Annotated in this window: 53 protein-coding genes (1 of these 53 running past the window's edge); 21 read left to right on the top strand and 32 right to left on the bottom strand. The window is 69.9% G+C overall.

The features are described 5' to 3' along the window. The 11 genes in view from AB0H62_RS44165 to AB0H62_RS44115 are tightly spaced (at most 55 nt apart) and all read left to right on the top strand, a layout consistent with a single transcriptional unit that may run on beyond the window. A protein-coding gene (locus AB0H62_RS44165; protein ID WP_360592255.1) for a 2-hydroxymuconic semialdehyde dehydrogenase crosses the window boundary here: on the top strand, positions 1-523 show its 3' end. The gene continues 932 nt to the left of window position 1, outside the view; 523 of the gene's 1,455 nt are visible here — the last part of the coding sequence; the start codon falls outside the window, past its left edge; its stop codon occupies positions 521-523. Continuing rightward, positions 520-1,335, top strand: coding sequence for a fumarylacetoacetate hydrolase family protein (locus AB0H62_RS44160; RefSeq protein ID WP_360592254.1), 816 nt, complete (start codon positions 520-522; stop codon positions 1,333-1,335). Before AB0H62_RS44165 ends, AB0H62_RS44160 begins: the two co-directional genes overlap by 4 nt. Further along, positions 1,332-2,267, top strand: a complete 936-nt coding sequence (locus tag AB0H62_RS44155) for an acetaldehyde dehydrogenase (acetylating) (protein WP_360592253.1) — start codon at positions 1,332-1,334, stop codon at positions 2,265-2,267. Before AB0H62_RS44160 ends, AB0H62_RS44155 begins: the two co-directional genes overlap by 4 nt. After that, complete coding sequence (gene dmpG / locus AB0H62_RS44150; protein ID WP_360592252.1) at positions 2,264-3,289, top strand: 4-hydroxy-2-oxovalerate aldolase; 1,026 nt, start codon at positions 2,264-2,266, stop codon at positions 3,287-3,289. Before AB0H62_RS44155 ends, dmpG begins: the two co-directional genes overlap by 4 nt. Next, positions 3,286-4,056 carry a fumarylacetoacetate hydrolase family protein gene (locus AB0H62_RS44145; protein ID WP_360592251.1) on the top strand — a complete coding sequence of 257 codons (771 nt, stop codon included), beginning with the start codon at positions 3,286-3,288 and terminating at the stop codon, positions 4,054-4,056. Before dmpG ends, AB0H62_RS44145 begins: the two co-directional genes overlap by 4 nt. Then, positions 4,053-4,484 (top strand): RidA family protein, encoded by a 432-nt coding sequence (locus tag AB0H62_RS44140; protein ID WP_220244220.1) that lies wholly within the window; start codon positions 4,053-4,055, stop codon positions 4,482-4,484. The genes AB0H62_RS44145 and AB0H62_RS44140 overlap by 4 nt, the downstream gene beginning before the upstream one ends. Positions 4,485-4,489: 5 nt before the next feature. After that, entirely contained in the window at positions 4,490-5,020 is a 531-nt protein-coding gene (locus tag AB0H62_RS44135; RefSeq protein WP_360592250.1) for a 3-hydroxyanthranilate 3,4-dioxygenase, read from the top strand. Beyond that, the gene (locus AB0H62_RS44130) at positions 5,020-6,039 is read left to right on the top strand and encodes an amidohydrolase family protein (protein WP_220244218.1); all 1,020 of its coding nucleotides are present in this window, start codon (positions 5,020-5,022) and stop codon (positions 6,037-6,039) included. Before AB0H62_RS44135 ends, AB0H62_RS44130 begins: the two co-directional genes overlap by 1 nt. Continuing rightward, a complete protein-coding gene (locus AB0H62_RS44125; protein ID WP_360592249.1) occupies positions 6,036-6,836 on the top strand; it encodes a tryptophan 2,3-dioxygenase family protein in 801 nt (266 codons plus the stop codon). Before AB0H62_RS44130 ends, AB0H62_RS44125 begins: the two co-directional genes overlap by 4 nt. Positions 6,837-6,849: 13 nt before the next feature. Beyond that, entirely contained in the window at positions 6,850-7,428 is a 579-nt protein-coding gene (locus tag AB0H62_RS44120; protein ID WP_360592248.1) for an NAD(P)H-dependent oxidoreductase, read from the top strand. A gap of 55 nt (positions 7,429-7,483) precedes the next feature. After that, positions 7,484-8,794, top strand: coding sequence for an MFS transporter (locus AB0H62_RS44115; RefSeq protein ID WP_220244215.1), 1,311 nt, complete (start codon positions 7,484-7,486; stop codon positions 8,792-8,794). 45 nt (positions 8,795-8,839) lie between these two features. Here AB0H62_RS44115 and AB0H62_RS44110 read toward each other — a convergent pair whose 3' ends face one another. The 10 genes from AB0H62_RS44110 to AB0H62_RS44065 are packed head-to-tail and all read right to left on the bottom strand — an operon-like array spanning position 8,840 to position 19,328. After that, positions 8,840-9,964, bottom strand: coding sequence for a MaoC family dehydratase N-terminal domain-containing protein (locus AB0H62_RS44110; protein ID WP_220244214.1), 1,125 nt, complete (start codon positions 9,962-9,964; stop codon positions 8,840-8,842). After that, the gene (locus AB0H62_RS44105; RefSeq protein WP_360592247.1) at positions 9,945-10,346 is read right to left on the bottom strand and encodes a hypothetical protein; all 402 of its coding nucleotides are present in this window, start codon (positions 10,344-10,346) and stop codon (positions 9,945-9,947) included. Before AB0H62_RS44105 ends, AB0H62_RS44110 begins: the two co-directional genes overlap by 20 nt. 17 nt (positions 10,347-10,363) lie before the next feature. Beyond that, a complete protein-coding gene (locus AB0H62_RS44100; RefSeq protein ID WP_360592246.1) occupies positions 10,364-12,442 on the bottom strand; it encodes an acetate--CoA ligase family protein in 2,079 nt (692 codons plus the stop codon). Next, entirely contained in the window at positions 12,412-13,593 is a 1,182-nt protein-coding gene (locus AB0H62_RS44095) for an iron-containing alcohol dehydrogenase (RefSeq protein ID WP_360592245.1), read from the bottom strand. The genes AB0H62_RS44100 and AB0H62_RS44095 overlap by 31 nt, the downstream gene beginning before the upstream one ends. A 5-nt stretch (positions 13,594-13,598) precedes the next feature. Next, on the bottom strand, positions 13,599-14,720 hold the full coding sequence (locus AB0H62_RS44090; protein WP_220244210.1) for an enolase C-terminal domain-like protein: 1,122 nt from the start codon (positions 14,718-14,720) through the stop codon (positions 13,599-13,601). A gap of 25 nt (positions 14,721-14,745) precedes the next feature. Then, a complete protein-coding gene (locus AB0H62_RS44085) occupies positions 14,746-15,450 on the bottom strand; it encodes an ABC transporter ATP-binding protein (RefSeq protein WP_220244209.1) in 705 nt (234 codons plus the stop codon). Beyond that, the gene (locus tag AB0H62_RS44080) at positions 15,447-16,241 is read right to left on the bottom strand and encodes an ATP-binding cassette domain-containing protein (RefSeq protein ID WP_360592244.1); all 795 of its coding nucleotides are present in this window, start codon (positions 16,239-16,241) and stop codon (positions 15,447-15,449) included. Before AB0H62_RS44080 ends, AB0H62_RS44085 begins: the two co-directional genes overlap by 4 nt. Then, positions 16,234-17,271 carry a branched-chain amino acid ABC transporter permease gene (locus tag AB0H62_RS44075; RefSeq protein ID WP_360592243.1) on the bottom strand — a complete coding sequence of 346 codons (1,038 nt, stop codon included), beginning with the start codon at positions 17,269-17,271 and terminating at the stop codon, positions 16,234-16,236. The genes AB0H62_RS44080 and AB0H62_RS44075 overlap by 8 nt, the downstream gene beginning before the upstream one ends. Beyond that, positions 17,268-18,122 carry a branched-chain amino acid ABC transporter permease gene (locus AB0H62_RS44070; RefSeq protein WP_360592242.1) on the bottom strand — a complete coding sequence of 285 codons (855 nt, stop codon included), beginning with the start codon at positions 18,120-18,122 and terminating at the stop codon, positions 17,268-17,270. The genes AB0H62_RS44075 and AB0H62_RS44070 overlap by 4 nt, the downstream gene beginning before the upstream one ends. 24 nt (positions 18,123-18,146) lie before the next feature. Further along, on the bottom strand, positions 18,147-19,328 hold the full coding sequence (locus AB0H62_RS44065; RefSeq protein ID WP_360592241.1) for an ABC transporter substrate-binding protein: 1,182 nt from the start codon (positions 19,326-19,328) through the stop codon (positions 18,147-18,149). A 339-nt stretch (positions 19,329-19,667) separates the two neighbouring features. Between AB0H62_RS44065 and AB0H62_RS44060 the strand changes: the two genes are divergently transcribed. After that, positions 19,668-20,273 (top strand): XRE family transcriptional regulator, encoded by a 606-nt coding sequence (locus tag AB0H62_RS44060; RefSeq protein ID WP_220244204.1) that lies wholly within the window; start codon positions 19,668-19,670, stop codon positions 20,271-20,273. 18 nt (positions 20,274-20,291) lie between these two features. On the opposite strand, the gene AB0H62_RS44055 is transcribed toward AB0H62_RS44060, so the two are convergent. Continuing rightward, positions 20,292-21,689, bottom strand: coding sequence for an aldehyde dehydrogenase family protein (locus AB0H62_RS44055; protein ID WP_360592240.1), 1,398 nt, complete (start codon positions 21,687-21,689; stop codon positions 20,292-20,294). Between the two features lie 87 nt (positions 21,690-21,776). Here AB0H62_RS44055 and AB0H62_RS44050 point away from each other — a divergent pair, with 87 nt between their 5' ends. Beyond that, on the top strand, positions 21,777-22,610 hold the full coding sequence (locus AB0H62_RS44050; RefSeq protein WP_360592239.1) for a helix-turn-helix transcriptional regulator: 834 nt from the start codon (positions 21,777-21,779) through the stop codon (positions 22,608-22,610). Positions 22,611-22,749: 139 nt separating this feature from the next. Here the strand turns inward: AB0H62_RS44050 and argG are convergent, their stop codons facing one another. The 5 genes from argG to AB0H62_RS44025 all read right to left on the bottom strand — a co-directional run bounded on the left by argG (position 22,750) and on the right by AB0H62_RS44025 (position 28,727). After that, entirely contained in the window at positions 22,750-24,198 is a 1,449-nt protein-coding gene (argG, locus tag AB0H62_RS44045; protein ID WP_220244201.1) for an argininosuccinate synthase, read from the bottom strand. A 160-nt stretch (positions 24,199-24,358) separates the two neighbouring features. Next, positions 24,359-25,126, bottom strand: coding sequence for an NPP1 family protein (locus tag AB0H62_RS44040; protein WP_360592238.1), 768 nt, complete (start codon positions 25,124-25,126; stop codon positions 24,359-24,361). A gap of 129 nt (positions 25,127-25,255) precedes the next feature. Next, positions 25,256-27,529 carry an FtsX-like permease family protein gene (locus AB0H62_RS44035; protein ID WP_360592237.1) on the bottom strand — a complete coding sequence of 758 codons (2,274 nt, stop codon included), beginning with the start codon at positions 27,527-27,529 and terminating at the stop codon, positions 25,256-25,258. Next, positions 27,526-28,206, bottom strand: a complete 681-nt coding sequence (locus tag AB0H62_RS44030) for an ABC transporter ATP-binding protein (protein ID WP_220244198.1) — start codon at positions 28,204-28,206, stop codon at positions 27,526-27,528. Before AB0H62_RS44030 ends, AB0H62_RS44035 begins: the two co-directional genes overlap by 4 nt. Continuing rightward, positions 28,203-28,727, bottom strand: coding sequence for a PadR family transcriptional regulator (locus tag AB0H62_RS44025; RefSeq protein WP_220244197.1), 525 nt, complete (start codon positions 28,725-28,727; stop codon positions 28,203-28,205). The genes AB0H62_RS44030 and AB0H62_RS44025 overlap by 4 nt, the downstream gene beginning before the upstream one ends. 290 nt (positions 28,728-29,017) lie before the next feature. On the opposite strand from AB0H62_RS44025, the gene AB0H62_RS44020 reads away from it, so the two are divergent. Beyond that, positions 29,018-30,199, top strand: coding sequence for a thioester domain-containing protein (locus tag AB0H62_RS44020; RefSeq protein WP_220244196.1), 1,182 nt, complete (start codon positions 29,018-29,020; stop codon positions 30,197-30,199). A gap of 73 nt (positions 30,200-30,272) precedes the next feature. Here AB0H62_RS44020 and AB0H62_RS44015 read toward each other — a convergent pair whose 3' ends face one another. From AB0H62_RS44015 to AB0H62_RS43965, 11 genes are all read right to left on the bottom strand, one after another. Continuing rightward, positions 30,273-30,494: a hypothetical protein gene (locus tag AB0H62_RS44015; protein WP_220244195.1), complete on the bottom strand. Its 222-nt coding sequence runs from the start codon at positions 30,492-30,494 to the stop codon at positions 30,273-30,275. A 13-nt stretch (positions 30,495-30,507) separates the two neighbouring features. Then, on the bottom strand, positions 30,508-31,512 hold the full coding sequence (locus AB0H62_RS44010; protein ID WP_360592236.1) for an alpha/beta hydrolase: 1,005 nt from the start codon (positions 31,510-31,512) through the stop codon (positions 30,508-30,510). 97 nt (positions 31,513-31,609) lie between these two features. Continuing rightward, complete coding sequence (locus AB0H62_RS44005; RefSeq protein ID WP_360592235.1) at positions 31,610-34,258, bottom strand: AAA family ATPase; 2,649 nt, start codon at positions 34,256-34,258, stop codon at positions 31,610-31,612. 1 nt (position 34,259) lies between these two features. Then, complete coding sequence (locus AB0H62_RS44000) at positions 34,260-35,201, bottom strand: aldo/keto reductase (RefSeq protein WP_360592234.1); 942 nt, start codon at positions 35,199-35,201, stop codon at positions 34,260-34,262. A gap of 14 nt (positions 35,202-35,215) precedes the next feature. Next, complete coding sequence (locus AB0H62_RS43995; RefSeq protein ID WP_220244192.1) at positions 35,216-36,520, bottom strand: epoxide hydrolase family protein; 1,305 nt, start codon at positions 36,518-36,520, stop codon at positions 35,216-35,218. Between the two features lie 333 nt (positions 36,521-36,853). Continuing rightward, positions 36,854-40,354 (bottom strand): carboxylic acid reductase, encoded by a 3,501-nt coding sequence (gene car / locus AB0H62_RS43990; protein ID WP_360592233.1) that lies wholly within the window; start codon positions 40,352-40,354, stop codon positions 36,854-36,856. A gap of 236 nt (positions 40,355-40,590) precedes the next feature. Then, positions 40,591-41,445, bottom strand: a complete 855-nt coding sequence (locus AB0H62_RS43985; RefSeq protein ID WP_360592232.1) for a class I SAM-dependent methyltransferase — start codon at positions 41,443-41,445, stop codon at positions 40,591-40,593. 134 nt (positions 41,446-41,579) lie between these two features. Next, a complete protein-coding gene (locus AB0H62_RS43980) occupies positions 41,580-43,058 on the bottom strand; it encodes an LCP family protein (RefSeq protein ID WP_360592231.1) in 1,479 nt (492 codons plus the stop codon). 273 nt (positions 43,059-43,331) lie between these two features. Beyond that, positions 43,332-44,894, bottom strand: a complete 1,563-nt coding sequence (locus tag AB0H62_RS43975) for an AMP-binding protein (RefSeq protein WP_360592230.1) — start codon at positions 44,892-44,894, stop codon at positions 43,332-43,334. Positions 44,895-44,910: 16 nt separating this feature from the next. Beyond that, complete coding sequence (locus AB0H62_RS43970; RefSeq protein WP_220244188.1) at positions 44,911-46,032, bottom strand: DUF5938 domain-containing protein; 1,122 nt, start codon at positions 46,030-46,032, stop codon at positions 44,911-44,913. Positions 46,033-46,089: 57 nt separating this feature from the next. Beyond that, positions 46,090-46,893 carry an SDR family NAD(P)-dependent oxidoreductase gene (locus AB0H62_RS43965; RefSeq protein ID WP_220244187.1) on the bottom strand — a complete coding sequence of 268 codons (804 nt, stop codon included), beginning with the start codon at positions 46,891-46,893 and terminating at the stop codon, positions 46,090-46,092. Between the two features lie 128 nt (positions 46,894-47,021). On the opposite strand from AB0H62_RS43965, the gene AB0H62_RS43960 reads away from it, so the two are divergent. The 3 genes from AB0H62_RS43960 (at position 47,022) to AB0H62_RS43950 (ending at position 49,616) form a co-directional block, all read left to right on the top strand. Beyond that, the gene (locus AB0H62_RS43960) at positions 47,022-47,645 is read left to right on the top strand and encodes a TetR/AcrR family transcriptional regulator (RefSeq protein WP_220244186.1); all 624 of its coding nucleotides are present in this window, start codon (positions 47,022-47,024) and stop codon (positions 47,643-47,645) included. A gap of 127 nt (positions 47,646-47,772) precedes the next feature. Further along, positions 47,773-48,822, top strand: coding sequence for a Dyp-type peroxidase (locus tag AB0H62_RS43955; RefSeq protein ID WP_255638446.1), 1,050 nt, complete (start codon positions 47,773-47,775; stop codon positions 48,820-48,822). Beyond that, complete coding sequence (locus AB0H62_RS43950; RefSeq protein WP_360592229.1) at positions 48,819-49,616, top strand: family 1 encapsulin nanocompartment shell protein; 798 nt, start codon at positions 48,819-48,821, stop codon at positions 49,614-49,616. Before AB0H62_RS43955 ends, AB0H62_RS43950 begins: the two co-directional genes overlap by 4 nt. A 45-nt stretch (positions 49,617-49,661) precedes the next feature. Here the strand turns inward: AB0H62_RS43950 and AB0H62_RS43945 are convergent, their stop codons facing one another. The 3 genes from AB0H62_RS43945 to AB0H62_RS43935 form a co-directional block, all read right to left on the bottom strand. Next, the gene (locus tag AB0H62_RS43945; protein WP_360592228.1) at positions 49,662-50,591 is read right to left on the bottom strand and encodes a hypothetical protein; all 930 of its coding nucleotides are present in this window, start codon (positions 50,589-50,591) and stop codon (positions 49,662-49,664) included. A 62-nt stretch (positions 50,592-50,653) separates the two neighbouring features. Then, positions 50,654-51,115, bottom strand: a complete 462-nt coding sequence (locus tag AB0H62_RS43940) for a MarR family winged helix-turn-helix transcriptional regulator (protein WP_220244182.1) — start codon at positions 51,113-51,115, stop codon at positions 50,654-50,656. Continuing rightward, positions 51,112-52,302, bottom strand: coding sequence for an MFS transporter (locus AB0H62_RS43935; RefSeq protein ID WP_360592227.1), 1,191 nt, complete (start codon positions 52,300-52,302; stop codon positions 51,112-51,114). Before AB0H62_RS43935 ends, AB0H62_RS43940 begins: the two co-directional genes overlap by 4 nt. Positions 52,303-52,369: 67 nt before the next feature. On the opposite strand from AB0H62_RS43935, the gene AB0H62_RS43930 reads away from it, so the two are divergent. Then, positions 52,370-53,359, top strand: a complete 990-nt coding sequence (locus tag AB0H62_RS43930; RefSeq protein ID WP_255638445.1) for an ArsR family transcriptional regulator — start codon at positions 52,370-52,372, stop codon at positions 53,357-53,359. Between the two features lie 104 nt (positions 53,360-53,463). Continuing rightward, positions 53,464-54,024: a M15 family metallopeptidase gene (locus AB0H62_RS43925; RefSeq protein ID WP_220244179.1), complete on the top strand. Its 561-nt coding sequence runs from the start codon at positions 53,464-53,466 to the stop codon at positions 54,022-54,024. Here AB0H62_RS43925 and AB0H62_RS43920 read toward each other — a convergent pair. After that, a complete protein-coding gene (locus AB0H62_RS43920) occupies positions 54,021-54,245 on the bottom strand; it encodes a hypothetical protein (protein ID WP_220244178.1) in 225 nt (74 codons plus the stop codon). The genes AB0H62_RS43925 and AB0H62_RS43920 overlap by 4 nt on opposite strands. A gap of 304 nt (positions 54,246-54,549) precedes the next feature. On the opposite strand from AB0H62_RS43920, the gene AB0H62_RS43915 reads away from it, so the two are divergent. Both AB0H62_RS43915 and AB0H62_RS43910 read left to right on the top strand, forming a co-directional pair. Continuing rightward, positions 54,550-55,080 (top strand): DUF4232 domain-containing protein, encoded by a 531-nt coding sequence (locus AB0H62_RS43915; protein ID WP_360592226.1) that lies wholly within the window; start codon positions 54,550-54,552, stop codon positions 55,078-55,080. A 78-nt stretch (positions 55,081-55,158) separates the two neighbouring features. Further along, positions 55,159-56,040, top strand: coding sequence for an ion transporter (locus AB0H62_RS43910; RefSeq protein WP_360592225.1), 882 nt, complete (start codon positions 55,159-55,161; stop codon positions 56,038-56,040). 214 nt (positions 56,041-56,254) lie between these two features. On the opposite strand, the gene AB0H62_RS43905 is transcribed toward AB0H62_RS43910, so the two are convergent. Then, the gene (locus AB0H62_RS43905; protein ID WP_220244175.1) at positions 56,255-56,962 is read right to left on the bottom strand and encodes an NUDIX domain-containing protein; all 708 of its coding nucleotides are present in this window, start codon (positions 56,960-56,962) and stop codon (positions 56,255-56,257) included. Positions 56,963-57,021 lie beyond the last annotated feature (59 nt).

Here is a 57,021-nt window from a genome sequence, read left to right as displayed (position 1 = left end):
GGCCTTGCGCTTCGGCCGCCCGGACGATCCGAACACCACCACGGGACCGTTGATCTCGCGCCAGCACCGCGAGAAAGTCCTCTCCTACTACGAGCTCGCCGAGCAAGAGGGCGCGAAGCTCCTCGCCGGCGGCGGGATCCCGGACCTCGGCCCCGATCTCGAAGGCGGTGCCTGGGTGCGCCCCGCGCTGTGGACCGGGCTGGACAACACCCACCGCGTGCTGCGCGAGGAGATCTTCGGCCCGGTCGCGGCGCTCGTGCCGTTCGACACCGAGGACGAGGCGATCCGCCTGGCCAACGACAGCGACTATGGCCTCGCCGCCGCCGTGTGGACCACGAACCTCGAACGCGCCCACCGCGTCGCGGGCGCCATGCGGGTCGGCATGTCGTGGGTCAACACGTGGTACCTGCGCGACCTGCGATCGCCCTTCGGCGGCAACGGGCTTTCGGGCATCGGCCGCGAAGGCGGCGTGCATTCGCTGCACTTCTACACCCAGCCGACCAACGTGTGCGTGGCGCTGTGAACGCCCGAGTCGACGCGGCGATCGACACTGCGGTCTCCCGCCTGCAGCGGGCCGAGCGTGACCGCACGCCCGTGCAGCCGGTGCGCGACTTCCTCGGCGAAGACGACGTCGACGCCGCCTACGAGGTGCAGCGCCGGATCATCGCGGACAAGGTCGCGAGCGGTCGTCGCGTGGTCGGCCGCAAGATCGGGCTGACGTCGGAGGCGGTGCAGCGCCAGCTCGGCGTCGACCGGCCCGACTTCGGCGTGCTGCTCGACGACATGGTGTTCGGCGACCGCGCGGAGATCCCGCTTGAGCGCTTCTGCCAGCCGCGCGTCGAAGGCGAGGTCGCGTTCGTCCTCGGTGCCGACCTGCCGGATTGCGCCACCGTGGTCGACGTCCTGCGTGCCACGGACTTCGTGCTGCCGGCGATCGAGATCGTCGACTCGCGCGTGGCCGACTGGAACATCCGGATCACGGACACCGTCGCCGACAACGCGTCCAGCGGCGCTCTGGTGCTGGGCACGCGTCCGGTGAAACTGTCCGAAGTGGACCTCGCTGGGCTCGGCATGGTGCTGGAACACGGCGGCGAGCCGATCTCGACCGGCGTCGGTGCGGCCTGCCTGGGCTCGCCCGCCGTCGCCGTCGCGTGGCTGGCGCAGGAAGTCGCCCGCCGCGGCGAGCCACTGCGGGCGGGGGAAGTGGTGCTGGCCGGCGCGTGGGGACCGATGGTGCCCGTGACGGCGCCCGGGAGCTACGTGGCCCGGTTCGAAGACATCGGAGAGGTCCGCGTCGGGTTCACCGCCGGGCCGGACGGAGGGAAACGCGCATGAGCACCCCGGTGGCGATCATCGGGTCGGGCAACATCGGCACCGACCTGATGTTCAAGGTGAAACGGCTTTCGAGCGAGCTCGAAGTCGCGGCGATGGTGGGGATCGACGCCGCCTCCGACGGGCTCGCGCGGGCGCGCCGGCTCGGGGTCGCGACGTCGCACGAAGGTGTGGCCGGGCTCGTCGCCCTGCCCGAGTTCGCCGACATCCGGCTGGTCTTTGACGCGACCTCGGCCGGAGCGCACCGGCACAACAACGCGGTCCTGAGCGCCCACGGCAAGCAGTTGGTGGACCTCACGCCCGCGGCCATCGGGCCGTACGTGGTGCCGACCGTGAACCTCGACGAGCACCTCGGCGCGCCCAACGTCAACATGGTCACCTGCGGCGGCCAGGCGACGACACCGGTCGTGGCCGCCGTTTCGGCGGTGGCACCGGTGGCGTACGCGGAGATCGTGGCGACGATCGCCGCCAAGTCCGCCGGTCCGGGCACGCGGGCGAACATCGACGAATTCACCGAGACGACCGCGCGGGCGCTGGAAACCGTCGGTGGCGCCGGACGCGGCAAGGCGATCATCGTGCTTAACCCGGCCGACCCGCCCATCACCATGCGGGACACGGTGTTCTGTCTCGTCGAGGAATCCGAAGTAGACGAGGCCGCCGTCAGCGCGTCCGTCGAGGCGATGGTCGCGCGCGTGCAGGACTACGTGCCGGGTTACCGCCTCAAGCAGCGGGTGCAGTTCGACCGGGTCGACGAGCCGTTCCTGCCCGCGCTCGGGCGCCCGTTCCGCGGGGTGAAGGTGGCGGTGTTCCTGGAGGTCTCCGGCGCCGGGCACTACCTGCCGGAATACGCGGGGAACCTCGACATCATGACCTCGGCCGCGCTGCGGACCGCGGAACGGCTCGTGCAGGTCGCCGCGGAAGGAGCCCTTCGATGACCGGCAAGCTCTACGTGCAGGACGTGACGCTGCGCGACGGCATGCACGCCATCGCCCACCGCTACAGCGTCGAGCAGGTGCGCACGATCGCCGCCGCGCTGGACGCGTCGGGCGTGGCGGCCATCGAAGTCGCGCACGGCGACGGGCTGGCCGGGTCGAGCGTGAACTACGGCCACGGCGCGGCCACCGACGCGGGCTGGATCACCGCGGCCGCCGAGGTGGTGAAGAACGCGAAGCTCACCACGCTGCTGCTCCCGGGCGTCGGCACGATCGAAGACCTTCGGGCCGCGCGTGACCTCGGCGTCGGCAGCGTCCGCATCGCCACGCACTGCACCGAGGCCGACATCGCGATCCAGCACATCGGCTGGGCCCGCGACAACGGCATGGACGTCGCCGGGTTCCTGATGCTGAGCCACATGAACTCGCCCGAGGACCTCGCCAAGCAGGCGAAGATCATGGAAGACGCGGGCGCGCACTGCGTCTACGTCACCGACTCCGGCGGCCGCCTGACCATGCGGGACGTCGCCGCGCGGATCGACGCGTACCGCGAAGTCCTCGACGCGGACACGCAGATCGGCATCCACGCGCACGAGAACCTGTCGCTGTCGGTGGCCAACAGCGTCACCGCCGTCGAGCACGGTGCCTACCGCGTAGACGCTTCGCTGGCCGGCCAGGGTGCGGGCGCGGGGAACACGCCGATCGAAGCGTTCATCGCCGTCGCCGACCTGCTCGGCTGGGACCACGGCTGCGACCTGTTCGGCCTGCAGGACGCCGCCGAGGACCTCGTCCGTCCACTTCAGACTCGCCCGGTGCGCGTGGACCGCGAGACGCTGACGCTGGGCTACGCCGGCGTCTACTCCAGCTTCCTCCTCCACGCCGAACGCGTCGCCGGCCGCTACGACCTCGACGTCCGCGCGATCCTCCTCGAAGCCGGCAAGCGCGGCCTCGTCGGCGGCCAGGAAGACATGCTGGTCGACGTCGCGCTCGACCTCGTGGCCACTCGAGAGGCGGCCCCGGCATGATCGAGGACTTCGCGGCGCGGCTCGACGAAGCCGCCACCACCCGCAAGCCGTGCGCACAGCTGTCCACGGACCACGAACTGTCGCTGGACGACGCCTACGCCGTCCAGCGGGAGCTGGTCGAACGCCGCATCTCCCGGGGCGAGCGCCACTTCGGCGTCAAGCTCGGCTTCACCAGCAAGGCGAAGGCCGCGCAGATGGGCGTCGACGACGTGATCATCGGCCGCCTCACCTCGGGCATGGTCCTGGCCGACGGCGACGAGCTCGATCTGAACACCCTCATCCATCCTCGCGCCGAGCCCGAGGTCGCGTTCCGGCTGAGCCGCGACGTCGAGCCGGGCGAAGTGCCGGGCCCCGACCTCGTGGACGCCGTCGCCCCCGCGATCGAGGTGATCGACTCCCGCTACCGCGACTTCAAGTTCTCCCTCGCCGACGTGGTCGCCGACAACACCTCGGCCGCCGCGTTCGTGCTCGGCCACTGGCAGCCGCTGAAAGCCGGCCTCGACAACCGCGGCGTGGTGTTCGAAGTGGACGGACGCATCGCCGGCGCCGGCTCGACCGCTGCCATCCTCGGCGACCCGCTGCGTGCCATTCCCGCCGCCGTCCGCATGGCTCAGCGCTATGGCCTCCCGCTCACCGCGGGCACGGTCCTGCTGGCCGGCGCGGCAACTCCCGCGGTCGCGCTCACGGCAGGCACCCACGTCAGCGCCACCGTCTCCGGCCTCGGCCGGGCCCGCTTCTCCGTCGCAGAACAGGGAGAACCCCGATGACCGAAGCCAAAACGCTCGCGGACAAGGCCAAACCCCGCGGCCGCTTCCCCCACGTGAAACGCGCCGGCGACTTCGTGTTCGTCTCCGGCACGAGCAGCCGCCTGCCGGACAACACGTTCGCCGGCGCCGAGGCCGACGAGTTCGGCACCACGACGCTCGACATCCGCGTGCAGACCGCCGCCGTGCTCGACAACATCGCCGACATCCTCGGCTCTGTCGGCGCGAGCCTCGCCGACGTCGTGCAGGTCACCAGCTACCTGGTCAGCATGAACGACTTCGGCGGCTACAACGAGGTCTACGGCCGCTACTTCGACGAGAACGGCCCGACGCGCACCACCGTCGCCGTGCACCAGCTGCCGCACCCGCACCTGCTCATCGAGATCCAGGCCGTCGCCCACGTGCCGAGCGAACGCACCGAAAGGAACTGATCACCGTGACCGACATCAATCCCGTCTTCAACTTCGCCGCGTGGGTCTCCGAACACCAGCACCTGCTCAAGCCGCCGGTCAACAACAAGCAGATGTGGGAACGCACGGGCGACTTCATCGTGCAGGTCGTCGGCGGGCCCAACCAGCGGACCGACTTCCACGTCGACCCGTACGAGGAGTGGTTCTACCAGGTCAAGGGCAACATGCACGTCAACGTCATGTCCGACAAGGGCCAGCAGACGGTCCACGTGCGCGAGGGCGACATGTGGCTGCTGCCCGGCAATGTGCCGCATTCGCCGCAGCGTCCCGAGGCTGGCTCGATCGGTGTCGTGATCGAGCGCGTCCGCGAAGAGGGCACGCTGGAGAGGTTCCAGTGGTACTGCCTCAACTGCGAACACCTCGTGCACGAGGTCGAACTGCAGGTGCGTGACATCGTGGAGGACCTGCCGCCGGTGTTCGAGCAGTTCTACAACGACGAGTCCCTGCGCAAGTGCGCCAACTGCGGCACGGTGCACCCCGGAAGGTCCGCGCTCTGATGCCACAGGTGATCGACGTCCACACGCACTACGTCCCGCGCGGCTGGCCGCAGCTGGGCGCAGACGGCACGGGCCAGGAGAGCACTCTGCCGTGGCTGCGCGTCGAGAACGAGCGCGAGGCGACCATCATGGTCGGCTCGCGCGAGTTCCGGCGCATCCTCGCCAACTGCTGGGACGCCGGCGAGCGGCTGCGTGAGATGGGCGAGGACCAGGTCGACGTGCAGGTCGTCTCGCCGACACCGGTGTTCTTCTCCTACGACCGCACGCCCGCCGAGGCCGTGCGGATCGCGAAGGTCTTCAACGACCTCGCGCTGGAGATCTGCGAGCCGGCCTCCGGACGGCTGCTGCCGTTCTGCCAGGTTCCGCTGCAGGACCCGGATCTCGCGTGCGAAGAGCTCGACCGCTGCCTTGCCGCCGGCCACCGTGGCGTCGAGATCGGCAACCACGTGGGCGATCGCGACCTCGATGACGCCGGCATCGTCATGTTCCTGCAGCACTGCGCGGCCAAGGGCGTGCCGGTGTTCGTGCACCCGTGGGACATGCCGAGCTCGCCGCGGCTGGGCCGCTGGATGTCGCAGTGGCTCACGGGCATGCCCGCGGAGACGCACCTTTCGCTGCTGGCGATGATTCTCGGCGGCGTGTTCGACCAGGTGCCCGAGACGCTCAAGATCTGCTTCGCGCACGGCGGCGGCTCGTTCGCGTTCTGGCTCGGCCGGCTGGAAAACGCCTGGCATGAGCGCCACGACGTGATCGGCGGCTCGGCGAACCCGCCGTCGAGCTACCTCGGCCGGTTCTCCGTGGACAGCGTGGTGTTCGACCCGTCGGCGCTGCGCCTGCTGGTCGACGTCGTCGGCGTGGAGAACATTCTGCTCGGCAGCGACTACCCGTACCCGCTGGGCGAACGGCCGGTGGGCCAGGTGGTGCGAAAAGCACAGTTCCTGTCCGAAGCCGAACGCGACCTGTTGCTCGGCGGCAACGCCGCGCGGTTCCTGTCCCTGCCAGAGGAGGTCACGAGATGACCGCGTACAACTCCTACCTCAAGGCCGACGTGCTGCACACGCTGCAGGAGCCGGTGACCGACCTGGAGGGCGAGCGCTCGTTCCTCGTGGTGTGCCAGGTGCAGGAACTGTACTTCGGCCTGATCACCACCGAGCTGCGCTTCGCCGCGCGGCACTTCCGGGACGGTGAGACCCCTTCGGCCGCGGCGGCCCTGCGGCGAGCGGCGGACCACTTCGTGGGCCTCAACGCGTCGTGGAAATCGCTGGAGTGGATGACCGTCGGCGACTTCCTGCCGATCAAGAACGGCCTCGGTTCCGTCCACGGCAAGTCTTCGTCGCTGCAGTCGTGGAAGTATCGCGAGCTGGTGTTCCTGCTCGGCATCCGCCCGCACGCGCTGGCCGACCCGGTGTCGTCGATGCCGGACGAGCACTCGTCACTGCTGACGACCCTGCGCGAGCCGAGCGTCTACGACGAGGCGCTCGCGCTGCTGAACCGGCGTGGACTGTCCATTCCGGACTCGGTCGTGAAGCGTGACCCGCAGGAGGAACACGAGTTGCACCCCGACGCGGTGCGCGCGTGGACCAAGGTCTTCTACGGCGGCGACCCCGCGCTGGTGGACCTGCGGTTCTGCGGTGAGGCCCTGATGAAGATCGCGGAGGGCTACGCCGAGTACAAGCACCTGCACCTCGTGGCCACGCGCCGCTCGTTCGGCCACCGGCCCGGCTACTACGGCTCCAGCGGCCTCGACTGGCTGGCGCAGACGGCGATCGAGGTGCCGTTCCCCGAACTGTGGTCCATGGACCCGGAAGATTCCTGACTGGAGAAAACCCTTGTCGGACTTGACGATCCTCGCGCTGTCGGGAAGCCTGCGCAAGGATTCCCTCAACACGCGCCTGCTCACGGCGGTCACGCAGCTCGCGCCGCCCGAGCTCACCTTCGACGTCTTCGGTGACCTGGCGGCGATCCCGCCGTTCAACGAGGACGACGAACACCCGGCCCCGCCCGCCGTCGCGCAGCTGCGACGCCGGATCCGCGCGGCCGACGGGGTGCTCATCGCCACCCCGGAGTACAACGCGGCCATGCCCGGTGTGCTCAAGAACGGGCTGGACTGGCTTTCCCGTCCCGTGGACGAAGGTCCGGTGCTGGAACGCAAGCCCGTCGCGATCATCGGCGCTTCGCAAGGGCCGCTGGGCACCATTCGCGCACAGCTGAACCTGCGCTCGGTGCTGCACAAGATGAACGCCGACGTGGTGGGCCAGCCCGAGTTCGTGCTGCCCCACGCCCACCAGGCCCTCGCCGACGGCGAGCTGCCGGCGGGTTCGCCGTCGCCGGCGATCCTCACCGCCGTGGTCGACGGCCTGGTCGACCTGATCGAACACCGGCGTGCCCTGGCCTCGCTCGGTCGGTGAAGCGCTTTCCTCGTCGCCCGAAAAACCCCCGTCCCCTGAACAACGGAGTTCCCCCATGACCCAGTTGTCCCCGCCGCCCCGGCAGATGAGAAAGAACATCCTCGTCAGCGTCGCCGGTTCGGCCATCGAGTGGTACGACTTCTTCATCTACGCGTCGGCTTCGGCGCTGGTGCTGAACAAACTTTTCTTCCCGTCGGTCGATTCCGTCGCGGGCACTCTGCTCGCGTTCAGCACGTTCGCCGTCGGTTTCCTGATCCGGCCCGTGGGGGCGGCCGTGTTCGGGCACTTCGGTGACAAGTTCGGCCGCAAGCCGGCGCTGGTCACGGCCATGATGATCATGGGCGCGGCCACGACGGCGATCGGCTTGCTGCCGTCGTACGCCACCCTCGGTGTGGCCGCGCCGATCCTGCTCGTGGTGCTGCGCCTGGTCCAGGGCCTGGCGTTGGGCGGGCAGTGGGGTGGTGCCGTGCTGCTGGTGACGGAGTGCGCGCCCGAAGGCAAACGCGGGTTCTACGGCAGCTTCGCGCAGCTCGGGGTGCCGATCGCGTTGATCTTCTCCAACGTGATGTTCCTGATTCTCTCCGCCGCGCTGTCGCAGGACGCGTTCCTGGCGTGGGGCTGGCGGATCCCGTTCCTGCTGAGCATCCTGCTCATCGCGGTCGGGCTCTACGCCCAGTCGCGGGCGTCGGAAACCCACGCGGCGCCTTCGGAGGAGCCGGCGCAGCGGCGCGCGCCGCTACTGGAACTGCTGCGCTCGCACCCGAAGCAGATCCTGCTCGCCGCCGGCGCGACCGTGATCAACGGCGGCGCGTACTACCTGCTCACGGTCTACATCCTGTCGTACGCCACGCAGGCCCTGGGCCTTCCGCGTGGCACGATCCTGGTGGCGGTGCTGATCTCCGCCGTTGCCTCGGGGTTGACGATCCCGGCAGCCGCGGCGTTGTCCGACCGCATCGGCCGCCGCAAGGTGTTCCTGAGCGGTGCCGCGGGACTGGCGGTGTGGGGCTTCCCGATGTTCTGGCTCGTGAACACCGGCTCACCCGTGCTGATCACCGTGGCGCTCGTCATCGCGCAGGTCATCTTCAGCCTCACCTACGGCCCGTGCCCGGCGTTGTTCTCCGAGATGTTCGGCGCCCGCGTCCGCTACTCGGGTGTCTCGGTGGGCTACCAGATCGGCGCGGTCGCCGGCGGTGCGCTGGCGCCCATCATCGCGACGTCGTTGTTCGCCGAGTTCCAGACGGCCAACGCGATCGCGTTGTACCTGGCGTTGATGGCCGCGGTGTCGTTCGTGGCGGTGTTCCTGGTCAGGGAATCCGTCCGTCGCAAGAAGACAGTCGCCACCCCGCTCGCCGCCCCGGTGGACTGACGAGCTGCCGGCGGGCGGCGCGCACACCGCGCCGCCCGCCGCGTCTCAGCTCAAGCGCACCAGGGCGCTGCCCTCGGCGGTCTGCTCGCCGAGCTGGTTGCGCGCGGACAACGCGATGAGCACGTCACCGTTGTCCCGCACCTCGGTCACCTTGCCACCACACCAGACGGTGTCGCCGAAGATGTCGGGGCGGCGCAGGCGCACGGAGAACTCCCGCAGCGAACCGGCGTCACCCATCCAGTTCAGCACGGGGTGCGCCATCCAGCCGCACTTCTGCGGGCCGTTGTTGTACGCGCCGGGCATGCCGATCTCCTTGGCCACCTCGGGGTCCTGGTGTCCGAGGCTGGGCAGCACGCGCTCGCTGAAGTACGTGGGGTCGTAGTTGTTCGGCAGCCGCTCCGGCTCCTCGACGGCCCACGTGCGGTACAGCCACGAGATCTCGCCCGCCTTGTAGCCGGGCGAGCCGATGCAGCCGGCGTAGTACGCCGTCATGGTGATCTGGTCGATCGGGCCCTTCACGACCTCGGGCACCACGTCACCGACCTGGACCTCGGCCGGGTTGCGTGGCGCCGTGCCCCGACGTGCCTCCGTGATCGCCCAGCGGCGGATCTCCTCCAGCTCCTCGTCGCGGTAGACGTGCCGGTCGCGGGCCTTGTACGACAACCCGCCCGACGCCGCGGCGCGCGGCACGCGGAACGTGCTGGCCAGCGCCTCGGCCAGCAGCACCCCGTCGCTCTCGCGGCGGTACTCGGTGTGCACGCGCTGGATCGCGAACCGGTCGGCGTGGCGGCCACTGTGGACGGTCACCTTCCCCAGCCGCGCCTTCGGCAGGATCCGGTCGCCGCGGTGGATCGTCTCGTGGAACACCCACTCGGTGCCCGCGTAGATCGGCTGCACGCCGGGGAAACCGAGGCCGACGGCGCCGTCGTAGCTGGAGTACAGGAAGGTCGGCGGGGCGATCACACCGCCGTGCGGGCTCGTCGCCGCGTACTGCTCGTCGTGGAACAGCGGGTTGTGGTCGCCGAGCCCCCAGGCGTAGTGGCGGATGGTGTCCAGCGTCGCCTCGTTGTTCCACGGCTCGACGCGGATCTCCTGGCCTTCGAGCGCTGCCGCCTCCGACAGCATCTCGTCAGTGATCTCGGTGCTGAACTCAAGACGCGTGGTGGCCATTGGTGCTCGCCCTCTCTTCCTCGAAGTCGTTCTCCCAGGCCGCCCACAGCTTGTAGCCGACCTTGCCCCAGCCCGACACGCCCAGCACGAGGAACGCGATCTGCAGCGACTCGCGCAGCTGCTCACCGGTGAGCCCGGCCCGCTTGGCCGCGCGCAGGTGGTTGATCGCGCCGCCGGCGTTGCTCACGGCCAGGTCGAACATGACCAGCAGCAGCTCCTTCATCGCGAGCGAGAGCCCGTCGGCGTGCTGGGTGTAGATCCGCTCGCGGATGTCGGTGTAGTCGCCGGCGAACCCCTCGTCCATCGCGAACATCGTCGAGATGGCGGGCGGGATGTTGCCCAGCGACTCCTGGTAGTGCTGCAACCTGTCTTGTGCGGTCATGCTCTTCCCTTCAGCCTTCATTTCCGCCCGATCGCGTCGATCGCGCGGACCCCGTCCGCCAGCACGAGCACGGGGTTGAGTTCCACAAAGGACACCGGCTGGTCGGCCAGCGCCGTGAACAAGGTGGTGATCGCGGTGTTGAGTGCCTCGACGTCACTCGCCGTCTGGCCGCGGTAGCCGGACAGGAGCACGCCGAGCCGGGACTCACGCAGCGTCGCCAGCCGTTGCCCGGCGGGCCAGCCGTGCCAGAGCACGACCTGATCGTCGAGCAGCTCGGCGTTGACGCCACCCGGCCGGAGCACGGCGGACAGGCCGTACTCCGGGTCGCGCACCACGGCCACCAGCACTTCCTGCCCCGCGCCGACGCCTTGCTGCACCACGACGTCGTCGCCGTGTTCGGCGCACACCTTCGCGACCCGCTCGTACGCTGCCGTCAGGTCGTCCTCGGCGCGCACCACCGCGACGGCGCCGAGCTCGGACCGGTGCGCGATCGTCTGCCCGGCCGCCTTGACCGCGACGGGGTAGCCCCAGCGTCTCGCCGCCTCCGCCGCGGCCTCCCGGTCGGGTGCGGAAACCCAAGGCGCCCAGGGGAAATCCGCGGGGAGCAAGGCGGCGATGTCCGGCAGGCCGAGGTACCCGGTCAGGTCTTCGGCAGGTTCGGCCGCGGCTTGCGCACCCGCGTCACCCGCGAGCAGGCCCAGCGCTTGCACCGCCCGTTCCGGCGTCGGGACCACGGCCACCCGGGCCGCGGCGAGCCGCGCGAGGAGGGCTTCCGGGATCGGGTCGTCCTCGCTGAGGTGACTCAGCACGACGGGGCTCGCGGTGGGGGACCGGGCGGTGAGGACCTCGGTCAGGACCTCACGATCGTGCGCGAGGCTCGATTCGACCGCCACGACGACGTCCGATTCCGGCGCTTCGGACAACGTGGCCACGGTCCGTGCGAACGTCTCGGTCTCGCCGAGGAACGGCACGTCCATGGGGTTGTGCAGCTCGACCCGATCGGCCAGCACTTCCTGCAGCTGCCGCCGCGTCGCCGTACCCAACGCCGGCAGCGACAACGCCGGAGCCTGCTGCACGCGGTCGGCCAGCACCACCGCCCCCGCTCCCGACACCGACGCGGCGGCGATCCGCGGCCGCGCGGGCAGCTCACCGACGACCTGCGCGGTCACCAGGCAGTCGGCCAGCTCGGCGATCCCCGGCACCCGCACGAACCCGGCCTGCTTCAGCACCGCGTGCGAGATGTCGCTGGACCCGACCACCCGCCCGGTGTGCCCGCCGGCGGCGAGCTGTCCGAGGTCGCTGTCGGCGATCTTGACCAGGAACACCCGTTTCCCGGTACGCGCGATGGCTTCCGTGGCCGCGGGCAGCCAGTCGAGGTCGGTGATGGCTTCGAGGAACAGCCCGACCGTGCGCACGTCGTCGCGGGCCAGGACGCCGACGAGCAATTCGAGGGCGCCGACGTCGAACTCGTCCCCGGTGCTGAACCAGTGCGCGATGCCGCCGCCACGGCGCAGGATCGACATGAGCAGCCCGTTGCCGCTCGCGCCGCTCTGCGTGATCATCGCGACCGAACCCGCGCGCGCCGGGCCGCGGCCGAGCACGCTCGAGAAGTTCAGGTGCGCGCCGGAAACCACGCTCATCGTGCCCACGCAGTTGGGGCCGATCACACGCAGCCGCCGGTCGGGCGAGGCCAGGAACCGGTTGAGCTCCTGGCGCGGCGCGCTGTCCGGGCGCTCGAAGCCGCTGCCGATCACGACCGCGACCCGCACACCGCGGCTGTCGAGGTCGTGCAACGCGCTCGGCACTTGGTCGGCGGGCAGGTTGACGATGGCGGCCTCGGCCGCGTCGACGGGGAGGTCGAGCACGGCCGGCACCGCCGGGTAACCGCCGACGACGGAGTGTCGTGGGTTGACGACGAACACGTCGCCCGTGAACCCGTAGCGGCTGAGGTAGGCCAGCGGCCGGCCCGCGGGCTTGGCCGGGTCGGCCGACGCGCCGACGACGACCACACTGCGGGGCGCGGTGACGAGGTCGACGAGCGCGCTCCCGGTGGCGAGCTCCGCCATCACGCGGCCCCGGTCACGGTGCCGGTCCACGCGCGCCGCAGCACGCCCAGCACCGCACCGGCGTCGGGGACTCGCTTGGGGTTGAAGAACAAACCACGGTCCTGCAAGACTTCCCCGGCCACCCGCTCCAGGTCGGACTCGGCGAGGCCGGTGTCCGCCAGCGTCCGCGGCACGCCGGCGCGCCGCTGCACGGTCGCGGCCAGCACCGCCGCGCTGCCCGTCTCTCCGAGCCCTTCGCCGAGTGCGCGGGCCAGGATCGCCTGCTTGGCCTCGGTGTGATCGTGGTTGTACTCGAGGACGTACGGCAGCATCACGGAGTTCGCGACCCCGTGCGGCACGCCGTACGCGGCGCCGAGCACGTGGCAGACGGCGTGGTGCAGGCCGACCCGCGCGTTGCTGATGACCAGGCCGCCGATGGCCGCGGCGGTGAGCGCGTCCTCCAGCAGGTCGACGGGCAGCCGTCCGGTCGCGCCGCCGATCAGGGGCAACGTCTCGGCGAACCGCCGCGCGCCTTCGGCCGCCAGCGCGTCCGTGAACGGCGACGCGGACTTGGAGTACAGGGCTTCGGCGCAGTGGGCGAGCCCGTTCATGCCGGTGGTCAGGAGCAGCTCGGCCGGGACGTCGGTGAACAGTTCGGGGTCGTACACCACCACCCGCGAGGCGACCTTCTGGTCCCAGAACACGCGCTTGATGCCGCGAGCGTCCGTCGCGCCGCCGCCAGGCGTGACTTCCGCGCCCGACAACGTCGTCGGGATGGTGAGCACGGGGATCTTCGGCTGGTTGAGCTGCACGTGCTTCAACACGTCGGGTGGTGTGAACGTGCTGCACTTGGCCTCGAGCGGAAAGCCTTCGGCCAGCAGGATGGAAAGCGCTTTCGCGGTGTCGCTCACGCTGCCGCCGCCGACGGCCACCAGCGCGTCGGGCGGGTCGTCGCGCAGCTGCCGCGCCATCGCCTCGGTGTCGGTGATCGGCGCGTGCGGCGCGATCTTGCCGAACTCGTGCCGGACGTCGAAGCTGCGCAACGCTTCGCGCGTCGCCTGCCCGGCGGCCGACGCGAGTGAACGCGGGCTGCCGACGAGGCACACCGAACGGGCGGACAGAGCGGTGAGCTCGTCCGGCACCGTGGCGATCGTGCCGGCCCCCACGGTGAGCACCTGCCTTGCCTGGTCGTAACGGAACACGCGGTTCAGCTCCTTTCCCCGGGCCGGTCGGTCCGGAAACGCGCCAGTGCGGCTTCGTCGATCTCGAACCCGAAGCCGGGTTCGGCGGGCACCCGCAGCACGCCGTCCCGGATTTCGGGCGGGGTGACCACGAGGTCGCCGTCTAAGTTGAGCAGGTAGGCCAGCTCGGCCGGATGCTGCGCGGTCACGGGGCTGGCGGCGGCGAACGCGGCGCTGGTGTACGTGCCGATCGCCGAGTCGCCCTGGCTGCCCACGATCGCCTGCGCGCCGACGGCCGCGCAGAACTCGCGGATCCGCGTGGACGCGCGAATTCCCGTACGGGCCAGCTTGATGCTGATCATCGTGCAGCGCCGGGCCAGGATCTCGGTGGCGACCTCACGCGGCGTCGTGCAGCTCTCGTCGCCGAGCACGGGCACGGTCGTCTTGGCGACCACGTCGGCGCGCCCGAGCACGTCCTCGGCCGGGCACGGCTCTTCGATCCACGCGAGCCGATGGTCCTTTGTGGACCCCAGAAAGGTCATCGCGTCGGCCGCGGAGTAACCGTGGTTGGCATCGACGTAGATCAACGCGTCGGGGTGCTCCTGGCGCAGCTGAGCGACCAGTCGCACGTCACGGTCGAGGTCCAGGCCGACCTTGACCTTGTAGCTGGTGATGCCGTGTTCCGCGCGCAGTGCCGCGGTCTCGGCCACGACCTCGTCGATCGTGCCCGCGCCGAGGATCGCGGTGCAACGGACCTCCGGTGCGTAGCCGCCGAGCAGGTCGTGGCAGGACACGCCGAGCGTCTTGCCCAGCGCGTCGAACATCGCCAGCTCCACCGCGCCGCGGGCGGTCGGGTTGCCGGCGAGGTGGCGCAGCCGGTGGCCGAGCTCTTCGGTGCCGAGCAGGTCGAGCGACTGCGCGGCCGGCGCGATCATCGTGTCGATCACGTGCGCGATCGACACGGTGGTCTCGCCGTAGATCATCGGCCGGGGGATGGCCTCGGCCAGGCCGACGACACCGTCGGCCGTGCGCACGCGCACCAGCAGGTGCTCGGCGTGGGTCAGCCGGCCCGTCGCGAACTTCACCTCGTGTTTCAGGGGAATCCGGAACGGGATGACGTCGATCGAGGAGATCTTGCTGGTTGTCACCTGTCGCACACCTCCGGGGGAGTTTTCACAGGAACGCGTTCTCGATGACCGAGCGGGTGAGCACCGCGGCGGCCGGGCCCCGCTCGACCTCGCGGCCGAGGTTGAGCACCAGCACGTCGTCGCACAGCTCCCGCACGACCGTGAGGCTCTGCTCGGCGATGACCACGGCCATGTCCGTGGTACGCGCGAGCCGGGTCAGTGACTCGACGAGCCCGCTGACCGCGATCGGGGACAGGCCGAGGGAGGGTTCGTCGAGCAGCAGCACCCTCGGCTGGGACACCACGGCCCGCGCAACGGCCAGCGACTGCTGCTGGCCACCGGAAAGCCGGCCGGCCGTGCGGCGGCGCAGGTCGCGCAGCACGGGAAAGAGCTCGTACGCGAAGTCGGTCCGTTCCGTGCGCTTCGCCCGGCCCCGCACCTGCAGGCAACCCGCATGCAAGTGCTCTTCCACGGTCAGCTCGCCGAAGAGCTCGCGCGACTCGGGGACGAACGCGAGCCCGCGGCGGGCCCGGTCCCACGCCGGCACACCGGTGAGGTCTTCGTCGCCGAGCCGGATGGTCCCGGCGTGCGGCGTGACCACGCCGGACAAGGCCTTGAGCAGCGTGCTCTTGCCCGCGCCGTTGGCGCCGACGATGCCGAGGTACCCACCCGCGGCGACCTCGAAGCCGAGGTCGTGCACCACCGGGATCCGCCCGTAACCGGCGTGGATTCCCTGCGCGGAGAACGTCATCGCAGTGCTCCTTCGGCTCCGGGGCCGATGTAGGCGGCGAGCACGTCCGGGCGCCGCAGCACCTCTTCCGGGCCGCCGTCGGCGAGGATCTCGCCCTCGGCCAGCACCACCGTGCGGTCGGCGACCCGCCGGACGAAGCCCATGTCGTGCTCGACGAAGATCACCGTCGCGCCCGAGGACCGGACGTAGTCGAGCACGCGGTCGGCCACCATTTCCTTGTCCTCCACGGGCATTCCGGCACTGATCTCGTCGAGCAGCAGGAGCTCCGGCCGGCTCATCAGCGCGCGGCCGAGGTCCACCAGCCGCCGTTCGGGCGCCGAGAGCAGGTCGACGTTCACCGCGGCCTGGTGCTCGATCTTCAGCTGCGCGAACACTTCGTGGGCCCGGTCGACAAGTTGCCTCTCGTCGGCCAGGAAGCTGCGGCCGCGGAGCACGGCGCCGAGGAACCGGCTGCGCCCCGCGAACGCACCGGTGGCCAGCTGGTCGAGCACCGGCAGGCCGGCCACGAGCCGCGAGTCCTGGAAGGTGCGCCCGATGCCCAGCCCGGCCCGCCGCCACGCACCCACGCGTGTCAAGTCGGCGGAGCCCCGCGTGGTCCGCAAGTTGATCGCGCCCCCGGTCACGGGGACCAGGCCGCTGATCGCGTTGAACAGCGTGGTCTTGCCCGCGCCGTTGGGTCCGACCAGCCCGGTGACCGAGCCGCGCTCCACGGAGAAGCTCACACCGCCCACCGCGACCAGCCCGCCGAAGCGGACGAATACGGAGTCGAGATCGAGGATCGCGTCAGCCACGGCTGCCGCCCGACGAGCGCAGGTTCACCAGCGAGCGCAGCCCACCGGGCCGCAGCACGAGGATCACGAACAGCAGGCCCGCGTTGAGGTAGCTGCCGAAACTCCCGCTGCTGGGCAGGAACTGCTGCACCACCACCATGATCAGCACACCCGTGACCGTGCCCCACACGCTCCCGACGCCGCCGATCACGATCATCGTGAGCAACAGCAACGTCAGCTCGAGCGTGAAGTTCGTCGGCGTGATGAACGTGAGGACCGCGCCCAGCAGCACGCCGCCGAGCCCGCCGAGCAGGCTGCTGAACGCGAACGCCAGCATCCGCGTGAGCGGCACGTTCACGCCCATCGTCGCGGCGGCCTTCTCGTCGGTGCGCACGAGGGCGAACGCGCGGCCGATCTTCGAGCGTGTCATGCGCTGCACCACGATCAGCGCGACCGCCGCGAACACCACGGCGACGAGGTAGGCCTGATCGCCACCGAGGTCGACGAGGATCCCGTTGTCGCCCTGCGTGGGTGGCCACAGCTGGATCGCGAGCAGCGCGGCCTGGGAGAACGCGAGCGTGAGCAGCGCCAGGTACAGATCGCGGGTGCGGATGATGGCGACTCCGATGATGGTGCCCGCCACGGTCGCGGCTACGGCGCCGACGATCAGTCCGCCGACCGGACCGAAGCGAGGCTCGGAAACCGCGTACCCGTAGGCGCCCAACGCCACGAACGCGTTCTGGCAGAAGGCGAACTGCCCCGCCTGCCCGAGCACGACCGTGTACCCGAGCGCGGACACCAGGTACGCGGCGAACAGGCCCACCACGGTCTGGATGTAGCCGCCGCCGACGTCGGCCCACACGGCGACGACCGCCGCGACGAGCACGACCCCGGCCGTGGTCCACAGCGAACCGACGTAGCGCTTCTCGCCGGCCGGCGACGTCACCGTGCTGGGCGTCGGCACGCGCAACCGGCCGAGCCACTTCTCCACCGGCAGCGCGGAATCGCGGACGGCGGCCCGCACTCGGCGGGGGACATTGACAGTGGTCATGCGCGTGCTCCGAACAGTCCGGTGGGCCGCGTCAGCAGGATCACGAGCATCACGCCGAGCGACACGAAGGCGCTGTAGCTCGCCCCGATCGACCCCGACACGACCGACTGCACGACCCCGATCAGCACCCCGCCGACGGCGGCGCCCGGCAGGCTGCCGAACCCACCGAGGACCACGGCGGCGAAGCTGTCGAACGTGTACTGCTGCCCGAGGTCCGGGGACAGCAGGTAGGTCGGGAAGATCAGCGCGCCGCTCATCGCCGCGAGGCCGCCGCCGACGCACCACGCCAGCGTGGAGACCCGCGCCGGGTTCACGCCGACGACCGTGGCGCCGAGGCGGTTGCTCGCGACCAGCCGCATCCGCAGGCCGGCCGATGTGCCGCGCAGCACCAGCGTGAGCCCGGCGACGAGCACGAGGCTCACCACCATGAGCACCACGTCGCTCGCCGACCAGCCGAGCCCCGGCACGATCGGCGAGCGGCCCGCGTAAGGCGTCATCGTCTTGGCCTCGGCCCCGAACGACGACAGGAACAACCCGCCGGCGACCTCGGTGACCGCGATCAGCACGATGATCTGGGCGAGCAGGCTCGCGCCGCGCAGGGGGCGCAACGCGATCTGGTCGACGACCACACCCGAAGCGACGCCCGCGGCGACGGCGCCGAGCATGACCACCCACGCGGGGAACCCGTGCGAGCCGAGCTCCCACGCGACGTAGCCGCCGAGCACCATCTGGCTGCCGTTGGCGAAGTTGACCACGCCGGTGGCGCGGTAGACGAGCGTGAAACCGAGTGAGACGAGGGCTAGGGCGAATCCGTTGACGATTCCGGTGCCGAAAGTGGCGGTGGTGACCATCGATCAGTCCTCACTGGGGCAAGGTCAGTTCGCGGTGAGCTGGTTCTGGGTCGTGTCGCTGCCGAAGAACGAGACCTTGCCGCCGGAGATGCCGTAGAAGTTGGTGCAGGAGTTGCCCTTGTGCGAGGTCGTGGAGAACGCGATGGGGCACGGCAGCTCGGGCGTCGAGAACGGCTTCATCGTCTCCAGGCCGGTGACCAGCCCTTCGGGAGTGGTGTCCTTGGCGTTGCGCAGCCCGGCGATGAACGCCTTGGCCGCCGCGTAGGCCTGCACCGTCCACACGATCGGCTCGGTGGTCGGGTGCTCGGCCTTCCACGCCTTCATGAAGTCGGCCGTGCACGGGTCCCCGACGGGACACGCCAGCGGGGTCAGCGCGTAGTAACGCACCTTCGGGTCCGACTTCGCGAGCTGGTCGAGCGAGGTGTTGGACCCGGCGAACGTGACCAGCGGCAGGTAGGTGGCCTGGTGGATCTCGGCGTTGATCACCGCGGCCATCGGCGGCGCGGTGATACCGAGCAGCACGGCGTCGACGCCGGCGTCCTTCAGGCCCTGCACCTGGCTGGTGGCGTCGGTGGCGTTGGCGGCGATCTTCTGCGTCGAGTCGACGGTGAGGCCGTACTTGGCGAGCGCGTCCTTGGCGCCGGACAGCGCGGCGTCGCCGTACGCGTCGGACTCCACCATCATGCCGATCTTCTTGGCGCCCATGGAGTTCACGAGCTTCGCGATGCCGGTGGCGACGTCGTTGGAGGAGAACGCCGGGGCGAACGTGTACTTGTTGAGCGGCGAGGTGAGCTGCGGGTTGATGCTGCCCGGTGTGTAGAACGGGGTTTTCGTACTGCTCGCGACCTGCATGGTCGACAGCGCGGTGGGCGTGAAGGCGGGCCCGTAGAGCACCGAGACCTTGTCCTGCGTGATGTACTTGCGCGCCACCGTGACGGCGGTCGCCGGGTCGCTCGCGTCGTCGGCGTAGAGCAGTTCGACGGAGTGGCCGTTGACGCCGTTCTTGGTCAGGTCGGCGAAGGCGAGCTTGGCGGAGTCCTGGTAGACCGCGTCGAACGCGGCGTCGGCCCCGGTGAGGCCGAACTGCACGCCGATCTTGATGCTGTCGCTGCTCGACCCGCTCGAGCCGCAGGCCGTGAGCACCGAGGCGGCGGCAGCGACGGCGGCCACCAGCGCGAGTTTTCGGTGCCGCCTGGGAAAAGTCATCATCATTCCTCCGCGTCATTGGTTCGGATGATTCGAGACGACGACGCCGGCGGCGGCGGGGACCAGATCCGCAGGAGGCGCACTGTGAGTGCAGATTTTTACTGTCAACTCAGTCCAGTGTCAAGGCTCTCGCCGTTGCTCTTTGCGCCGGTCAGTGGCATACCTCCTGCTCATGTGGGATGCAACGGTCGTTGCGGAATCGACATCGGGGCCGATTTCGATCTTGGTTTGGAGTGGTCGATGTTTTACTGGTTGAACTGAGGGTAAAACTTGTAGAGTGGCGTTTCACCGTCCGATCGAGTTCCGCCAACCCGACCCCCGCCGGCGCAGGAGCGACACATGGCCTCACCCCCCGAGCAGTCCGACGAGCCGCGCAGCACTTCGGAGGGCGTGCACATCGGCTCGAAGCTGCGCGAATGGCGCCACGAGAGCCGGACGACGCTCACGGAGGTGTCCGAGGCGGTCGGGCTTTCCGTCGGCTACATCAGCCAGGTCGAGCGCGGGCGCGCGAACCCGTCGCTGGAAGCGCTGAAGCGGCTGGCCGACGTGCTCGGCCACACCGTCGGCGAGCTGTTCAGCAACGAGGCGCCGCCCGCGAATCCGTTGCGGTACTCGGTTTCCAAGAGCGGGCAGCGCAAACGCATCCAGTACCCGGGCTCCGGGATCATGAACGAGCTGCTCAGCCCCGATCTGCAGCACCAGATGGAAGTGGTGTGGGTCGAGGCGCCCGTGGGCGCGACCAGCGGCGGGCACCCGCATTCGCACGTCGGCGAGGAGTGCGGCATCGTGCTGTCCGGCGTGATGATCTTCTGGATCGGCGACGACGAGGTGAAACTCGAAGCGGGCGACGCGATCTACCTCGACTCGACGGTGCCACACCGTTGGCACGTCGGGGAAGGCGAACCGCTCAAGGCGGTCTGGCTGATCACGCCGCCCACGTTCTGAGCGTTGTCTACTGTGGACTCACCGCTGGATTGACTTGACCTCCGTGAACTCCTCGACGCCGAGGTAGCCGAACTCGCGGCCGTTGCCGGACTGCTTGTAGCCGCCGAAGGGGGCGAGGACGTTGAACTGGCCCTCGTTGACGTCGACCTGACCGGTGCGCAGCCGGCGCGCGATCGCGAGCGCGCGGGCGGGTTCGCCGAAGACGGCGCCGGTGAGGCCGTAGACGCTGTTGTTGGCGATCGCGACGGCTTCGTCTTCGTCGGTGTAGGTCAGGACGCTGAGGACGGGGCCGAAGATTTCTTCTTGCGCCAGTGCGGAATCCGGGTGGACGTCGGCGAGGATGGTCGGGCGGAAGTAGGCGCCGTGTTCGAGGCCGGGGACGCGGCCGGGGCCGCCGAGGACGAGAGTGGCGCCTTGTTCGAGGCCGCGTTCGACATGGTTGTTGACGCGGGTCCACTGGGTTTCCGACGCGAGCGGGCCGAGCCGGGTGGTCTCCTCGCTGGGGTCGCCGAGGCGGTAGTCCTCGGCCGCTTTCGTGAGCAGGTCGAGGATTTCGTCGCGGCGGGTCGCTGGGACGATCATCCGGGACCACGCGCCGCAGACCTGGCCGGAGTTGGTCCACGCGGTGGTGAGGGTGCGCTCGACGGCGAGCTGCAGGCCGGCGTCGTCGAGGACCACGCTCGCGGATTTGCCGCCGAGTTCGAGGGCCACGCGTTTGACGGTTTCGGCTGCCAGCACCGAAATCCGCTTCCCGACGGCGGTGGAGCCGGTGAAGCTGACCATGTCGATGCCGGGGTGTTTCGCGATGGCCTCGCCGACGACCGGGCCGGTGCCGTAGACGATGTTGACGACGCCGTCGGGAATTTCGGCCGCTTTGACGGCCGCGGCGAGGATCGGCATCGACGTCGGCGCGAGCTCGGCGGGTTTGGCGACGACGGTGTTGCCCGCCAGCAGTGCGGGGGCGAGTTTGGTCATGATCTGCTGGAGCGGGAAGTTCCACGGGGTGATGACGCCGACGACGCCGACGGGTTCGCGTACGACGAGCGAGGTACCCACGGTTTCGGTCCACGCGAAGCCGGCCGCCAGGTCCGCTGTCGAGTCCGCGACGAGCGGCGGCAGACCGGCCTGGGCGGCGCGGGCGAGGCTGATCGGGGCGCCGATCTCGGTGGAGATGGCTTGGGCGAGCTCTTCGTTGCGTTCGCGGAGCTCGTGGGCGAGCGCTTTGAGCCTTTTGGCGCGTTCTTGCGGTGACGTGGCGGCCCACGCGGGCAGGGCCTTCGTTGCCGCGGCGACCGCGCGATCGACGTCTTCCGGGGTGCCGAGCGGCATGTGGGCGACGACCGTGCCGTTGGCGGGGTTGACGACGTCGAGGGTGGTTTCGGCGGGGACGTCCTCGCCGTTGATCCAGTGCTTCATGACTTCGACGGTGCCTGTGGTCGCGGGGCGTAGCCATGTTCGGAATGTCCGTGGCTGAGCGTGGCGTTCGGGCGGAGGATGGAGGGCATGGACCGGCCCGAACTGGCGAAATTCCTGCGCGCGCGACGAGAGGCGCTGCAGCCCGAGGACGTCGGACTGCGCCGCGGCCCGCGCCGCCGTACCAGCGGCCTGCGGCGGGAGGAGGTGGCCGCGTTGAGCGGTGTTTCCAGCGACTACTACAGCCGCATCGAGCAGCAGCGCGGCCCGGTGCCGTCGGAGCAGATCCTGGCCGCGATCGCGCACGGCCTGCACCTCACGCTGGAGGAACGTGACCACCTGTTCCGCCTCGCGGGCCACGGCACGCCCCAGCGCGCCGTCCGCGGCGACCACATCAACGCCGGCCTGATGCGCGTGTTCGACCGCGTGGAGGACACGCCGGCGCAGATCGAGAACGTGCTCGGGGAGACCCTGCGCCAGACCCCGCTCGCGGTGGCGTTGCTGGGTGACGAGACCGCGTACACCGGGCTTTCGCGCGCGCGGGTGTTCCGCTGGTTCACCTCGCCGTCGGCGCGGGAGCGGCTGCCGCCCGAAGATCATGCGCACCACAGCCGCACCCTGGTCGCACGCCTGGCGGAGGTCTTCGCCAAGACGGGCCGCTCTTCCCCGGCGGGCTCGCTGGTCGCCGAGCTGTCCGCGCGCAGCCCCGAGTTCGCCGCCCTGTGGGCCGAACACCCCGTGCTGGGTCCCTACTGCGAGCCGAAACGCCTGCTCCACCCCGAGGTCGGCGCCATCGAGGTCCACGGCCAGACGCTCCTGGACCCCGACCAGTACCAGGCGCTGCTTATCTTCACGGCCGTGCCGGGGACGGAAAGCCACGAGAAGCTTCAGCTGTTGTCGGTGATCGGGGCTCAGCAGCTCTGAACTTCGCCGAGCACCACCGCGAGATCGCGCCGGTTTCTGGGCTGAGCGGTGTGCTCGGCCCCTCGGGCCGAGCACACCGGGAGGGAAGAAACCGGCTCAAAGCGATCTCGCGCGTCTCGGCGGAGCCGAGACAGACAACTCAGTCGGTGCCCGACTCCATCGCGGCGCTGTCCAGGAGCTCGACGTCGTCGGTCTTGCCGCGGGAGGCGATGGCCTGGGCGCCGCCCTCGGGCATGGCGCCGATGAGGCCCGTGGAGGCGGCCTGGGCGGCGCCGATGAGGGCCGGATGGGAGCCGCTGCCGACCATGCCGAGGCCGGCGTACTGCTCGAGCTTCGCGCGGGAGTCGGCGATGTCGAGGTTGCGCATGGTCAGCTGGCCGATGCGGTCGACCGGGCCGAACGCGCTGTCCTCGGTGCGTTCCATCGACAGCTTGTCCGGGTGGTAGCTGAAGGCCGGCCCGGACGTGTCGAGGATCGAGTAGTCCTCGCCGCGCCGCAGGCGGAGCGTGACCTCGCCGGTGATGGCCGTGCCGACCCAGCGCTGCAGCGACTCGCGCAGCATCATGGCCTGCGGGTCGAGCCAGCGGCCCTCGTACATGAGCCGGCCGAGGCGGCGGCCTTCGTTGTGGTAGCTGGCGACGGTGTCCTCGTTGTGGACCGCGTTGACGAGCCGCTCGTACGCCGCGTGCAGCAGCGCCATGCCCGGCGCCTCGTAGATGCCGCGGCTCTTGGCCTCGATGATGCGGTTCTCGATCTGGTCGGACATGCCGAGCCCGTGGCGGCCGCCGATCGCGTTGGCTTCCAGCACGAGGTCGACGGACGTCGCGAACTGCTTGCCGTTGATCGACACCGGCCGGCCGAGCTCGAAGCCGATGGTGACGTCCTCGGGCTCGATCTCGACGCTCGCGTCCCAGAACCGCACGCCCATGATCGGCTCGACGATCTCGATGCCGGTGTCGAGGTGCTCCAGCGACTTGGCCTCGTGGGTGGCGCCCCAGATGTTGGCGTCGGTGGAGTAGGCCTTCTCGGTGCTGTCGCGGTAGGGCAGCCCGTGGGCCACCAGCCACTCCGACATCTCCTTGCGGCCGCCGAGCTCCGTCACGAAGTCCGCGTCGAGCCACGGCTTGTAGATGCGCAGGGCGGGGTTGGCCAGGAGACCGTAGCGGTAGAACCGCTCGATGTCGTTGCCCTTGTAGGTGGAGCCGTCGCCCCAGATCTGGACGTCGTCTTCGAGCATCGCGCGCACCAGCAGCGTGCCGGTGACCGCCCGGCCGAGCGGCGTGGTGTTGAAGTAGCTGCGGCCGCCGGAGCGGATGTGGAACGCGCCGCACGTCAGCGCCGCGAGCCCCTCCTCGACCAGCGCCTCCTTGCAGTCGACCAGCCGCCCGAGCTCCGCGCCGTAGGACGTCGCACGCCCCGGCACCGACTCGATGTCGGGCTCGTCGTACTGCCCGATGTCGGCCGTGTAGGTGCACGGCACGGCGCCTTTGTCACGCATCCACGCCACCGCAACGGACGTGTCGAGGCCACCGGAGAACGCGATGCCGACCCGCTCGCCGACGGGAAGGGAAGTGAGCACCTTGGACATGGGTATGATTATGCATCAGGATGTATGACTGTGCATAGTCGGGGCGGGAAGTCGTGACGCAGATCGCTCCGGAGAGCCTCGCGGACCTGGCCCGACGTGGAAGACGGGTGCCACCCCATGAAGAGGATGACACCCGTCCTTCAGCACAAACCCTCAGACCTCACCCACGCGGATCGAACGGAATCCCCGCAGGCAGCGAGGCCGCCAGGAGGTCGTTGTACCGCGCGTCGTTGATCTTGATCGTCGCCGAGCCGAAGTCGGCGGACATGAGCTTGTCGCGCAGGGCCGTGGAGGGGTAGCCGTCGTAGCCGACGAGCGGGGGGTAGCGCCAGTTGTGGTAGTGGTTCTCCGGCGGTTCGTCGTTGTCGTTGGCCAGGCGGAAGAAGTGCGTGCCCAGGCCGTCCTTGTGGTAGACGACCTTCGGGTGTGAGCCGTCGAAGCGGACCTGCGAGCGCGGGTATGTGACCTGGCTGCTGTGCTGCGTCGTGGTCACGAACTCGACCTGGTTGCTCGCCTGGTTGATCCAGGAGATCACGTGCTCCCAGTCGTGGCGGTGGCCGCCGAGGCCGCTGCCGGCGACGGCCTGGTCCTTCTCGAAGTAGCTGGCGTAGACCACTGCGCACCAGCCGTTGTTGCACTTCGAGCGGGAGTAGGTCTGGGAGTTGTCGAGGTCGGACTGGTCGCGGCAGCTGCCGTTGACCGCGCCGGTGGTGTTGAGGCCCGGGGCGAGCGTGTCGTCCGGGCCGATGGCCGGGGTGGCGTAGCAGCCGTCGGTGTCGTAGTCGTACGCGGGCGAGAACGACTGGTCGTAGCCGCCGGCGTTCTGGGGGAGGTTGTGCGGGGGATCGGCGTACGCAGCGGCCGCCGGGATCACCAGCGCCAGCACGGTGGCGCCGAGGACCGCACCGAGCCGTTTGAAGGTTCGCATAGAGGTCGACCTTCCGAAATGGGGACAGGGCGTTGATCATGCTGGCGCACCCGGCCCCCGCGGAGAAGGAGCTGGACCCGAAAAGCCCGCGACGAAGGTGGGTCGCGGGCCTTTCGGACCGGTGAACTCTCACTCCGCGCGCAGAGATTCCACCTTTGTGATCTGGCGCAGCAGCGGAATCGTGCACGCTGTCACGACGAACACCGCCGCCGCGGCCGCGCCCGCCATGCTCGCGATCAGCCCGCCGTCGAGCTTCAACGGGATGTCCGCCGCGCGCAGGATCGGCAACGTCAGCCCGGTCCCCGTGAGAACCGCCAGCACCACCCCGATCACCACGGGCAGCGCCGTCTGCGCGAACGAACTGCGGGCCAGCACGCCCAGCGGAACACCCGAAGCGGCCAACGCGGCCAACGCCCGGCGCCGCTCGGTGATCTGCTCGACGGCCAGCATCAGCAGGCTCAACGCCGCCACCGCGAGCACGAACAGCGACGCCGTGAGCAGCACCGCCCGGATCGTGCCCAGCACACCGGTCGGCGCGCTCGCGCGCTCGTCCGTGTCCACCTCGACGTGCCAGGTCAGGCTCGCGACGGCGGTCGCCACGCGGTCGCCCAGCTCCGCGGTGGTCCCCGGACCCTTGACGAACACCGTGGTCAGCTCCACCGGCACCGGAAGGCCCGCGATGGCGCTGTCGGTCACCAGCAGCGTGTCGTCGAGGTTGCGCGCTGCCGAGCTCGCCGGCACCCGCACCACGCCCGAAGGGACGGTCCACTGAGGACCACCGGTATCCGAGCTGGACTCCGTGAAGCGCACCGAACCCGTCGGCATGGGGGCGTCGCCCACGGAGAACACCGAACCGTCCACACAGGACGGAAGTTCGGCCCGTAACGCCAGTGCGGCGCAGGACCCGATCTCCACACTGGTCCACTGGTCACCGGAGACCGCCGATGAGCGCCGGATCGTGCCCACCTGCGTCAGCCCGGCGACGCCCGAAACGCGTTGCTGCGCCTCGGCAGCCGTCGCCTTGTCCGCGAGCACGCTCACGTGCGCCGCGCCCGCCCACGACGGATCCGTCTTGGCCTCGGCCGCGTCCGCCGCGAGCAGGGAGTTGAGCACGACCTGCAGCAGGATGCTGCCGGCCACCACCACGACCAGCCCCGAAACGACCCGGCTCGGCGTGCCGCTGTCGAGCTGCAGCCGCCGCACCGCGAGCTGCCACGCGGGCGGCCCGCCGTGCAGCCGGCTCGCGATCCCCTCGACGATCCACGGCAGCAGCACGGTCACGCCCACCAGCAGGAACGCGGAACCCCCGGTGAGCGCGATCAGCACGCTGTCGCTGCTTTGGCCCGGCTCGGTCGCGTACGCCGTGCCGACGAGCAGCACGCCGACGCCGGTGATCACCCAGCGCCACCACATCCGCCTTCGCACGGGCTTACCCTGGCGCACCACGCCGAGCGGCTCCACGATCGTCCGCCGCAGGCCGAACAGCGCCGCTCCGACGGCCAGCGCGGGCACGAGCACCACCACCAGCACCGCGAGCGGCCACGGCGGCACGAAGTCCTCGCCGAACACGCGGTAGCCGAACAGGTCGAGTGAACTGAGCGTCGGACGCACCGCGAGGAACAGCGCCACGCCTAGCACCAGGCCGATCGTCGCGCCCAGCAACGACTCCCCGGCCGCGACCCAGCGGATCTGCCGCGCGTCCACACCGAGCAGCCGCAGCGCCGCCAGCCGCTGGTCGCGCTGTGCCGCCCCCATCCGCGACGCCGTGGTCACGAAGATCAGCAGCGGCAGCAGCAGCGCGATCACCACCGGCAGCACCGCGATGAGCGTCGTCGTCGCCACTGCGATCCGCGGCGGCTCCCCGCCGCCGAAGCCGTAGACGGTCTCTACGTCCGGGTTCGACTTCGCGTCGGCGACCGTGGTGCCGTACCACGCGGTGATCTCGCCGGCGTCGACGAGTCCGGGCTTGGTGATCGTGCCCGACGGCGCCGCGGGAAGGCGGGCACGCAGCCCGGCGCCGTCCGGCTCGGCGAGCAGGCGCGCGAGCTCGGGCGACACGATGAGCTCACCTGGTTTCGGCACCGCGCTCAGCCCGGGTGGTACCGGCGCGTGCGGTCCCTCGGCAGCGACGGAGTGGATGTCCACGAACTGGTTGCCCCGGATCGCCGACCACTTGACGACGTACAGCGGGTCGACGCCGGGATTCGGCTGCGTGATCTCGGCGGTCGCGGCCGCGCGGTCCTCCCGCGCGTCGACGACCGAGCTCACCGACGCCGCCGGCAGCAGCACTGCGACGACGAGCCCGATGCCCACCGCCGTCATCGTGAGGCGCAGCAGCGCCTGTCCCGACATCCGGCCGCCCCCGACGGCCAGCCGGAGGCCGAGAAGGAGGTTCGCGATCACTGCGCGAACTCCCGATCCGCCACGCGCCCGTCGCGCACCACGATCTCGTGGTCCGAGTACGCGGCGACGCGCGCTTCGTGCGTCACGAGCACGACGGCCGCGTTGGTCTGCCGCGCGGCCTCGGTGAACATGCGCATGACCTTCTCGCCGTTGAGCGAGTCGAGCGCGCCCGTCGGCTCGTCGGCGAAAACCACCTTCGGCTGGGTCACGAGCGCGCGGGCCACGGCGATGCGCTGCCCCTGCCCGCCCGAGACGTCGCCCGGGCGCTTGTCCGCGACGTCGGACACCTGCAGCCGCTCGAGCCACTCGCGCGCGACGCCCTCGGCCTGGCGCCGCCCGACCTTCGCCAGGCGCAGCGGCAGCGCGACATTCTCCAGGCACGTCAGCTCCGGCACGAGCTGCCCGAACTGGAACACGAAGCCGAACTCCGTGCGCCGCAACGCACTGCGCTCGCGGTCGCTCATGGCGACGAGGTCGCGGCCGCCGTAGGTAATGGTGCCGGCGTCGGGGCGGACGATGCCGGCGAGGCAGTGCAGCAGCGTCGACTTGCCGGAGCCCGACGGGCCCATGATCGCGAGCACCTCCCCGGCCGCGACGGACACGCCGGCGCCGCGCAGCGCCTGTGTCGGGCCGAACGCCTTCTCCAGACCATCGGCGACGAGCAGGGGTTCCGTCATGACCGCACCTCGCTCGCCAGTTCGTCGAGGCGCGCGGCCGTGAGCTCGAGCCAGCGCAGGTCGGCTTCGAGGTGGAACAGCGCGTGGTCGCAGATCAGCTGCGTCGCGAGGTCGCCCTCACGCTTGCGGCGTGTGAGCTCGCGCATCATTTCGAGGTGCTTGCTGCGTTGCGCGTCCAGCACGGTCGTGGCGCTGCGTCCGGACAGCAGAGCCAGCACGACCTTGGTGTAGAGCGTGTTCTGCAGGTACGGCTCGGGGTTCTCCGGCGTCGCGAGCCAGTGTTCGACGTCGGTGATGCCGGCGTCGGTGATCGTGTAGCGCTTGCGCTCCGGCCCGTCGCCGGCCTCGACGCCCGCGACCTCCACGAGGCCGTTTTTGAGCAGGCGCGAGAGTGTGGCGTAGACCTGCCCGTAGGCGAGTGGCCGGTCTTGGCCGAACTGTTCGTCGTACGCGCGTTTCAGGTCGTACCCGTGCCGCGGTCCTGGCTCGAGCAAGGCGAGCAGGGTGGTCCCCACTGACATGTCTGGTCCCCTTCGGATGATCGCTATACATCGAGACTATACATTGCGTGTATACGCAGGTGATCGGGGTGTGTCCGATTTGCTCGGTGGCGGTCCGTGAACGGCTTGGTGACGCCCAGGTGGACGACCCTTGCGGTGGTGGGGACCACCGTGGGTGGGCGTGTGAGCTGTCTGTATGCTTCCGCATCGCTTGACTGGGTGGATTCTCACCTGATTGGTGGCCGTCGTGATCGGGGTGTGTTTTCTCACGCGGCTCCGACTTTCTGGTTCGGGCTTGGATGGGAGAACAGATGCAGGTCAGGTCAGGTCTGGTGCGAGGCGGGATCGCGGCTGCCGCCGCGGCCGTCGCGCTGATGGCGGCCGCTCAGGGCGCCACCGCGGACACCGGCACGAAGGCTGAAGACGGCGCGGCTCGTGGGCGTCTCGTCCCGGGCGCGTTCACCAACGGCTTCGGTGTCAACCTGAACGAGAACGGCAAGGACCACTACTACGACACGGTCCTGTTCGGTCTCAAGCTCTCCGACGGCAGCACGCTGAAGCTGTACTGCGTCGAGATCGAGACGAACATCGACGAGCAGCAGGACATGCTCGAGACGCCGTGGGACAAGTACCCGAACCCGGACTCGCCGTTCAACAAGAACAACGCGAAGATCAACTGGGTCCTGCACCACGGCTTCCCGACCGAGGACCTCAAGGGCATCGAGGCCGAGCTGCAGGGCGTCACGCTGCACGATGGCCTCTCGCAGGCCGAGGCCATCGCCGCCACGCAGGCCGCCGTCTGGCACTTCAGCGACGGCAAGGAGATCGACCGCGACAAGCCGGTGCAGTTCGGCAACGCGGACAACGGCGCCGACGTGCTCGCGCTGTACGACTACCTGACCGGCAGCGACAACGTCGGCATCGGCCAGCAGCCGAAGCCGTCGCTGAGCATCACCCCGGCCTCGGCCAAGGGTGAAGCCGGCACCAAGATCGGCCCGTTCACCATCGCCACCACCGGTGACATCACCGACCTCACCACGCAGCTGCCCGACGGCGTCAAGCTCGCCGACGCCGACGGCAAGGCCGTGACGGAGGGCGAGGTCAAGGACGGCACCAAGCTGTACCTCGACGTTCCCAAGGACGCCAAGGCCGGCACCGCCGAGCTGGCGCTCAAGGCCGTCGGCCACCTCGACACCGGCCGCCTCTTCGTGGGCGAGAACTACGCCAAGCACCCGGCGCAGTCGCTGATCGTCGCGGAGTCGCAGAAGACCACGGTCGACACCTCGGCCACCGCCACCTGGACCGAAGCCGGCGTCACCCCGCCGACCACCCCGGCGGCGCCCGCCACCACCCCGGCCGCCCCGGCCGGCGGCTCGGCACCCCTGGCGAACACCGGCGTGGACGCCTCGCTGCCCATCGGCATCGGCGCGGCCCTCGTCCTGGCCGGCGGCGCGATGCTGGTGCTGGTGCGCCGTCGTCGTAGCAACGCCTGATTGTTTTAGCTGAACGAAGAAGCGGGGCTGGTCCATTGTGGACCGGCCCCGCTTTCTTGTGGTCAGGGGATTTTCAACCGACGATCACTTCGGTGATCACACCCTCGTTCGCCACCAGGCGCACGCGGTTGTGCAGCATCGCCGCGTCGCGGGCGTGGGCGCTCGGCTGCTGGATGAGGAAACCGTGGCGGCTCAGCTCGATCACGGCCTTGCGGATCGGCATCCCGACGACGTCGGTCGGGCGAAAGTTCGGATCTCGCGGTGGTCCGCCGTCGCGGATGCCCTTGTGGCCCATGGGACCACGGTACTCAGAGCCGGTCCGCGTCCACGATCGCTTGGGTGAAGTCCGCAGGGGCTTCCTGGGGGACGTTGTGGCCGATGCCGGGCAGGACGCGGTGGTCGTACTTGCCCGTGAACTGGCCGCGGTACCCCGAGCCGTCGGCGGCGGTGCCGTCGAAGTCGCTGGCGACGGTGATGGTGGGCAGGGCGATCTTGGGGCTTTGCTGGAGCTGGGCTTCGAGCCGGTCGTACTGCGGTTCGCCGTGGGCGAGGCCCAGGCGCCAGCGGTAGTTGTGGACCACGATGGCCACGTGGTCCGGGTTGGTGAACGACTGGGCGGTGCGCTGGTAGGTCGCGTCGTCGAAGTGCCACTTCGGGGAGACGGTCTGCCAGATGAGCTTGTTGAACTCGTCGGTGTTGCGCGTGTAGCCGAGCACGCCACGTTCGGTCGAGAAGTAGTACTGGTACCACCAGCCGAGCTCGGCGGCGGGCGGCAGCGGGTCGCGCTGCGTCTTCAGATTGGTGATGAGGTACCCGCTCACGAGCACCAGCGCCTTGCATCGTTGCGGCCACAGCGCGGCCACCGCGCCGGCCGTGCGCGAGCCCCAGTCGAAGCCGCCGATCACGGCCTTCGGGATCTTCAGCGCGTCCATCAGCGCGATGACGTCGGCGGCGACGGCGGACTGCTGGGCGTTGCGGAACGTCGAACCCGAGCGGAACGTCGTGGTCCCGTAGCCGCGCAGGTACGGCACGATGACGCGGTAGCCCTGAGCCGCCAGCGCGGGCGCGACGTCGACGTAGCTGTGGATGTCGTACGGCCACCCGTGCAGCAGGAGCACCACCGGTCCGTTCGCGGGGCCGGCCTCCGCGTAGCCGATGTTCAGCACGCCGGCCCGCGCCTGCTTGAGCGGCCCGAAGGACGTGTGCCCAGTGGCCGCCGCGGCCGCAGCCGCAGCCGGAGACGCGACGCCGGCGACCGATGCCGTTGCCACGCCGGCGGCGAGTACCTGCGAAAACTGTCTCCTGCTGATCATCCGAAAACACTCCTGAGCTCGAAACCTTTTTCCGCGTTGTGACGGTAGGCAGTGGCGGGGTGGCTTCGCGCCCGTCAGGTGACGCCGTGGGTGTACGTCATCCCTCGCGGCGCAGCGCGGCACCCAGCTCGCCGCGGGCGCTGATGCCGAGCTTCGGGAAGATCCGGTGCAGGTGCGTGCTCACGGTCCGGTGCGACAGGTACAGCCGCTGTCCGATCTCCCGGTTCGTGAGCCCCTCCGCGGCCAGCTGCGCGATGTTCAGCTCGTGCGCCGTGAGGTCACCCAGCGCGTCCGGCTCGCGGTCCGGCGTCGCCTCGCCCGCGGCGCGCAGCTCGCGAGCGGCCCGATCGCTGGACGCCGTGACGCCCAGTGCGTCGAACGTCTCCCGCGCCGCCCGCAGCACCGGCCGCGACTCCGCCGCCCGGCGACGCCGGCGCAGCCACTCGCCGAACGCGAGCTGCAGCCGTCCGCGTTCGAGCGGCCAGCCCGTGAGATCGGCCTGCAACGCGACGCGGAACAGCTCCTCCGCGTCCTCGTCGGAGGCGAGCACGGCGCGGGCGTAGCGCAGGCCGTGGTGCAGCGCGGGGGACGTCGTCGGGGCCTGTTCGAGCTCGGTGATCAGGCCGCGCACCACGTCGGCGCGATCGCAGTGGACGGCCGCCTCCGCCAGCTCGGCGACCACGTAACAGCGCAGCGCCAGCTGGTACGCGGGGTCTGCGGGATCGAAGACGCGCAACAACGCGGCCACGGCGTCCGCGTGCCGGCCCGCGCCGAGGGCGGCCAGACCGCGGGCGAGCTGCACCGTGGCCAGCACCGGCCGCGCGCCCGCCGCGAGGCCCACACGTTCGGCCTCCGCGGCGAGCTTCTCGGCCAGCTCGTGGTCCCCGCGTAACGCCGCGATCTCCGCCTGCACCGCCCTGGCCAGGCCGACCATGTACGGCTGGCGCGTCTCGTGCGCCAGCCGGCCGGCTTCTTCCGCGGCGGGCAACGCGGCCGCCAGATCGCCGAGCCGGGCGTGGCTCCAGGCCTGCACGGCCAGTGCGCGGCTCAGCAACCCGAGCCGGCCTTCGGCGCGGAGACCCGGTTGCGCGGCCAGGGAGAACCGGGCCGCGAGGTCGAACGCGCCCACCTGCAGCGCGGCGCTGCCGAGGAACCGGATCACGGTCGGGTCGGTGGTTCGGTCCGCCAGCTCACGCAACGCGGCCACCACCTCCGCCCCGCGCGTCAACGGCGTCACGTACGCCGCGATCGCCACCATCCGCGGGTCGGCCGGGTCGACGGGCAGCTCGTCGGCGATCGCGGTGATGCGTTCGCGCGCCAGCGCGCCGGGTTCGATCCAGAAGCAGCGCATGGCGGTGCTCCAGAAGATCCGCATGGCCAGGTCGAGATCACCGTCCCGGGCGACGGTGCCCGCCAGCGTCGCCAGCTCCGACGCGCCGGCGGCACCTTCGCGGACGCCGTCGTCGAACCCGGTCGGCAGCCACGTGACCAGGGCTCGTTGGCGCGGGGTGAGGTGCATTGTGGACGCTGCTGCCAGCAGCCGGTCGACCACGTCACGTCGGCCGGATTCGACGGCGAGGTCGGCGGCCTGGAGCATCCGATCGGCCCGGCGCAGGTCGGTCTCGCTGAGGCGCGCGGCTTCTTCCAGCGCCGCGATCGCCGCCGCGACGCCGCCCCGGCGTCGAGCGTCACCCGCGGCTGCTTCCAGTTCGGCCGCGACGGTTTCGTCGGTCCCGGTGGTGGCCGCCGCCCGGTGCCACGCCCGCCGTCCGGGCTCGGTCAACGTCGCGGCCAACGCGTGGTGCGCGGCGCGACGAGCGGCGGGTGTCGCCGACCGGACGATGGCGGCTCGGGTCATCGCGTGCCGGAACGTCACGCTCGTCGCGTCCACCTCGACGAGCCCCGCGGCCGGCCCGAGCGCGTCCGTGCCGGTGGCCTTGAGGGTTTCGGCCAGCGAGGTGCTGTCGTTGAGCGCCGCGACGAGGAGGTTCGTGCGCGTCGCTTCCGGCAGCTCGGCCACGCGAGCGGCGAAGGCGTGGTCCAGCGGGCCGGTGCGGGCGGCGGGCAGTTCGGTGAGCGCGAGGGGGTTGCCGGCGGCGTCTTGCAGAATCCGCTTGCGGGCTTCCGAGGCGAGATCCGGGGCGACGTGGTCGAGGAGCTCCTCGGCGTCCTCCGGCGGCAAGGGGCGCAGCGTGAGGGAAGGGAGGTCGTCGAGGCGGGTGGGTTCGTCGTCGCGGGCCGTTGCGATCAGGACGACGGGCTCGGACTCGACGCGGCGGGCCAGGAAAGCGAGCACGTCCTGGGTTGCACGGTCGAGCCAGTGGACGTCTTCCAGCAACAGGACCAGCGGCGTGGTGGCGGCTGTCTCGCTGAGGAGGTTGAGCACGGCGAGGCCGACGAGATAGGCCTGCGGCGCCGGGCCGTCGACGAGGCCGAGCGCGGTGCGCAGAGCCGTGCGCTGGGTGGCCGGGAGGGCGGTGGTGGTGTCACGGAGGGGGTAGAGGAGCTGGTTGAGGCCGGCGTAGGGGAGGTGCTGCTCGGGCTCCGCGCCCGTTGCGGTCAGGATCGTCGTGCGCGACGGGCCGAGCTGCCGGCGGACGGTGGCGACGAGAGCGGACTTGCCGACGCCCGGTTCGCCCCGCACCAGCAACGTGCCGCCGCGCTCGCCGACGCCGTCGACCAGCTCCGCCAGGCGTTTCTGCTCCAGCTCCCGTCCGAACAGGACTGAACTCCTTCCCTCGGCCACGCTAGGGCAACGGCTCGTCGCGGGCGGTGATCCACAGGCAGTACCACTCTTCGTGGGTGAGGGCCGGTTCGCGGTTCACGGCGTCGCCGCACGCACGGATGCGTTCGGGCCGGGTGCTCCCGAGTACCGGGGCGATCCGCGCCGGGTGGCGCATCAGCCACCAGAGGACGATGGTTTCCGGCGTGGTGTCGTGGTGGGCGGCGAGTTCCTTCACCAGCTGGGCGGTGGCCTCTTCGACCGGGGTCGCCTGGCGTCCCGTGTAGACACCCTGAGCCAGCGAACCCCAGGACTGGAGCTGAATCCCGTGCTCCACGCAGTATTCGAGGGTGCCGTGGGGAAAGCCGTTGGCGGCGGCCGTCGAGGTGTTCACCAGCACACCCGACTCGACCCAGTCCCGGCGCGCGAGGCTCATCTCCAGCTGGTTGGCCACCAACGGAAAGTCCATACGCGACCGCAAAGCGGCGATCTGGGCGGCGCTCATGTTCGACACGCCGAAGTGCCGGACCAGCCCGTCCTCACGCAGGCGGTGCAACGCCTCCGCGACCTCGCCGAGGTCGGCCAGCGGGTCGGGCCGGTGCAGCAGCAGCACGTCGACGTACTCGGTGCGCAGCCGTTCGAGGCTCTGCGCGAGGCGGGCCACGATGCTCGCGCCGCGCAGGTCGTAGAAGCCGCCGTCGAGCCGGATCCCGCACTTGGTCTGGAGCACGATCCGCTCCCGCAGGCCCGGCGTGCGCGCGAGCACCTCGCCGAACACGGCCTCCGCCTTGCCGTGGCGGTAGATGTCCGCGTGGTCGAAGGCGGTCACGCCGATGTCGAGCGAGGCGGTGATTGCCGCCTCGGCGGCATAGACGTCGGCGGGCGCGTACGGTGCCGGGTCCCAGCTGCCGCCGAGACCCATGCAGCCGTACCACGCCGGGGGCGCGGGGGCGGTGATCGTGTCCACCCGCGCGAGTGTAATCAGCGAAGGAAGCGGAACGCCGCCCGAAGCTCTTTCGAGAACAGCTCCGGCTGCTCCCACGCGGCGAAATGGCCGCCGTTGTCGACCTGGTTGTAGTAGCGCAGGTCGTGGTAGGCGCGCTCGGCCCAGCTGCGCGGCGCGCGGTAGAGCTCGCCGGGGAACACGGTCACGGCGGCGGGGATCGAGACGTCGACGGCGTTGAAGTTGTTCGCGTTGTTCTCCCAGTACAGCTGCGAGGACGACACGGCCGTGTTGGTGACCCAGTAGAGGGTGATGTCGTCGAGCATCTCGTCGCGCGTGAGCACCTTCTCGGGCACGCCGCCGCTATACGTCCACGCCGCGAATTTGTCGTACATCCACGCCGCGAGGCCCGCGGGCGAGTCGGCCAGCCCGAAGCCGACGGTCTCCGGGCGGGTCACCATCATCGCCGAGTAGCCGGAGCCGCGCGTGTAGAGGGCGTTGAGCGAGTCGAACGCCGCACGCTCCTCAGTGGACAGACCCGCCGGCGCGGGACCACCGTCGGTGAGGATCTTCGCGATCTCCGGCGGCACGGTCGCGGGCATGTTCACGTGGATGCCTCGTAGGCCGGAGGGTCGCTGCGCCGCCATCACGTCCGACACGACCGAACCCCAGTCGCCGCCCTGCGAGACGTACTCGTTGTAGCCCAGGCGTTTCATGAGCACGTCCCACGCCCGCGCGATGCGCGCCGGGCCCCAGCCGGTGGCGGTGGGCTTGCCGGAGAAGCCGTAGCCGGGCATCGAGGGGATGACGACGTGGAACGCGTCGGCCGCGCTGCCGCCGTGGCGCGTCGGGTCGGTCAGCGGGCCGATCACCTTGAGCATTTCGAGGACCGACCCCGGCCAGCCGTGCGTGATGACGATCGGCAGCGCGTTCTCGTGCTTCGAGCGGATGTGCAGGAAGTGGATGTCGAGGCCGTCGATCTCCGTGGTGAACTGCGGGAGGGAATTGAGCTTCGCCTCGACCTTGCGCCAGTCGTAACGGGTGGTCCAGTACTTCACGAGGTCCTGGACGCGTTGGAGCTGCAGGCCCTGCGAATCGTCGGGGACGGTCTCTTTCGTCGGCCACCGCGTGGCGCGCAGCCGGTTGCGCAGGTCGGTGAGGTCGCGCTGTGGCACGTCGATGCGGAAGCGGCGGATGGCGCTGGGCCCGGCCGTGGTGTTCGCGGCCGTTGCGGCGTTCGCGGTCCCGGCCAGCAGCGTCGACGCACTGGCCGCAACGGCAAGCGCCCCCGCCGACGTGGCGAGGAACCTCCGCCGGGAATGCTCGGACGTGTTCTCGGACATCACTGTTTCTCCTCAAGGGGAAAGAATGCGGACCGGACGGCCGTTTCCGACGCTAGCCGTTCTTGATCATCGCGGCCAGCGCCCGCATCCTGCCTCGAAAAGATGGCGATTTCCGTTGCTTTTCTGGCGTTATTCGTGGGTGGGTATTACGGAGTTCTTGCGCTGTCGGCGCCTCGAAACCCGTCGCCACGTGCGGATAGGCCGATCTTCGAGGTCGAGAAGGACGGCGCCGATCGAACGCGCTCGGCCACATTGGACGCTGCGGGCGCGGTCCGGATCCCGCCCGGAAGGCCTTACCCGGCGCCAAGTTTCCCCGACGCCGGGCAAGGGACCTCAGATCAACCCGAGCTGCGCCAGATCCGCCGCGTACTTCCGGATCAGCTCCACGGTCACGTGCGGGATGTCCTTGTCCGCGCCGATGCCGGCGTCCTGCACCGCCGAGCGGAAGCGGTCGGTCGGGATGCCGGCCCCGTCGACGGGGGAGGCCGGGGCGGAGAACGCGTGCAGCAGCGGCAGGAGGGAGTGCTGCTTCTGCTTCTCCGGCAACCCGCGGATGGCCGTCTCGAAGCGGGCGAACCACTCGGCGTAGTCGTCGATGCGCTTGATCGGATAGCCGACCGACACGAGCCAGCCGACGTAGGTGTCGAGGGAGACGCCGTCCTCGTGGGGGTTGAGGACGTTGTAGGTGCGGTAGCCCTCGGTTGCCTGGGTGCCGAGGGTGGTGATGGCCTCGGCGGTGAAGTCGGCGGGCAGGCCGTCGTAGTGGGCGGGGGCGGCCGAACTGTAAAACGACCCGGGCGCGATGCCCGTGACGATGAGGCTGAGCAGCAGTCGCGTGAACATGTCCGGGACGTTGAGCTGGCCGGAGTAGCGGCTGTGCGCCAGGATCATGTCGGAGCGGAACGTGGCGACGGGCAGGCCGAAGGCGTCGTTGGCCTCGCGCAGCAGGACCTCGCCGGCCCACTTGCTGGTGGCGTAGCCGTTGGCGTAACCGTCGTCGAGCACGCGCACGGGGCTCGTCACCCGGATGTCGGACACCTCGTCGGCCGAGGACGCCTGGTCGGCGATCACGGCCACTGTGGACAGATAGGTGATCGGTTTCATCCGCGAGGTCAACGCCATCCGGATCAGCTCCGCGGTGCCCACCACGTTGGGGCCGAACAGCTGGTCGTAGGGCAGCACGTGGTTGACCAGCGCGGCCGGGTGCACGATGAGGTCGACGGTGTCGGCCAGCCGCCGCCAGGTTGCCTCGTCGAGGCCGAGGTCCGGCTCGCCGATGTCGCCCGCGAGCACCTCCAGGTGGTCGGCGGCCAGGTCGCGGAAGTGGCGCAGCAGATTGGCGTCGCCGCTGTCGAACGCGTCCTCGAGCCGCCGGTGCGCGGCCTCGGCGGAGCTGCCGCGGACGAGGCAGATGAGCCGGCCGCCCGATTCGGCCAGCCGTTCCAGCCATTCCAGGCAGAGGAACCGGCCGAGGTAACCGTTGGCGCCGGTCAGCAGCACGGTGCCGATGGTGGCCGTGGGGCGCGCCAGCGTTGAGGCGCCGTCCAGGGTGGCGGCGTCGAGGAACTTGTCGAGCGTGAGCGCTTCGGCGCGAGCCTCGGTGCTGCCCGCGCCGTGGACCTTGGCGAAGGTGGGCCGCTTGGCGCCCGACTCGCGCGCGTCCTCGATGTACGACGCTAGCTTGCGCAGGTCGGTCGCCGGGCTGATGACCACGCCGACCGGCACCTCGACGTCGAAGATCTCCCGCAGCAGGTTGGAGAACGTGAGCGCCGACAGCGAGTCGCCACCCAGCTCGACAAAGTGCGCCTCGGGGCTCAATTCGCTCGAAGACGCGCCGAGCAGTGCCTGTGCCGCCCGCACGACCGTGTCGAACACCGGCTGCGAACGCCCGACCTGCCGCAGTTCGCGCAGCTCGCTCGACTCGCGCTCGGCGATCTCACGGTAGAGCTGGTCGAGCCGCTCGCTGTAGTGCTCCTTGAGTTTCGGCCTCGACAGCTTGCGGATTCCTGTGAGCAGCCCGTTTTCGGGGCTGAACGGCTGGGTCTCCACGAGGAAGTCGCGCGGGATCTCGTACGAGTTGAGGTCGGACTCCTTCGCGATGCTCTGCAGCGATTCGCTCAGCTGCGCCTTGAGCTTTTCACCGTCGCCAAACGCTTCGAGCGCCTCCGGCGTCGGCACGATCACCGCGAGCAAGTACGCGCGTTCACTGCTGCCGTACAGATAGATCTGCCCGATCGCCGGTGCGGCCGCGAACTCGGCCTCCAGCCGCGAGACGGCCACGAACTCGCCCTGCGACAGCTTCAGCACGTTCTTGCGCCGGTCGAGGTAGAACAGCGTGTCCGGCGCGGTCTCGACCATGATGTCGCCGGTCCGGTAGTAGCCGTCCTCGTCGAACACCTCGGCCGTGGCGTCGGGGCGCTTGTAGTAGCCCGGCACCAAACTGGTCGCTTTGACCAGCAGCTCTCCGCGCGGGTGCGGGGAATCCGTGGAGAAGTAGCCGAGCTCCGGGACGTCGTCGAGCTTGTAGTCGAGCACCGGCGGGCGGGTCGGCTTGTGGTCGAACAGCACGATGCCGGCCTCGGTGGATCCGTAACCGTCGTGCAGCTCGAGACCGAACACCGACTCGATGAAGGCCCGCATCTCGCCCGACAGGGGCGCGGAACCGGAGCCGGCCCAGACCATCCGCCCGCCCAGGAAGCTCGTGCGCAGGTCGAGCTTGACCTCGGCTTCCAGCTCGGCTGAGTAACCGGCGCCGAGCGCGCGACGGTCGAGCTCGCTCTGGTAGTGGTGGAAGATCATGTCGCAGATCCGCGGCACCATCACGATCTCGGTGGGGCGCGTCAGCGAGATGTCCTCGAACAAGGTGGACAGGTCGCTCTTCGCGGCGAAGTGGACGGTACCGCCGTCGGCCAGGGTGGAGACGAGCATGGCGCGGCCCATCACGTGGCTCAGCGGCATGAAGTTGAGGTCCACCAAGGGGAACGGGGGCCGTTCGGGGAAGAACTCGTGCCACAGGTTCGCGATGAGCCGGTCGGTGTACATCGCGCCCTTGGGCGTGCCGGTGCTGCCGGAGGTGTAGATGAGCAGCGACAGGCGGTCCGGGTCCGCGCCGGACATCGGCGCGGGCGCCGCGGTGGCGCCGCGTTCGAGCACCGCGCTCAGCGGCTCGACGACGATCGGGCTGTCGGCCGAGGCGAGCCGCGCCTCGGCGGCCTCGAACTTCTCGCGCTCGGCGTCGACCTCGGGGTGGTAGTCGAACACCACCAGGCGCCGCACGGTCGTGCTGTCGAGCACCAGGTCCACGGCGGTCCCGAGGTTGTCCACATTGGACGCGAGCAGCTTCGGCGCGGTCTCGGTGACGATCGGCTTGAGCGTGCCCGCCGTCGTGCCCGCCTGCAGCGGCACGGACACCACGCCGGCGCGGACGCAGGCGAGGTCGATGATCGCGTACTCGGTGCTCGTGAAGCCGAGCGTGGCCACGAAATCACCGGCCGCCACGGAGGCTTCGGCGTGGTGGGTCCACTCGCCCGCGATGGCGCACGCGCGCTGCCACGCTTCGCGGTAGGTCACCATGTCGAACCGCGGCAGCAGCCGGCGCGTGGTGCGGCCCGTCGCCGGGTCGGTCACCGCCTCCGTGGCCCGTTCGGCGAAGGCGGCGCGGCCGGCGTACCCCGTCATCACCGTTTCGATCAGCTCCACCAACGACAACCCCGGTCGTCGGATCGCCTCGGCGATGCCGGCGTCGGGGGCGGCGTCCCGCAGCTGCGGCTCAGCTGCCAGCAGCTGCTCGACGCGGTGCTCGGTACTGGTGATCTCGGTCGGCGGGGTCGCCAATGCTCAGCCCTCCCTGGGTCGGCGTTCGTCCAGCGGGAGGCGCCGTCGGCTCCTTTTGGGCTAGTTGTTTGCGTCCCCTAAGTTTACTGATCGTGGTCGGCCGAACACCTGCTCGTGTTTGTGATCATGAACGCGTTGTGCCGTCTTGATCACGCCTGGTAGGGAAACGGTCAGTGGGCAACAGGAGTCCCACGTACCCCGAGATTCACTGACACGGACGAACTGCGCAAACCGGATCAGGAGGGACTTCCGTTGCGCAGGAAGAAGTACGCGTAGCGCTCGTCCAGGTCGTTCTTCGGGACCAGGTGGACGGCGAGCGGCTGCAGGCCGCAGCGGGTGGCGGTCTGCCAGAACGCGTCGATGCCGTACGTGGTCATTCCGGCCAGCCCGGTGCGGTAGGCGCGGCGACGGGGTCCGGTGCGCCACGAACCGGGGTCGTACTTGATCTGGATCATCGCCAGGCCGTCGGGAGTCAGCAGCTGCCGGGCGATGCGCAGCAGCCGTTCGCCGTACTCCGGGGTGGGGATGAGCTCGAAGACGTAGCAGGAGAAGAAGACGTCGACCAACCCGCCGACGGCGTCGAGTGCTTCTTCCGGTTTCGCGACGTCGATCGCGACCGGCAGGAACGGCGTGTCACACGCGGCTTTCACTTGGCGTTCGCATTCGTGCAACGTTTCCGCCGCGATGTCGATGCCGATGAATTCTTCCGCGCGCGGAGCGAAGTGGATCGCATTCGCGCCACCACCGCAGCCCCATTCCAGAACGCGGTGCCACGGGCCGGTGAAGCTCGCCATCCGGGCGCCCGCGTCGAACAGGTCGAGGTGCTCGCGGCCGAGGCGCGACCACAGGTCGCTGCCCTGGAACACGGACGCGTCGCGCCAATGTGCGTTGGCCTGCCAGCGATCCCCGCTCGGCCGGCGCCAGTACGTCTGCGAATCGGCCGAGATCCGGGATTCCGGCTGACGGGCGCCGACGGTCGCGAGTACACGCTGCGCGAGCTCTTCGGCACTCGCGGCCACCCTTTTCGCGTTGGCCACGGAAACGTGGTTCAGCAGGTTCCGGAAGTTGGCCGGTTTCTGTCTTTCGGACATGGCGGGAAACCCTTTTCGCCGTCGTTTCGGTTCACTCGCTCAGTCCGAAACCGCGGAGTGAGCGTTACCGAAGTGCGCGAAACAAAAGCGAATACCCAGAATGCCCAAAAACGATTTATCGGGATGAAAAGGACTCAGTTCACGCAGGGGACGCCGTCGCCGGTGATCGGCGGCGGGGTCTGCGCGGGCGCGGGGCTCACATACGCCGCCGGGTGCACCTGCGGCGCGCCGCCGGTGCTCGACGAGCCGCTGGAGTCCTCGTAGTCCTTGCCCAGGAACACGCGGAAGTGGTCGTTGTCCAGCGAGGTGTCGGGGCTCACGGCGATCCCGCCGAGCGTCTTCGCGATCTGTGTCGCCTGGGTCTTCTGGCTGTGGCCGTAGAAGACGATCGACATCTTGCGCGTGGTCGCGTTGGCCACCGTGCCCTTGGTGTACCCGGCGGCGGCGAGCTTGTCGGCCACGCTCGCGGCCAGGCCGCTGGTGTCCGACGCGTTGCGCACGTCCACGGTGTACTGGCTCAGGCTCGAGTCGCCCGGCGAGGCGGGCGCGTTCGACGAGGCCGCCGGCGTGCCCAGCTGCTGGCGCACGAACTGCTGCACCTGGTCGGGATCCACCTCCACCGCGTCGCCGTCCGACGGCGTCTTGAGCGAGATGTTCACGACCGGCACGGTGACGAACTTCAGCGCGCCTGCGCTCATGCCGTGCAGCTGCTGCGCGAACCCGACGATGTCCCAGCCGGAGTCGACCACCACGGCCTTCTTCACGGCCGTGATCAGGTTGTCCAGCTTGCCCGGGTCGGCGAGCGTGCCGGCCGACAGGATCGTCTTGGCCATGCTCGCCATGAACACCTGCTGGCGTTTGATGCGGTCGAGGTCGCCGTTGGGCAGCCCGTGGCGCTGGCGCACGAACTGCAGCGCCTTCGCCCCGCCGACGCTCTGAGGGCCCGCCGCGAAGTTCGCGCCCGAGTACGAGTCGTGCACGGGCTTGCTCAGGCACACCGGCACGCCGCCGACGGCCTCGCTCAGGTAGTAGAAGCCGGCGAGGTTCACCGCCGCGTAGTGCGTGATCGTGAGCCCGGTGAACTGCTGCACGGTGTCGATCGCCGTCTTGGCGCCGGCCTGCGCGGAGTCCGTCTCCAGCTGGTTGCCGGACACACCCTGCGCGACCAGCTTGTTCTTCTCCGCGACGAGCCCGTAGGTATACGCGGAGTTGATTTTGTGTTTGCCGTAGTCGCCGGCGATCTTCACGTAGGAGTCGCGCGGGATGGAGATCGCGGTCGCCTGGCCGCCACCCGCGGGGATGTGGATGACGATCATGGTGTCGGTCGTGTCGCCACCGTCGTCCGCGCCGCCCGCGTGCAGCTGCGAGAGCACGTCGGCGGGCAGCGGATTGCCCTGCGCGTCGGTGCGCGTGTCGAGGCCGACCATGAGGATGTTCTGCTCGCCCAGCGGCGGCTGGTCGGTGCCGGTGATCACATCGGCCCTGGTCAGGCCGTCGGTGAGTGACTGCAGGGTCGACCACGCGTAACCGGTGCCGCCCAGCACGAGCAGGGACACGACCACGAGCACGACTTGGGCCGCGCGCAGCGGACCGGAGGCCTTGGTGCGACGCATCAGGGCTCCTTTTCTGCAGTTTCTCCGGCATCCCGGGGCCCGACGCCGTCCGGTGCTCGAAATGCCAACGGTAGCGGCCCCGTTTCCGGCCTCGGCCGGGGGGCGTTTTCGATGTCGTAACGGGAGTGGACAAGACCGGACAAAGGTCTGTACCGGTGATTATTCGCGGTTCGCTCGCGGGGCCGGCGCAGAGTGTTCACGCGGGCACGTGAAATCGCCGCCGCGAGGACACGGGGTCTCCTCGCGACGGCAATCCGTCCGGTGGGGTGCCGCTCAGCGGAGCAGCTGGGCCTTGACGTCCGTCTTCAGCACTTTGCCCACCTTCGACCGCGGGAGGTCGGGCCAGATCCGGACGACCTTGGGAGTTTTGACGCTGCCCAGGAGCTCCTTCACGACGGCGCGGAGCTCGCCCTCGGACACCGACCGTCCTCTGTGGAGCTGGACGACCGCGGTGACCTGTTCGCCCCACTTCTCGTGCGGCAGCCCGACCACGGCGCAGTCCTGCACAGCCGGGTGTGTCATCAGGGCCTGCTCGACTTCGGCGGAGTACACGTTGAAACCGCCCGTGATGATCATGTCCTTGGCGCGGTCGACGATGTGGAGGTACCCCTCGTCGTCGAGGTAGCCGATGTCGCCGGTGTGGTGCCAGCCGTAGCGGCTGACGTCCTCGGTCGCGGCGGGGTTCTTGTAGTAGCCCGGCATCACGAGCGGCCCGCGCACCACGATCTCGCCGCGCGCGCCGGATGGCAGCAGGGATCCGTTGTCGGACATGATGGCCACGCGCGTGAGCGGCGTGGGCCTGCCCGCGGAGGTGAAGCGTTCGCGGGCGAGGGATCCGTCGGCGTGGAAGTGCTCGGCCGGCGCCATCGTCGAGATCATCATCGGTGCTTCGCTCTGGCCGAAGAGCTGGCCCAGCACCGGGCCGATGCGCGTGATCGCCTCTTCGAGCCGCGCCGCCGACATCGGAGCGGCCCCGTACCACAGGCATTCCATCGAGCTGAAGTCCGTTGTGGACAGATCGGGGTGGTCCAGGAGGAGGTAGATCAGCGTCGGCGGCAGGAACGTGTGCGTGATGCGGTGCCGGTGCACCAGAGCCAGGAACTCGCCCAGGTCCGGCTTCGGCATCACGACGATCTCGCCGCCCAGCGCCAGCACCGGGAAACACAGCACCCCGGCCGCGTGCGTCAACGGCGCCAGCGCGAGATACCGCGGCCGCGGCGAGAACGGGTAGCTCATGAGCGTGAGCGCCGACATCGTCTCGACGTTGTGCCCGGTCAGCACCACGCCCTTCGGCCGGCCGGTGGTGCCGCCCGTGCCGACGAGCATGGCCACGTCGTCGGGCGGCGCCGCATCGAACGGTGACGCTTCGAGCCCGTCGAGCCACTCCGTCAACGACACCGCGCCCGTCAACGACACCGCGCCCGGCATCGAACCGTCCAGGCACACCACCGTTTTCACCGCCGGGAGGTCCGGCAGGATGCGGGAGACGAGCGATGCGAACGAAGACTGCACCAGCAAGCACGTGCAGTCGAACAGGTCGAGCAGCTCCCTGTTCTCCGCCGCCTCGTTGCGCGGGTTGACCGGGCACCAGACCGCCCCTGCGCGGCTGATGCCGAAGACGCAGCCGAACGAAACCGGGTCGTTCCCCGAGAGGATCGCGACCTTGTCGCCCGGCCGCACGCCCGAGCGCGCCAGCGCCCGCGCGACCCGCCAGGACAGCTCCTGGACCTCGCCGTAGCTCAGTGAGGCCGTCTCTTGTGCCGGGTCGCCGTAGGTCAAGCACGGCGCCGAAGCGCCCAGCGAGGCGCCCTTGTCGAGGTAGTCGATCAACCGCACCGCTCGTCTCCCCGGCTCACGCGTGCACGGTCAGCACGGGGTTGGACACGAGCCCGAACGACCGCAGCACCCCGAGCAGCTCCCGGTGCCCGAACGCCTGGCACGCCGACGCGAACCCGGCCCGCCGCGGCGGCTGCTGCAGCAGCGAGTACGCGGCGTACGCCTGCAACAGGCCCGTCTGCTTGTAGTTGCAGGTCCCGTGGATCACGCAGTGGGCGCGGCCCAGCGGGCCCGACGCGTGCACCGAGTCCAGCGACGTGTTCAGCCGCTGGTTCTCCCGCGGCGGCATCTCGTCGCGCACGGCGGCGGCCTGCTCGTGCAGCACCTTCAGCTTCTCGGCTTCCGGCAGGTCCTTCACCTGCTCCAGCACAGCGGCCACGATCATCGGCACGCCCTGCATCAGCGCGCGGTCGAACACACCGCCGATGGCCTTCACGTTGGCCACGCGCGGGTCGCGCTTGAACCACACCGGGTGCGAAGTCCCGCCCCACGGCAGCGCGAGGCCGGTTTCGTGGTGACCGGGCACGACGACGTCGTGCAGACCGCCGTCGGCCGGCCACTCCTGGTACTCGTTCTGTTCCAGGTAGTACGCCGAAGAAAGCGCCGCGTTGACGAGGATGGTGCGAGTCGACGCGACAGTCGGGTAACCCTTCCAGAACACCAGGATGTCCAGGGTGTCCAGCCCTGGCGTCTCCAAGCAGATGTTCGCGGCGATCTCGCCGGTCGTGTACATCTGCGCGATGCCCGGCGACAGCAGCAGCCCCTGGGCCGCCATGTCGGCGCCGTAGCGCTCCTCGGCCGAGATCAGCCAGTCCTGCTCGCCGGTCGTGTCCAGGTAGTGCGCCCCCGACGCGAGGCAGGCCTGCACGACCTCGTGGCCGTACTCGCTGAACGGGCCGACGGTGTTGCACACCACCGACGCGCCCGCGAACAGCTCGGTGAGCGGCCCGACCTCGTGGGCCACCTCCACCACCTCGTGGTCGACGGTGTCGAGGCCGGGGATGTGGTCGAGCGACTCCTGAAGCCGGGCCTTGTCGCGCCCCGCGGCGACGAAGGGCACGTTGTACTCGCGCAGGTATTCGCAGATCAGGCGCCCGGTGTAGCCGGAAGCGCCGTAGACGACGACGGGCTTGCTCACGACGGTTGTCCTTTCGCAGAGGTCGCTGAAGTCAGTGGGGTCGGCTCGGGTTTCCGGTCACATGCCCATGCCGCCGTCGACCGGCAGCCCCGCGCCGGTGATGAACCGGGCGGCGTCGGAGGCGAGGAACACCACGGCGTCGGCCATGTCGGCCACCTCACCGAGCCGCCCCGCCGGCGTCTGCCCGACCACGGCGCCGATCGCTTCTTCGACGCTGGGGAACAACCCCACTTCGACGACGTCGTTGGCCAGCTGGTTGCCCATCTGCGTGGGCACGAGGCCCGGGTACACGCAGTTCACGCGCACGCCGTAACCGAGCTTCCCGGCCTCCATCGCGGCCACGCGCGTGAGCCGGTCGACGGCCGACTTCGTGGCGGAGTAGCCCGCGATCCCGGGAAACGCGATGGTCGCGGCCACCGAGGAGATGTTCACGATCGAACCGCCGTTGCCGGCCGCGCCGCCGGGGCGCATCGCGCGGAACGCGTGCTTCACGCCGAGCGCGGTGCCGAGCACGTTGACCTCGAGCATCTTGCGCACGTGGGCGGGGTCGAGGTCGGCGACGAGGCCGGTGATCTCGACGCCGGCGTTGTTCACCAGCACGTCGAGCCCGCCGTACTCGCCGACGACCGCGCTCACGGCCTGCTCCCAGCCCGCGTCGTCGGTCACGTCGAGGCGGACGAAGCCGGCCGTCGCGCCGGTCTGCTTGATCGAGTCGGCCGTGGCGCGGCCCAGCTCCTCCTGCACGTCGGCGATGACCACGGTGGCCCCGGCCTTCGCGAGCGCCTCGGCCATCCCGGCCCCCAGGCCCTGTGCCCCACCCGTCACCAGCGCGGTTCGCCCGCTCAGGTCGTACGAAACCATCGACATCTCCTCCTTGAGACATGCGGCGTAGGTCACACCGTAGCTAACTTTGGACAGTCGTCAAGATTTTCTTGGACAGTCGTCAAGGAATTTCCGCATCGGGTCCCGGGTCGCGCTAGACTCCCGGCGTGACGCAGGCAAAGGAGCGCATCTCGCGCCGGGGCGTGGACAAGTTCGCCCAGCGGCGCGAGCAGCTGGCGGAATCCGCGCTGCAGACGCTCGCCGAGCTGGGCTACGCCCGCACAAGCCTGCGCGAGATCGCCCAGAAGTCGGATTTCTCCCACGGCGTGCTGCACTACTACTTCGCCGACAAGGTCGAGCTGCTCACCTACGCGGTGCGCAAGTTCGAAGAGGTCTGCGTGACGCGCTACGACGACGTCGTGGCCGAGGCGCACACCGCCGAGGAGCTCGAACGCGGCTTCGGCGCGGCCATGGCGGCGACGCTGCGCACCGACGCCGTAATGCACCGCCTCTGGTACGACTTGCGCAACCAGAGCCTGTTCGAGGAGTCCTTCCGCGCCGACGTGCTCGAGATCGACGAGCGCAGGCAGGCCATGATCTGGCGCGTCGTCGAGCGCTACGCCGAGCTGGCCGGCGCCGTGCCGCAGGTGTCCGAGGCCGTCGCGTATGCCACGTTCGACGGCCTCTTCCAGCAGTTCCTGCTCCGCCACCTCGCCGGGCGGGAGACCGCGGCCGACGAGCTCGGCGAAGCCGTGCCGCGCGTGGTCAAGCAACTGTTCTGCACGGCCTGACGGCGCGGGTTTCCCGGCCGTGTGAGTGCGGCGGGCGGATCCGGTGCAGCGGGTTAGGATGCCGGACGTCGGTTGGGCAGGCGGGAGGGCCAGTGGTCGAGAAAGCGCGCTGCGCTGGGGGTGCGTGGTGACGGCGTCTGCTTCAGCCGAGCTGCCGCCGGAGCCGCAGGAGGTGGTCGGCCCGCTCACGCGCGCGGCGATCTTCCTGGTGGTCCGCGTGAACCCAGGCGGCGAGTCCGTGGCGAAGGACCTGCTGGCCGATCTGGCCGGGTTGCAGCGTTCTGTCGGGTTCCGGTCGCTGGACGGCGGGCTCACGTGCGTGGCCGGCATCAGCTCGTCGGCGTGGGACCGGATCTACGGCTCGCCGAAGCCGGCCGAGCTGCACGACCTGCCCGTGTTCGCCGGGGACAAGCACACCAGCGTGACGACCAAGGCCGACCTGTTGTTCCACCTGCGGGCCGAGCGGATGGACCTGTGCTTCGAGCTCGAGTCGCTGATCATGGAGCGGCTCGACGGTGTGGTCACGGTCGTCGACGAGGTGCAGGGCTTCCGCTACTTCGACGCGCGTGACGTGCTCGGGTTCGTCGACGGCACCGAGAACCCGACCGGCCGCGGCGCCGTCGAGGCCGTGCTGGTCGACGACGACGAGGCGTTCAACGGCGGCAGCTACGTGATCGTGCAGAAGTACCTGCACGACATGACGGCGTGGAACAAGCTCACCACCGAGCAGCAGGAGCTGGTGATCGGCCGGCGCAAACTGTCCGATGTGGAGCTGTCGGACGACGAGAAGCCCGGCGACTCGCACATCGCGCTCAACGTGATCGAAGACGAAGACGGCAACGAGCTGGAGATCCTGCGCGACAACATGCCCTTCGGGCGCCCCGCGTACGGCGAGTTCGGCACGTACTTCATCGGCTACGCCAAGACGCCCTCGATCATCGAGACGATGCTGGAGAACATGTTCGTCGGCTCGCCGCCCGGCAACACCGACCGCATCCTCGACTTCTCGACGCCGCTCACGGGTGCGCTGTTCTACGTGCCCGTGGCGGAGTTCCTGGAAGACCCGACTGTCGCGAGCGACGAGTCGGCCGAACCCGAAGTCAAGCCGGAGCCCCCGGCACCCAAGCCCGGCACCTCGCTGGGCATCGGCAGCCTGCGAAGGAGTCCCCGGTCATGAACAACCTGCATCGCGAACTCGCCCCGATCTCCGACGTCGCCTGGTCGGACCTCGAGGACGAGGCCCGGCGCACGTTCGCCGAGTTCGCGTCGGCGCGCAAGGTGGTCGACGTGGTGGTGGCCGACGACGCGACCCTTTCGGCCGTGGGCACCGGGCACGTCGAGGGCGTCGAGAGCCCGCTGGCCGGCGTGACCACGCGGCTTCGCACGGCGCAGCGGATCGTGGACCTGAAGGTGCCCTTCACCGTCACGCGCGAGGCCGTCGACTCCGTGGAGTGGGGCGCGAAGGACCCGGACTGGCAGCCGGTGAAGGACGCCGCGCAGGCCATCGCGTACGCCGAGGACCGCATCGTGTTCGACGGCTTCGCGGGCGCCGGCATCGCGGGCATCCGGCCCGCGTCTTCGCTGAGCCCGATCGCGCTGCCCGGCGAGGCGAGCGCGTACCCGAAAGCGATCGGTGACGCGTTGGCGAAGCTGCGTTCGGCCGGCGTCGCGGGGCCGTACTCGGTGCTGCTGAGCAACGCCGCCTACACCGCCGCGATCGAGGCCGCCGACCACGGTTACCCGGTGCTGGAGCACCTGAAGCAGATCGTGGACGGGGACCTGATCCTGACGCCGGCGATCGAGGGCGCGTGCGTGCTCACGACTCGCGGCGGCGACTACGAGCTGCACTTCGGGCAGGACCTGTCGATCGGCTACACGAGCCACGACGCCGACAGCGTGCAGCTGTACTTCCGCGAGACGCTGACGTTCCTGGTCAACACGGCCGAGGCCGCGGTCGGTCTGACTGCTTGATTCCGAACGGGGAAGCCGCCTTGTGTGGGCGGCTTCCCCTTCGTTTCAGAGCTTTTCCGCTGCTTCGTAGAGGTTCTTCGCGTCCACGCCGAGCGGGGCGCCCTCGAGGCTGAGGGTCTTGGACTCGCCGGTGGTCTCGTCGTAGTCGAGCTCGCCGCGGCTGGTGACCGAGAAGATCTCGCCGTAACCGGTCCAGCGGTTGAAGCCGTCGAACCACGGGCCGCCGCTGGAACCGCCGGCCATGTCGCACGTGGACATCCAGTGGTCGGACACGGTCGGGTCCTGGTGCGTGGGCAGGTCGCACCACATCAGCGCTTCCCCGAAGTACGCCTTCGAGCCGGGGTAACCGACGATCGCGGCCTGCGTGGTTCCCTTGTGGTCGAAGGAAATCCGCTGTGTGCCCGCGACCTGGGCGACGTGGCGGCCCTGCTGCTGGTCGAGCACGACCATGGCGACGTCGGGTTCGCTGCCCGTGGTGTAGGAGTGGCGGAAGGCGAGCGCGCGTGTCGCGAACACCCCGTGCGGGCGGCGGCCCTGGTCGTAGCCGGGCACGAACACGGAGTTCTTGATCGGGATCACCTGGTCCTCCCGGTTCAGCCCGGCGTACGCGCAGTGCCCGGCCGTCACGAGGACGTCGCCACTCGTGCTCGGCACGGCGGTGGCGGTGCACCAGCTGTCCAGCGGCGCCTCGCCGGGCGAGACCTCGGTGAAGAACAGCCGTCCGACCCCCTGCGGCCCCGGCCCGGCCCAGCGCTTCGCCACCTGCTCCACGCGGTCGATCGTGTCGGCCCCGGCGGCCTTCATCTTCTCGGGTGTCCAGTACGCGAGCGCGGCCGCACGGTCGGCGGCGCTGAAGGCGGTCACGTCGTTCTCACCGGCGGCGGAGGCGGTGGTGGCCGCCGTGGCGGCTGTAGCGGCGGTGGCCAGCACGGCCGCGAGGGTCACCAGGGTGCGGCGGATCGTCAAGATCGTCATTACCAGGAGACGGCCGGGGACGCGGGCGGTTCCGCCCCGGTCCGGTGAATTGCCCGGTCGTACTACGCGGCGGTGCCGCCGAGGGCGTCGAGGATCTTCTCGCACGTCGCGGCGAAGCGGGCGGCTTCGGTGGGCGAGACGACGTCGAAGAAGAGCTTGCGGACCTGCGCCGCGTGGGCGGGGGCGGCGTCGACGATGGCCTGGTGCCCGGCGGGGGTGAGGCAGAACTCGGGGGAGCGCGCGTTGTCCGTGGGCTCGCGGCAGACGAGGCCACGGCGTTCCATGCGCTTGAGGTGGTGGGAGAGGCGGCTTTTCTCCCAGCCGGTCGACTCGATGAGCTCGTACGCGCGCATCCGCTCGTCCGGGGCTTCGGACAGGGTGACGAGGATCAGGTAGTCGGCGCCGGAGAGGCCGAACTCGTTCTGCAGGTGGCGCGCGAGGGCGTGGTCGAGGCGCTGGCTCATCGCGAGGAAGGCGCGCCAGGCACGCTGCTCGCCGTCCCCGAGCCAGCGCGGTTCTGTCATGAGGGGCGATGGTAGCGGGGCCGGTTTCGCACCAGCACCGGCAACGCGGCCAGCAGCGCGAGGCCGCGCACGGCGCCGGCGACGGGGTAGGGGACACGCAGCCCGAAGGCCGCCGCGAGGAAACCGCCGGTCAGCGTGCCGAGCGGGATGAGGCCCCAGCCGAGGAGTTTGTAGACGCTGGTGACGCGCCCGAGCAGCGGCGCCGGGACGAGGTCCTGGCGGAGGCTGACGGTGACGACGTTCCAGAGCGTGGTCACGAAACCGTTGAGGGCGAGGAAAACGCCGAGGACAGCGGCGTTCGGGCTGAGGCCGATGGCGGCGAAGACCGCGGCGTTCGCGGCGAGGCTGGTGACGAGTGCGCTGAGTGGCCCGATTTTCGCGACGATCCGGGCGTTGACCAGACCACCGGCGACGCTGCCGACGGCCGCGGCCGCGAGCAGCACGCCGTAGCCGCCGGGGCTGACGTGGAGGGTCTGGGTGGCGAGGAGGACGAGGGTCGCGGTGGCGAGCTGGCCGCAGAAGGTGTTGACGCCCAGGAGAATCGCGAGGGTGCGCAGCAACCGGTGGTGCGCGAGCCAGCGGAGCCCTTCGGCAATTGGGGCTTTCCGCGTGGCTTGGTGCGTGCGGCGAGGCAGCTTCGCGACGAGCGCGGCCGACGCGGCGAAGGAAACCGCGTCGAGCCCGAACGGAAGGGCTGCCGTGAGCGCGAACAACGCGCTGCCCAGCGGCGGGCCGGCGAACTGGACGCCCACCGTCTTGACGACCTGAAGGGAACCGTTGGCGCGGGGCAGCAACGGTTTCGGGACGACCTCGGGCAGGAACGCCTGTGCTGCCGTGCCGAAGACGACATCGCCGGCACCGAGGGCGACGGCGGTGAGGACCAGCAGCACGATCGTCGCCTGGTGGCCGGCGACGAGCAGCGCGACGGCACCGGCGACGGCGGCTTGCGCGAGCTGCGCGCGCGTCATGAGCCGGACGCGGTCGTGCCGGTCGGCCCAGGCACCTGCGGGCAACGAGAGCAGCAGCCACGGCACGTACTCGGCGGCGGCCACGAGCGACACGAGCCGCGGATCGCGCGTGACGGTGACGGCCAGCAGGGGCATGGCCGTGACGAAGGCTCCGTTGCCGACGTTGTCGATCCCGTTGGCCCCCCACAGCTTCCGGTACCCGGCCGGCAGTTTTGTCACGACGGCGATCCTGGTGGCGGAGCGTCGGCCGCGACATCTTTTAGCTCCTTGCTACATACTCGGCGGGGTGGCAGACATCGTCGAGGTGGGCGTCGCCGAGCTGGCGGCGACGCGGTTCGCCGTGTCGCCGTTGTCGGAGACGGTCGCGGCGTTGCTGCAGGTCATGGGGCGCACCTGGGGGCCGCTGCACCAGCCGTGGTTGCGGTGGGTGGCCGACGAGCTCGCGCGTGAGCCGCTCGACGTGCCGCTGGCGTGGGCTTTGCTGACCGCCAAGGGCTTGGGTTGGCCGAACTTCCTCGTTCCCGCTCCGGCGCACGCGACCAGCACGATCGACGACGATCTCGCCATGCTCGGGCGCACTGCGGCGCGGCAGGTGCGCGCCAGCATTTCGCGGGTTTTCGGGGACGATCCGCCGCCGGTCGTCGCGGAGTTCGCGGCGCGTCCGGCGGCGGGGTTGCGGGTGCTGGCGGCCGAGCTGCGCGTGGCGTACGAACGGCTGGTGGCGCCGCACTGGCCGCGGATCCGGGCCGTGCTGGACGCCGATGTCGTCCATCGGGCGCGGCAGCTGGCGGTCGGTGGCGCGGAACGGCTGTTCGCCGATCTGCATCCCGAGCTGAGCTGGTCGGCCGGGTGGTTGCGCCTGTCGGGGACGGGCCGGGACGTGGTCGTCAACCGGGGTCCGGGTGGTCTGGTGCTGATGCCGGTCGTGCTCGGCTCGCCCGATGTGCTGATCAAGCGCAACACCGCCACACAGACTACCGTGCGGTATCCGGCGCGCGGGGTTGGTGCACTGTGGACAGTCGGTGCCGCGCCGGTCGGGGACGCGCTGGTCAGGCTGCTGGGCCGGCCGCGGGCCGAGCTGCTGGAAGCCTTGCGGTCGCCCGCGACGACCACGGATCTGGCGGTGTCGCTCGGCGTTTCGCCGAGCGCGGTATCGCAGCACCTGCGCGTGTTGCGGGAGAACGGCCTGGTCGCGGGGCAACGGTCCGGGCGTTCGGTGCTGTACCTGACGACTCCGCTCGGCGAGGCGCTGCTCGGCCGGCGCGCTGTTACGTGATCCTGCGCAGCTGTTACGCCGCGCGGACATTCGCCTGACGGTCCGGGGACACGCGGGTTGCACCGTGGTCCGGGTGATCGTCGTGGGGTCGTCCGGGAGTGGGAATGCCTGAAATGCGTGCCAAGTTCGTGCTGTTGCTGCTGCCCGCGGTGCTCGTCGCGGGGTGTTCGACGGCGGCGGCGGAGTGGCCGACGGGCGTTGCCTCGGGTTCGTCCGACCCCGACACCGATCCGGCGCAGGGCGGGATTCCGTCGGGCAAGGACCTCACGCCGTTCGACACGAGCTACCCGGCCGTGTCGAAGCTGGATCCGAACCTGCTGAAGGCCGTGCAGCAGGCGGCGACGGACGCGCGGGGGCGGGGGATCGAGTTCAAGGTGACTTCGGGGTGGCGGAGCAAGGCGTATCAGCAGCGGCTGCTCGAAGAGGGGATCCAGAAGTACGGGAGCCTCCAGAACGCGCGCCAATACGTGAACACGCCGGAGAAATCGACGCACGTCTCCGGCAAGGCCGTGGACATCGGCCCGACCGACGCCGACGACTGGCTCATCCGCCACGGCGACGACTACGGCCTCTGCCAGGCGTATTCCAATGAGCTGTGGCATTTCGAGCTGCTCACGACGCCGGGTGGCACGTGCCCGGCGCCGTTGCCGAACGCGGCGGGTTAACTTTCCTTGGTGCGGCGGCGAAATGTGTCGATCAGGAAGCACGCGACCGGGTCGCCGCCGCGTTCCGGGGTGCCGAAGCCGGGCCCCGGTGGGGTGACCACGCGGCCGTTCGACGTGGTGAAGGCCGTGCCGGTGGCCGACGCCGTGGCCGGCACCGCCTCGAACGCCAGCGAGCCGCCGATCACGGCCAGCGCCGCGACCCCCTTGCCGATGGTCCTCATCCGCTCCTCCTCCGGTTCGTGACACCGAGCTTGGCACGCGAATTCGTCACCGGTCAAACAGGTTGCGCATGAGGTAATACTTCGGTCAGGCCTCCGGCGCGCAGTCATCCTCCCGCGACGTTCATTACCTGGTGGACGCCCGTGCTCACTCAAGGTTGCTTTCTTGGGGGCAATCCCACTTCGGGCGGTAATCCGTCCGTGGTGTGGGCATATTTCGAGTGAGCAGGCCAGACCGGTGAATGAATCACCGGCGGCCGCGCTCCGCGGCGGATCGTCCGCTCGCGTACAGGGAGGGAGCCACTCCATGACCAGCACTCTTCGCCGGGCCGCCACCATCACCGCTCTGGCCGGCGCGGCCGCCGCCTCCGTCGCGTTCATCGGCGTGGGCACGGCGTCGGCCATGCCCACCGACTTCCGCTGCACCGCGGCTCAGGTCGACACCACCATCGTCGCCGGCGACCCGGGCGCCGGCCAGCGCTACGCGAACGTCGTTTTCACCGCGAAACCCGGCGAGTCCTGCAACTTCCAGGGCGCCCTGCCGGTCTCCTTCATCGGCGCCGACGGCGTCACCGTCACCCCCGAGGCCGGCTCCTCGGACGCGCCCCTGGTGACCATCGCCGACGGTCAGCAGGCCACCATGCTCCTGCACTGGAGCGGCATCGAGGCGCCCGAGCACCAGGTTCAGCCCACCGCAGTCACCATCACGGCCCCCGGCACCACGACCCCTCGCGGCGACACCAGCGACCCGCAGATCACGCTGCCGTGGGACCAGTCGCCCCTCGACGCTTCCGCCGAGGCCCACAACGTCACGGTGGGACCGGTCATCGCCGCCTGACGCCGGGGCTCGTCGCGCGGCCCGAGGGGTGCTGACGTGCCATGATCGGGCCACGCGGCGTCGATTCCTGGAGATGGCATGACTACCACCGGCCGGCGGGAGGCCGAGCTCAACAGCGGGATCCTCCCCGGCAACGTGCATGTGGACGACTGGGTGATGTTTCTGCTCGCCGTCGTCTCTGTCGGGGGCCTGGGCTACCTGCTGCTCGGGCCCCCGCCGCCGGCAGCGCTCGACGCGTGGTTCTTCAGCGTCGACTGCGTGGTCTGCGGCATCTTCCTGCTCCACTTCCTCTGGCGGTGGCGCAAGGTCGCCTGGCGCATGGCCTTCCTGACGCGCAACTGGTACGAGGTCTTCGCGATGATCCCGGTCGCGTACCCGCCGTTCGTCGCGCAGCACCACCTGATCGCCGGGCTGCTGCTGCTCATCCGCATCGGCCGCGCGGCCGACCGGGCCGTCGGGGAGCAGTTCTTCTACCGCCTGGTGGAGAAACTTTCCGACCCGATCGTGCGCGCCATCAAGAAACCCGTGACGATCGCCGTGCTCGACGAGGTCGTCAAGGTCCTCGAGACGGGCAACTACCCCGAGAACCTCGCGAAGTCCCTCAGTGAGAACAAGGTGGAACTCCGGGCCATCATCACGGAAAAACTCGCCGCCGACCCACAGCTCGGCCGCCTGCGCCGCCTGCCGTTCCACGACGAGATCGTCCGCGCGGCCGTCGACGCTTCCTTCCGGGTCTTGCTGGAGGTCCTCCTGGACTCCCGCATCGACGACTTCTTCTCCGCCGTGGTGAGGGAAAACCGCGAACAAATCCGCCGCGCCGTCTCCCTCGGTCTGAGCGAGGTGGACGACTCCCCGGACGAAGGCCTGCTCCGCACCCGACCCCAACGCACTGCGGCACGGGAGTACGACCTCAGCCATCCCCGTCCGGAACCGACCAAGCCGCCTGAGAAGCAGCGGTGACCGGAGGCGGCTGCTGGGGTGCGGCCGTGTCCAGCGTGCACCCGGTCAGCACGCCGCCCAGCGTCGCGCCGGCGGCGAAAGCGAGCGTGACGGCGCGGACCGCGTAGCCGGCTGTGCAGTGGATCTCCATGTCGACCCCATTCATGTCGATGTGACGATTATGGGGTTCACGGTAGGCCCGACCACCTTTAACGTCAAGATGACGAGAATTTGGTCAGGAGCTGCGCAGCATCGCGGGGTGCAGGATGGTGGCCGGGCCGCGTCGGAACACGGCCGCGGGGCGGCCGGCTTGGCGTGACACCCGTTCACCGGTCGGTACCAGAAAACCTGGCACGCTCATGATCTTGCGGTGGAAGTTTCGGGGGTCGAGGGTTTCGCCCCAGACGATCTCGTAGACCTCGCGCAGGTCCGTCACGGTGAACTCGGGACCGCAGAACGCCGCCGCGAGCGTGGTGTACTCGAGCTTGCTCCGCGCGCGTTCCACGGCATCGGTGATGATCTTCTTGTGGTCGAACGCGACCGTCGCCCGCGGTCGCAGCACCTTGTCCACAGGCATCAGCACTGCCTCGCTCGCGTCTCCGCCCGCTGCGGGCTCCGGCAGGTTCGGCGAGAAGCCGAGGTAGCACACGGTGACGACCCGGCGACGCGGATCGCGCCCCGGTGTCCCGTAGGTGCGCAGCTGCTCCAGGTGCAGATCCTTCGCGTGCAGCCCGGTCTCTTCTTGCAACTCGCGTGCGGCGGCGACGTCAAGGTCTTCCTCGGCTGAAGCGAGGAATCCGCCGGGGAGCGCGAGCATCCCCTCGTATGGCGGGATTCCGCGCTTCACCAGCATGATCTGCAGCGCTCCCTCGTGGACCGTGAGCACGGCGAGGTCCACGGCGACGGCGACCTCGGGCGGGGTCCAGCCCTCGTCGTCAGGCATCGTCGGCGCGTTCCGCGGCGCCCGGGCGAGTGTCCATAGTGCACAGTGTAGCCGCCGGG

Source organism: Amycolatopsis sp. NPDC050768, from assembly GCF_040654155.1.
Taxonomy (GTDB): Bacteria; Actinomycetota; Actinomycetes; order Mycobacteriales; family Pseudonocardiaceae; genus Amycolatopsis.
Note: the sequence above shows the minus strand (reverse complement) of the source record. Positions and strands in the feature narration are given on the sequence as shown.

Coding starts and splice junctions, on each gene's coding strand:
- AB0H62_RS44155 (WP_360592253.1), top strand. CDS start 1,332: ATGAGCACCCCGGTGGCGATCATCGGGTCGGGCAACATCGGCACCGAC.
- dmpG (WP_360592252.1), top strand. CDS start 2,264: ATGACCGGCAAGCTCTACGTGCAGGACGTGACGCTGCGCGACGGCATG.
- AB0H62_RS44145 (WP_360592251.1), top strand. CDS start 3,286: ATGATCGAGGACTTCGCGGCGCGGCTCGACGAAGCCGCCACCACCCGC.
- AB0H62_RS44140 (WP_220244220.1), top strand. CDS start 4,053: ATGACCGAAGCCAAAACGCTCGCGGACAAGGCCAAACCCCGCGGCCGC.
- AB0H62_RS44130 (WP_220244218.1), top strand. CDS start 5,020: ATGCCACAGGTGATCGACGTCCACACGCACTACGTCCCGCGCGGCTGG.
- AB0H62_RS44125 (WP_360592249.1), top strand. CDS start 6,036: ATGACCGCGTACAACTCCTACCTCAAGGCCGACGTGCTGCACACGCTG.
- AB0H62_RS44115 (WP_220244215.1), top strand. CDS start 7,484: ATGACCCAGTTGTCCCCGCCGCCCCGGCAGATGAGAAAGAACATCCTC.
- AB0H62_RS44110 (WP_220244214.1), bottom strand. CDS start 9,964: ATGGCCACCACGCGTCTTGAGTTCAGCACCGAGATCACTGACGAGATG.
- AB0H62_RS44105 (WP_360592247.1), bottom strand. CDS start 10,346: ATGACCGCACAAGACAGGTTGCAGCACTACCAGGAGTCGCTGGGCAAC.
- AB0H62_RS44085 (WP_220244209.1), bottom strand. CDS start 15,450: ATGACGTTCTCCGCGCAGGGAATCCACGCCGGTTACGGGCGGATCCCG.
- AB0H62_RS44075 (WP_360592243.1), bottom strand. CDS start 17,271: ATGACCACTGTCAATGTCCCCCGCCGAGTGCGGGCCGCCGTCCGCGAT.
- AB0H62_RS44070 (WP_360592242.1), bottom strand. CDS start 18,122: ATGGTCACCACCGCCACTTTCGGCACCGGAATCGTCAACGGATTCGCC.
- AB0H62_RS44065 (WP_360592241.1), bottom strand. CDS start 19,328: ATGACTTTTCCCAGGCGGCACCGAAAACTCGCGCTGGTGGCCGCCGTC.
- AB0H62_RS44060 (WP_220244204.1), top strand. CDS start 19,668: ATGGCCTCACCCCCCGAGCAGTCCGACGAGCCGCGCAGCACTTCGGAG.
- AB0H62_RS44055 (WP_360592240.1), bottom strand. CDS start 21,689: ATGAAGCACTGGATCAACGGCGAGGACGTCCCCGCCGAAACCACCCTC.
- AB0H62_RS44050 (WP_360592239.1), top strand. CDS start 21,777: ATGGACCGGCCCGAACTGGCGAAATTCCTGCGCGCGCGACGAGAGGCG.
- argG (WP_220244201.1), bottom strand. CDS start 24,198: ATGTCCAAGGTGCTCACTTCCCTTCCCGTCGGCGAGCGGGTCGGCATC.
- AB0H62_RS44040 (WP_360592238.1), bottom strand. CDS start 25,126: ATGCGAACCTTCAAACGGCTCGGTGCGGTCCTCGGCGCCACCGTGCTG.
- AB0H62_RS44030 (WP_220244198.1), bottom strand. CDS start 28,206: ATGACGGAACCCCTGCTCGTCGCCGATGGTCTGGAGAAGGCGTTCGGC.
- AB0H62_RS44025 (WP_220244197.1), bottom strand. CDS start 28,727: ATGTCAGTGGGGACCACCCTGCTCGCCTTGCTCGAGCCAGGACCGCGG.
- AB0H62_RS44020 (WP_220244196.1), top strand. CDS start 29,018: ATGCAGGTCAGGTCAGGTCTGGTGCGAGGCGGGATCGCGGCTGCCGCC.
- AB0H62_RS44015 (WP_220244195.1), bottom strand. CDS start 30,494: ATGGGCCACAAGGGCATCCGCGACGGCGGACCACCGCGAGATCCGAAC.
- AB0H62_RS44010 (WP_360592236.1), bottom strand. CDS start 31,512: ATGATCAGCAGGAGACAGTTTTCGCAGGTACTCGCCGCCGGCGTGGCA.
- AB0H62_RS43995 (WP_220244192.1), bottom strand. CDS start 36,520: ATGTCCGAGAACACGTCCGAGCATTCCCGGCGGAGGTTCCTCGCCACG.
- AB0H62_RS43985 (WP_360592232.1), bottom strand. CDS start 41,445: ATGTCCGAAAGACAGAAACCGGCCAACTTCCGGAACCTGCTGAACCAC.
- AB0H62_RS43980 (WP_360592231.1), bottom strand. CDS start 43,058: ATGCGTCGCACCAAGGCCTCCGGTCCGCTGCGCGCGGCCCAAGTCGTG.
- AB0H62_RS43965 (WP_220244187.1), bottom strand. CDS start 46,893: ATGGTTTCGTACGACCTGAGCGGGCGAACCGCGCTGGTGACGGGTGGG.
- AB0H62_RS43950 (WP_360592229.1), top strand. CDS start 48,819: ATGAACAACCTGCATCGCGAACTCGCCCCGATCTCCGACGTCGCCTGG.
- AB0H62_RS43945 (WP_360592228.1), bottom strand. CDS start 50,591: ATGACGATCTTGACGATCCGCCGCACCCTGGTGACCCTCGCGGCCGTG.
- AB0H62_RS43940 (WP_220244182.1), bottom strand. CDS start 51,115: ATGACAGAACCGCGCTGGCTCGGGGACGGCGAGCAGCGTGCCTGGCGC.
- AB0H62_RS43925 (WP_220244179.1), top strand. CDS start 53,464: ATGCCTGAAATGCGTGCCAAGTTCGTGCTGTTGCTGCTGCCCGCGGTG.
- AB0H62_RS43920 (WP_220244178.1), bottom strand. CDS start 54,245: ATGAGGACCATCGGCAAGGGGGTCGCGGCGCTGGCCGTGATCGGCGGC.
- AB0H62_RS43915 (WP_360592226.1), top strand. CDS start 54,550: ATGACCAGCACTCTTCGCCGGGCCGCCACCATCACCGCTCTGGCCGGC.
- AB0H62_RS43910 (WP_360592225.1), top strand. CDS start 55,159: ATGACTACCACCGGCCGGCGGGAGGCCGAGCTCAACAGCGGGATCCTC.
- AB0H62_RS43905 (WP_220244175.1), bottom strand. CDS start 56,962: ATGCCTGACGACGAGGGCTGGACCCCGCCCGAGGTCGCCGTCGCCGTG.